Below are 55,967 nucleotides of genomic sequence, written 5' to 3' on the forward strand. Positions count from 1 at the left end.
TGCAACAGGAGGCGGATCTCGTCGGCGAGGCGGGGCTCGTCGGCGGCGAATTCGGACCAGGAAGCCATGCGGACATTCTATCGAACAGGTGTACGAAGATGTAGTCCGACACGCAGGTCACCCGTACCGGTCGCTATGGTGTTCCGATGCTGCTCTCCGACCGCGACCTGGTCTCCGAGATCAAGGCGGGCACGCTCGCGCTGGAGCCCTTCGAGCCCACGCTGGTGCAGCCGTCCAGCATCGACGTCCGTCTGGACCGGTTGTTCCGGGTCTTCAACAACCATCTCTACACGCACATCGACCCGTCCGTGCAGCAGGACGACCTCACCTCGATGGTGGAGGTGCCCGAGGGCCAGCCGTTCGTGCTGCACCCGGGCGAGTTCGTGCTCGCCTCCACGCTGGAGGTGATCTCGCTGGGCGACCAGCTCGCCGGGCGCCTGGAGGGCAAGTCCAGCCTGGGCCGGCTCGGCCTGCTCACCCACTCCACCGCCGGCTTCATCGACCCCGGCTTCTCCGGTCACGTCACGCTGGAGCTGTCCAATGTGGCGAACCTGCCGATCACGCTCTGGCCGGGCATGAAGATCGGCCAGCTCTGCATCTTCCGGCTCTCGTCGCCGGCCGAGCACCCGTACGGCTCGGCCGTCTACGGCTCGCGCTACCAGGGGCAGCGCGGCCCCACCCCGAGCCGGTCCTGGCAGAACTGGCGCACCTGGCCGACGCGCTGACCGACCCGACGACGCCGGCGTAGGGGCCCCCGCCGTGCGGGAGCCCCTACGGACCGGTCAGCCCGGGCGGCCGTAGCTGTTGATCTGGCCGTCGTCGACGCGCTTCATCGTGATCGGCTTGCCGGACTGGGAGGCGTGCACCACCCAGCCGTCGCCGACGTACATGCCGACGTGGTGCAGGTCGCTGTAGTAGAAGACGAGGTCACCGGCGCGCAGCTCGCTCCGGCTCACCCGCCTGGTCACGTCGTGCTGCTGCCGCGCGTTGTGCGGCAGCGAGACGCCGGCCTTGGCCCAGGCCGCCATGGTGAGGCCGGAGCAGTCGTAGTGGTCCGGCCCGGCGGCGCCCCAGACGTAGATCTTGCCGATCTGGGCGCAGGCGAACTTGACCGCGACGCCGGCCGCGCCACCCGGGTAGCCGGCGGGGCAGGGCGCCGGGCGCAGCGGGCCGCCGCCACCGTTGCCGTAGACCTTGAGGCGCAGCTTCTGCAGCTTGGCGATCTCGGCGTCGATCTGCTTCTTCTTGGCCGCGAGCTGGGCCTCGGTGCGCGCCAACCCCGCGATCATCTCGTCCAGCGGCCGCTTCTTGGCAGCGAGGTCGTCGCGCAGCTCGGCGACGGCGCGTACCTGCTCCTGCTGGCGGCTCGCGAAGCGGTCGAGCAGGGCGAGACCGTCGACCAGGTCGCTCGGCGACCGGCTGCCCAGCAGCGCGTTGACGGTGGAGAGGTTGTTGTCGCCCTTGTACGCGTCGGCGGCGAGCCCACCCACCTGACCGAGGGCGGCGTCCACCCGCGCCTCGAGCGGGGCGATCTGCTTGGCCAGCGCCGCGGCCTGCTTCCGCTTGGCGGCGAGCTGCTCGCGGGTGGCGTTGACCTGTTCGATGATGGGTTCGAGCTTGTTCCAGTCCTGGTCGATCTGGCGCTCGATCTCGGCGACCGACGGGTCGGCGTGTGCCGCCGTGGCGCCGCCGGTCAGGACGACGGCGGTGCCGACCAGGGCGGCGAGGGCGGTGGTGAAGCGGGGCCAGCGGGAACGCGGCGCAGCCGTCGAGCGGTCGACCGACCGGCCCGACGGTGGCCGCGGGGCATGGTGTGCCACCGGGCTTCCGTACTCCTTCTTCCTGGCCGCCTACCGGGTTAGCTGACGGGTTCGGGCGGGAAGGGAGCCGCCCTACCGCAGTGGCTGCGGATTCACCCCAGGTACCTGGGTCCCCGGCTCGCCCGGAGGCGACTCGGCGGTGTCGGACCGTCACCACCCGGGTTGGACGGTGAAGCTGGCGGTCGACGATTGACCAGAGTAGAGAGCGTCGTTACCATTCCGCAACCCAAGGGGCCATGACACTCCGTACGTGAAGGATTTCTTCACGAGAGATTACTTGCTGGAAAGGTATTGACCCGGAGGGTGCGCGGGGTGAGGGTTGGGGACGCAGTGACCCCCATCCCTGTCTGGAGGTTCGATGCACCTCACACCCCCGCCGTCGGGCAGACGGATGCTGCTGGCAGCCGCCGTCGCGGCTGCCACCGCACTGGTGGCGACCGGACCGGTCGCCGCCGAACCGCTCACCACCCAACCCGCCACCGACCGCCAGGACCAGTACGCCGCCGCCGCGGCGGAGTACGGCGTGCCGCAGAACGTCCTGCTCGGCGTCTCGTACCTGGAGTCCCGCTGGGACACCCACCCGGGCCAGCCGAGCACCAGCGGCGGCTACGGCCCGATGCACCTCACCGACGCCCAGCACGTCCTCGCGACTCCGGCCAGCGGCCACGTCGACGAGGACGAGGACCCGCGGGGCGACGACTCGCGCCCGCTCACCCTCGACCCGGCCCGCGCGGCCGCGCCGGCGGAGGACGTGCTGCCGCAGGCCTCCCTGCAGACGCTCGACGCCGCCGCGGCGCTCACCGGCCTCAGCGAGGACACGCTGCGCACCGACGCCGCCGCGAACATCCGGGGCGGGGCGGCGCTGCTCGCCTCGTACCAGAAGCAGTTGGGTGCACCGGTCGGCGCCGCCACCGACCCGGCGGCCTGGTACGGCGCGGTGGCCCGCTACTCCGGCGCGGACACCGAGGACGCGGCGGCGGCCTTCGCCGACGAGGTCTACGACCAGCTCGGCCTCGGGGCGAGCCGGACCACCGACGACGGCCAGCGGGTGACCCTGGCCGCCACCACGGTGACGCCCGACCAGTCCGGGCTGCACAAGCTGGGCCTGCGCCGGGCGGAGCGGCCCGACGGGCTGGAGTGCCCGGTCCGGCTGGCCTGCGAGTGGATCCCCGCCCCCTACGAGCAGCTCAGCGCGGACCCGGGCGACTACGGCAACCACGACCTCGGAAACCGGCCGGCACAGCAGAAGATCGAGTACATCGTCATCCACGACACCGAGGGCTACTTCGGCCCGAGCGTGAACCTGGTGAAGGACCCGACCTACCTGGGGTGGCACTACACGCTGCGGTCGGTGGACGGCTACGTCGCCCAGCACATCAAGGCCAAGGACGTCGGCTGGCACGCCGGAAACTGGTACGTCAACGCCAAGTCCATCGGCCTGGAGCACGAGGGCTTCGCCGGGCACGGCACCTGGTACACCGAGGCGATGTACCGGGCCTCGGCCAAGCTGGTCCGGCACCTGGCGCTGAAGTTCCAGATCCCGCTGGACCGCCAGCACATCATCGGCCACGACAACGTCCCCGGCACCACCGCCGGCACCGTGGCCGGCATGCACTGGGACCCGGGCCCCTACTGGGACTGGTCGCACTACTTCGACCTGATGAAGGCGCCGTTCCACTCCACCGGCACGCCGCACACCGGCCTGGTCACGATCGACCCGGACTTCGCCACGAACCAGCCGGCCTTCACCGGTTGCAACCAGCAGCCGCCGGGCGTGCCGAAGCCGACGCCGCCGGCCGCGCCGTGCCCGCTGCGCGGCTCCTCGGCGGTCATCCTGCGGACCGCGCCGAGCCCCACCGCCCCGCTGGTCAACGACCTCGGTCTGCGGCCGAACGGCACGCCGGACACCATGTACATCTCCGACCACGGCGCACGCGCCTCGGCCGGCCAGACGTACGCCCTCGCGGACATCCAGGGCGACTGGACCGCGATCTGGTACCTCAACCAGAAGGCCTGGTTCTACAACCCGGCCTCCGCACCGACGGCCAAGTGGGCGAACGGCTTCGTGGTGACCCCCAAGCCCGGGAAGACCACCATCCCGGTGTACGGGCGCGCCTACCCCGAGCGGGCGGCCTACCCGGCCGGGGTGCCGTACCAGACCATCTCCCCGCTGCAGTACTCCCTCTCCGCGGGCCAGCGGTACGCGGTCGGCGGGGTCCTGCCGGGCGAGTACTACCGGGCCGTCACCTTCGACGGCTCGGCACCGGGTGACTGGACGGTCATCCGCGGCGAGAACCGGTACGTGCAGATCCAGTTCGGGCACCGGGTGATGTTCGTGAACCTCGACGACGTCCAGATCCAGCCCGGCTCGGTCGGCGGGCCCGCCTGACCGACCTGATGACGAAGGCCCCCGGTCCGTACGGACCGGGGGCCTTCTCGTCACTCGGGAGCCGGGTCAGGTGACCCGGACGAAACCGGCGAGCGGCTGTGTGCTGATGCTGGACACCTGGACCGGCTTGCCGGTCCGTGGTGCGTGCACCATCACCCCGTTGCCGAGATAGAGCCCGACGTGGTGCAGGTCGCTGCCGAAGAAGACGAGGTCACCCGGCCTGGCCTCGGAGCGGGAGACCCTACGGCCCTCGTTCCACTGCGCGCCGGTGAAGTGGGTGAGCGAGATGCCGGCCGCCTTGTAGGCGTACTGGGTGAGGCCGGAGCAGTCGAACGAGTTCGGGCCGGTGGCGCCCCACACGTAGGGGTCACCGACCTGGGCGCAGGCCGTCTTGATCGCGGTGCGCGCGGCGCTGCTGACCACGCCGTCGATGGCCGGGCAGCCCGCCGGGCGGATCGAGGTCACCGGGAGCATCGCCGTCAACCGCTTGATCTCGGAGTCGATCTGCTTCTTCTTCGTCGCCAGCTCGGCTTCCTGCTTCTGCTCGGTGGCGATCAGCGCGTCCAGCTTCTGCTTCTGCCGGTTGTACTTGTCCCGGACGGCCAGCACGCCGGCGATCTGCTTGCGCTGGTCGTCGGCGAGCCGGTCGAGGATGACCAGCTGCTCGGCGAGGGTGCCCGGGCGGGTGCTCACCAGCAGCGCGCCCATCTCCTGGGACGGGCCCTGGATGTAGTAGCGGGCGGCGATGTCGCCGACCTTGTTCATGGCGAGCGCCGACTCCAGCTCCAGCGGCACCATCTTCTTCTGGAGGTCCGCCGACTTCTTCTTGTTGACCTTGAGCTGGGAGCGGACCTTGTTGTACTGCTCGATCGTGGGTTCGAGCTTCTCCCACTGCTTGTCGATCTGCGCGTCGATCTCGTCCACCGACGGCGCCGCGTGCGCCGGGGCCGTCAGCATCCCGGCACCGACCGCGACAGCTGCGACAAGGGTGAGGAGACGGCGTACCACCCGGCGCATCCCGGCCGGTCGGACGGGCGGCTGGCTCGGGGCGTGACGATCAGGGGGCATGGTTGCCACCGGCACGGACTCCTTTGCAACCGACCGCCGGGCGCCTCGCGAGAGGGAAGGTCGAGGCAGACGACCCACAGCGGTCGGTGCCCCACATTAGGGAAGGCACCGGGGTGGAATCAAGGCGACCTTTGGTTCAATCACGTCTGCGCGACCGCTTGTGTACCAAGGGTATTCATTCACTTGCCAACGATTGCCGTCAATACGTCGTCGAGTGTCACCACGCCCAGGGGTCGACGGCCGTCGCTCACCAGCACCATGTGCCGCCGCTCGCGGCGCATCGAGAGCAACAGGTCGGCCAGCGTACGGTCGGGCGGCACCACGGCCAGCGGCCGGTAGATGCCGACCGGCACCGGGGCGCGGCGGCTGGCGCCCGCGTAGCCCAGCACGTCCTTCACGTGGACGAAACCGAGCACCCGCCGCGTGGACCGCTGCACCACCGGGAATCGGGACCGGCCGGTGCGGGTGGCCAGCACCTCCAGCGACGCCGGTGAGACGTCCTCGGCCACCGTGGTCACCGTCGACCACGGTTGCAGAGCGTCGGCGGCCGTCCGGCTGTGCAGGGCCAGCGCGCCGGTGATCCGGGCGTGCTCCTCGGCGTCCAGCAACCCCTCGGTACGCGCCTGCGAGACCAGGCCGGCCAGTTCCTCCGCCGTGAACACCGTCTTCACGGCGTCGGTCGCCTCGACCCGCCACACCCGCAGCACCTGCCGGGCCGACCACTTCATGGCCAGCAGCAGCGGCTTGGTGCCCAGGCAGAACGCGAGCATGGCCGGGCCGAGCCAGAGCGCGGACGGTTCCGGACCGGCCAGGGTGATGTTCTTCGGCACCATCTCGCCGACGACGGTGTGCAGGAAGACCACCACACCGAGGGCGATAACGAAGGCCACCGGGTGCACCGCCGAGGCGGGCAGGCCGAGCGCCTCGAACGGGGCCTCCAGCAGGTGGGCCAGCGCCGGCTCGGCGATCGCGCCGAGCCCCAGCGAGCAGACCGTGATGCCGAGCTGCGCCCCGGCGATCATCAGCGGGATCTGGTTCATCGCCGAGAGCGCCCAACGGGCCCGCTTCGAGGTCGCCGCCAGCGGTTCGAGCACGGTGCGGCGGGAGGCGATCAGGGCGAACTCGCTGCCCACGAAGAAGGCGTTGCCGAGCAGCAGCACGAGGGCGACCAGCAGTTCACTCACCGTCGTCGGGCTCCTCCGGGCGGACCACCCGGACCTGCTCGATCCGGTGGCGGTCGATCTCGACCACGGTGAACTCGTAACCGGCCTCCTCGACCGTCTCGCCGGGCACCGGGATGTGCCCGAGCCGGGCCATCAGGAAGCCGGCCAGGGTCTCGTACGGCCCCTCGGGGAGCCGGAAACCGGTCTGCTCGATCAGTTCGTCCTCGCGGAGCACGCCGTCGACCAGCACGGTGCGCTCGCCGCCCGGCACGGTCAGCTCGACCGGCCCGGCATCGTCGACCGCGGCCGGGTCGAACTCGTCGGCGATCTCCCCGACCAGCTCCTCGACCAGGTCCTCCACGGTCACCACGCCGTCGGTGCCGCCGTACTCGTCGACCACGATGGCGAGGTCGGCGCCGGCGTCCTTCAGCGCGGCCAGCACGCCGTCGAGGTCGAGGCTCTCCGGGACGTACACCGGTTCGCGGGCCACCGCGGCGACCGTGGTGGCGGCCCGGCTGGCCAGCGGCACACCGAGCGCGTCGGGCACCCCGGCCACGCCGGTGACCAGATCCAGCGTCTCCTCGTAGACCGGGAACCGGGTGCGGCCGGTCTGCCGGGACAGGTCCAGCAGCTCGGCGACCGTCGCGGTGGCACGCAGCGCGATCACGTCGACCCGCGGGGTCATGGCCTCGGCGGCCCGCTTGTCGCCGAACCGGATGGTGCGGCGCAGCAGCATCGCGGTGTCCGGTGGCAACGCCCCGGCCCGGGCCGAGATGGCGGCGAGCAGGCCGAGCTCCTCCGGCGACCGGGCGCTGGCCAGCTCCTCCTGCGGCTCCACGCCGAGCCGCCGGACCAGCCGGTTGGCCGAGTCGTTGAGCAGCCGGATCAGCCAGCCGAAGGTGCGGGAGAAGGTGCGCATCGGCCCGGCCGTGCCGAGCGCGGTGGGCATCGGCCGGGCCAGCGCGAGGTTCTTGGGCACCAGCTCGCCGAAGAGCATCGAGATGAGGGTGGCCAGCGCCAGGGCGAGGAGGCCGGAGATCCGTTCGGCCCCGCCGACCGGGCGCAGCAGCGGGGCGAAGAGCCGGGCCAGCGCCGGCTCGGCCAGGTAGCCGGTGAGCAGCGCGGTGATCGTGATGCCGAGCTGGGCGCCGGAGAGCTGGAAGGACAGCTCGCGGAGCGCCCGGCGTACCGTGGCGGCCCGGCCGTCGCCCTCGCCGGCCCGCCGGTCGATCTCCGCCCGGTCGACCGTGACCAGGGCGAACTCGGCCGCGACGAAGAACGCGTTGCCGGCGGTCAGCAGCACGAAGCCGACCAGGGGCAACAGCGTGGTAACCAGCAGGCCGTCGATGAGCGCGATTGTTCCACGGGCCGGCAGCCGGCACGAACCGGCGGCGGGCGGGCTGGCGGCCCGGACGTAGCGTGGATCGCATGAACCGCCTGCTGCTCACCGACGAACTGGTCCTGCTCGCCTACGACGACGCCGGCACCAACCGGCTCGGCCGGCCGCACCTGGACCACGGCCTCGCCGGGGCCGTCCTGCTCGAGCTGGCCCTGGCCCGCCGGGTCGAGGTGACCGGCGGCCGGCTGGCGGTGACCGACCCCGCCCCGATCGGCGTGCCGCTGCTGGACCAGGCGCTCGCCACCGTCGCCGGGGACCGTCCGCGCAAGCCGAAGGACTGGATCGGGAGGCTGGCCAAGGGCCTGCCGGACCGGGTGCTCGACGGCCTGGTCCACGCCGGGGTCCTGCGCCGCGAGTCGGACCGGGTGCTGTGGGTGTTCCCGCGTACCCGCTATCCCTCGCCCACCGGCGCGGAGCCGGCGGTGGAGACGGCGGCCCGGGAGCGGATGCTGGCCGCGCTTCTCGGCGACGGCCCGGTGGACGCCCGGACGGCCGCGCTGCTCGCCCTGACCCGGGCTGTCGGCCTGGACCGGAAGCTCTTCCGCGAGCTGCCCCGGGAGCGGGTCAAGGCCCGCCTGGGCGAGATCGCCGCGGGCGACTGGGCCTCGGCGGCCACCCGGAAGGCCATCGAGGAGACGCAGGCCGCGGTGCTGATCGCCACGACGGCCGCCGCCACGGCCGCCATCGCGACCACCACGGTCTCCTGACCGACGACGGCGGCGGCACCCGCCTCGGGGTGCCGCCGCCGTCGTGGTTCGGCTCTGCCTGGGGTACGCCTCAGCCGGCGACCGCCTCGGTCTCCTTCTCGCCCGCCGGGGCGTCCGGCTTGACCGAGCGGAGCAGCACGCTCGCCACGTCGACCACCTCGACCTGCTCGCCGGCGCCCTTGCCGTTGACCCCGTCGTTGAGCATCGTCGAGCAGAACGGGCAGCCGACCGCGATGGTCTTCGCCCCGGTGGACATGGCCTCCTCGACCCGGTCCACGTTGATCCGCTTGCCGATCTTCTCCTCCATCCACATCCGGGCGCCGCCGGCGCCGCAGCAGAAGGAGCGCTCGCTGTTGCGCGGCATCTCGGTCAGCTCGCCCTGGATGGCGTCGCCGAGCACCTCGCGGGGAGCGGCGAAGACCCGGTTGTGCCGGCCCAGGTAGCAGGGGTCGTGGTAGGTCACGCCGCCGTCGACCGGCTGCACCGGGGTGAGCTTGCCGGCGGCCACCAGGTGGGCCAGCAGCTGGGTGTGGTGCACGACCTCGAACTCGCCGCCGAGCTGGCCGTACTCGTTGCCCAGGGTGTTGAAGCAGTGCGGGCAGGTGGCGACGATCTTGCGCTTGCTCTTCTCCCGGCCCTCGAACGCCTCGTTCAACGTCTCGACGTTCTGCTGGGCGAGCATCTGGAAGACGAACTCGTTGCCGATCCGGCGGGCCGGGTCACCGGAGCAGGTCTCGCCCTCGCCGAGGATGGCGAAGGAGACGCCGGCCTCGTTGAGCAGCGTGGCCACCGCGCGGGTGGTCTTCTTGGCCCGGTCCTCGAACGCGCCGGCGCAGCCGACCCAGAACAGGTACTCGAAGTCCTCGACCTCGCCGACCCGCGGCACCTCGAAGCCGAGGCCCTTGGTCCAGTCCTCGCGGGTGTTCTGCGGGGCGCCCCACGGGTTGCCCTTGTTCTCCAGGTTGCGGAGCATGACGCCGGCCTCGGACGGGAAGCTCGACTCGATCAGCACCTGGTAGCGGCGCATGTCGACGATGTGGTCGACGTGCTCGATGTCCACCGGGCACTGCTCGACGCAGGCGCCGCAGGTGGTGCAGGACCAGAGCACGTCCGGGTCGATGACGCCGCCCTCCTCGGCGGTGCCGATCAGCGGCCGGTCGGCCTCGGCCATGGCCAGCACGTCGACGCCCGCCAACTGCTCCTGGGTGGCCTTCTCCTCGCCGGTCAGGTCCTTGCCCCCACCGGCCAGCAGGTACGGCGCCTTGGCGTACGCGTGGTCGCGCAGGCTCAGCACGAGCAGCTTCGGCGACAGCGGCTTGCCGGTGTTCCAGGCCGGGCACTGCGACTGGCAGCGACCGCACTCGGTGCAGGTGCTGAAGTCCAGCAGGCCCTTCCAGGTGAACTGCTCGACCTGGGCCACGCCGAACTGGTCCTTCTCGGGGTCGGCCTCCTCGAAGTCGAGCGGCTTGCCCTCGCTCGTCATGGGGCGCAGCGGGCCGAGGCCGGAGCCGGCCGCCTTCTCCGGGTCGCGCTTGAAGAAGATGTTGGGGAACGCCAGGAAGCGGTGCCAGGCGACGCCCATGGTGACGTTCAGCGAGATCACGATGAGCCAGGTCATCGAGATGGCGATCTTGATGACGGCGGCGACGCTGACGCCGGCCGTCCAGGCCGGGAGCGCGGCGCCGACCGCGTGGCTCAGCGGGGTGGCCCAGACCGGGTACTCGAAGTGGTCGGTGGCGACCTTGAAGCCGCGGATCACGAAGCCGAAGATCAGGACCAGCAGCACGACCCACTCGACGAAGTAGCCCTGCCACATGGTCGAGCCGGTGAACCGGGAGCGGCCGCCCGGCCGGGTGGGCCGGTTGCGCAGCCGGATCCCCATCAGCACCAGGATGCCGGCCAGGCCCAGGATCCCGATCCACTCGGTGGCCAGGCCGAAGATCGTCCAGTGCCCGATGATCGGCAGCCCGCCGCCGGGCGTGACCACCTCGAAGTACGCCTCGAGCACCAGCAGCGACAGCACGATGAAGCCGACCATCACGAACCAGTGCGCCGCGCCCACCACGCTCCACTTGAGCATGCGGGTGTGGCCGGCCGTCTCGACCAGCATCTTCTTCGTGCGGGCGCCCTTGTCGGCGAACCGCTCCGGCGCGGGCTGGCCGAGCCGGATGACGGCCGTCATCTTCATGACCGCGCGCACCGCAAGCCACACCGCCACGGCGGTGATGGCGGCCGCGAGGATCGTGGTGACGATCTGGACGCTGCCCATCGAGTTGGCCTCCCGGTCTGCTGCTTGTCAGTGCAGCCTACGCGCAAGGTTACCCAGCAGTAACGTGAGTCATCTCGCACCGGCCACGCCGCCCTGCCGACACCTTAGGGGCAGCGGGCGCCGGGCGCCGGTCAGGGGCGTCCCGGCGTGACCTACGCCCGTGGGCGCAGGGCGGCGGAGCCGGTCGGGATCAGCGCCAGCGGGAGAGCAGGATCAGCGAGGAGACCATCGCGCCGAAGCCCACCGCGAGGTTCCAGTAGCCCCACGTGGCGACCGGGTAGGCCTGCTCGGAGAGGTAGTAGACGACCAGCCAGCCGATGCCGACCACGATCAACGCGACCGCGGTGATCGGCAGCCAGACCGGGCTAGGCTTGCGCGTCGCCGCCGTCGCCGTCGGACGCACGTCCGTCGGCGGGGTGTACACCTTCTTCTTGCGGACCTGAGACTTGGGCACGACGCTCTCCAGAGGGGGGTACGACCTCGTCCGGCCTGACAACCGGGCGCGGGGGCGACGGTCCATGGCCAATAATGTTCGACAGCTAGCGTAGTCCGGCCGGACCGTCCAGGCCACGAATGGGGTCGGGCCGGTGCACGCAGTGACCGAAAAGGGTGGGACTTTTCGGGTCGAGCACACCGGTCCGCGCCATCGCGGGCCGGAACGAGACGACGGGGAAGGGAACGCCCGGTGGAGTACACGTCCGGCGCCGCCTCCTGGCAGAAGGTCCTCCGGCGCGCGGTGGTCGGCCTGCTGCCGCGCCGGCCGCGTCAGCGCCGCCCGGGCTGGTCGATCGGCGTACCCCTGATCGCCGCCGCGGCCGGGCTCCTGTTCACGACCACCGCGACCACCGCCGGTGGCACCGCGCTTCGGGAGGACCGGCGTCCCCAGCTCACCCAGTTGATCGAGGACCGGCGCGAGGAGGTCGCGGCCAGCGAGGCGAAGGCCGCCCGGCTGCGCGCCGAGGTCGAGGAGCAGACCGGCGAGCTGGCCGGCGCCGACGGCCCGATCAAGGCACAGCGGGACCGGGCCGCCGCCAGCCGGCAGGCCGCCGGATTCACGGCGCTCACCGGCAACGGCATCACCATCGAGCTGAACGACGCGCCCCGGCGGGCCGACCAGCCCCTGCCCAAGGGCGCGAGCAACGACGACCTGGTGGTCCACCAGGGCGACGTCCAGGCCGTCGTGAACGCGCTCTGGGCGGGCGGCGCGGAGGCCATGTCAATCATGAATGTCCGCGTGCTCAGCACCAGCGCGGTACGCTGCGTCGGTAACACTCTGCTGCTGCACGGCCGGGTGTACTCCCCTCCTTTCAAGATCGTGGCAATCGGCGATCCCGCCGCCTTCCAGCGGGAACTCGCCGCGTCCAAGGGAGTCCGGTTGTTCAGGGAAGCCGTCGACCACTACCAGCTCGGCTACTCCGAGACCATCTCCACGGTCACGGTGCCGGCATTCGAGGACTCGACCGCGCTGCAGTCGGCGAAGGTCCCCCGGTGACACCGGACGACCACCGGGAGCCCAACGGGCGCCACCGCGACCAGAACGACGACGCGACCGCCTTCCTCCCGAAGGTCGAACGGCCGGCACCCCCACCGCCCGGCCCGCCGCTCGACCTGCCCTGGCCGGACCGGGCGGCGCCGCCCTCGGCCAGCGACCAGCCGCCGGCCCGCCCGCGCCCGCACGCGGCCCCGCCGCCGCCCTGGCCCGGGGACCGGAGCCGCCCCCCGGCGCCCGCCGCCCGGCCGGTGTCACCGCCGCCCGCAGCACCGCACGGCCCCACCGTGCCGCACAGTCCCACCGCGCCGCACAGTCCCGCCGCGGCGCACGGCCCCGCCGCGGTGCGGCCGTCCAGTCCCGGTGAGGCGCCGACGGCGTTCATCCCGCCGCTCGGCGACCGGCGCGAGCGGCACCCGGCCGGAAACCCGGTCGAGCGTCCCCGCAGCGAGGCGGCCCGTCCGGCCGCGACCGGCCCGGCGGACCCGGGAGCGACCGCGGTGATCCCGGCCGTGAGCCGCCCGGCGGCCCGCCCGCCGGCGCTGGACTCGACCGCGCTCATGGGTGCCGTGCCCCCGGCCCCGGACACCGGCGACGGCGACCAGGCGGGCCCCCCGGCCGAGCCGCCACGGCCCCGCCGCGGTGAGCGGGTGGTGCAGCTCCGGCCGGAGCAGACCGGCGAGGGCTACAAGAGCGTCTACTCCGAGCTGACCCGGCCCACCGTCGGTTCCCGGCTGCGGACGATCGTGCGGGGCACCGGCGAGGTGCTGATCACCTTCGGCCTGGTGGTGCTGCTCTTCGCCGGCTACGAGATCTGGGGCAAGTCGGTCATCGTCGACGCCCACCAGAACGACCTGAGCAGCCAGCTCGCCCAGGAGTGGGGAGCGGACCCGACGGTCGGCCCGACCGCGTCCGCCGGCCCCAGCGCCAAACCGAAGCCGCCCGCCGAGGGCAAGCCGGTCGCCGGGCTCTATGTCCCGAAGTTCGACAAGCACTGGGTGGTGGTCGAGGGCGTCACCCCCGACGACATCCGGTACGCGCCCGGCCACTACCCGAAGAGCGCCATGCCGGGCGAGGTGGGCAACTTCTCCGTCGCCGGCCACCGCATCCGGTCCACCTTCTGGCGGCTGGACGAGTTGAAGTCGGGCGACGCCATCGTGGTCGAGACCAAGACCGAATGGCTCGTCTACCGCGTCTACCAGCAGCGGATCGTGAAGCCGTACCAGGTCGAGGTCGTCGCGCCGGTGCCGGGCAAGCCGGACGCGCCGCCCACCGAGAAGCTGCTGACGCTGACCACCTGCAACCCGAAGTTCGACAACTACCAGCGGCTGATCATCCACGCGCGGCTGGACCACGTCCAGGCCAAGGCGGCGGGTCGCCCGGCGGAGCTGGAGGGCTGAGGCGTGTACGGCTGGATCTGGCGCAAGCTCCCGCTCGGGCTGCCCGGGAAGCTGATCGGCTCGGTGCTGCTGGCCGCCGCGACGGTTGCCCTGCTCTGGTTCGTGGTCTTCCCGTGGGCCGAGCCCCTCCTCCCCTTCGACGACGTGCAGGTCACCCAGGATTCCGGCGTGCCGGGGGACGGCGGGCTCACCGAGCCGACCGAGCGGCCGTCCGAGGAGGAGATCCCGTACAGCACCGAGTCGAACAACGCCCCGCCCTCCACCCCGAGCAGGTGACCCGATGCGCGTCCTCGTGATCGACAACTACGACTCGTTCGTCTTCAACCTGGTGCAGTACCTCGGCCAGCTCGGCGTGGACTGCGAGGTGCGGCGAAACGACGAGATCGACGTGGCCGAGGTGGGCCGGGCGGGCGCCGCCGGGGTGCTGCTCTCGCCGGGGCCGGGCAGCCCCGACCGTGCCGGCATCTGCCTCGACGTCATCAAGGAGTATGCCGGCAAGCTCCCCCTGTTCGGCGTCTGCCTCGGTCACCAGGCCATCGGCGAGGCGTTCGGCGCGACCGTGACCCGGGCGCCGGAGCTGCTGCACGGCAAGACCTCCGAGGTACGCCATCAGGGCGTGGGCGTGCTCGCCGGGCTGCCCGACCCGTTCACGGCCACCCGCTACCACTCGCTCGCCGTGCTGCCCGAGACGCTGCCCGACGAGCTGGAGGTCACCGGCCGGACCGGCTCCGGCGTCGTGATGGCCATGCGGCACCGCACCCTGCCGATCGAGGGCGTCCAGTTCCACCCCGAGTCGGTGCTGACCGAGGGCGGCCACCTCATGCTGGCCAACTGGCTGGCCGTCTGCGGCTTCCCCGAGGCGCTGGAGCGGGCTCCGGAGCTGGCCGCCGAGGTCGACGCCCGCCGCCGGGCCGCGTTCGCCGCCGCCTGAGGCTCGGCTACGCCAGATGCGCGAAGTGGCGGTGCCCGGTCGACCGGGCACCGCCACTTCGCCTGTCCGGAGCTGATCGGTCAGGGCTGGTCGAGCCGGCCGGACGGCGTGGTCGGGAACGGGAAGCCACCCCCGGTGCCGGGGGAGCTCGGCGTCGCGCCCGGCGACGGAGTGCCGGGGCTGGCGCTGTCGGTCGGCTCGGGGAGCGGGGTGTCCACCTCGATCGTCACCGTCTCGCCCTTGGGCAGCTTGGTGCCGGCGCGCGGGCTCTGGGCACTGACCTTGCCCGCCTGGTCCGCGGGCACCTCGTCGCCGTCCCGGACGCGAACCTCGTAGCCGGCTTCCTTCAGCCGCTGCTCCGCCTGGTCCCGGGTGTAGCCCTTGACGTTGGGCACCTCGTTCACGTTGCCCTTCGAGACCTCGAGGGTCACCGTGCTGCCCTCGGCCACCGAGCTGCCCTCTTCGGGCGTCACGGCGACGACCTGACCCTCCGACTCGCTGCTGTTGACCTCCTTGCGATTCACGACGAGCTTCAGGTCCTTGAGGCGATCCTCGGCGCTCTTGAAGGTGCTGCCCTTGAGACCAGAAGGGATCTCCACTACGGGCTTGCCGCCGCAGATCTGGATCGTCACCGGGCTGTTCTTCGCCACCGACGCGCCCGATTGCGGGTTCTGGGCGGCGACCGTGTTCTTCGTGCAGTCGCTGCTGAGCACCGGCTCGCCGAGCGTCACCCGCAACCCCGCCCGCTGGAGGTCGGCGGTCGCCACCGCCTGGCTCTTGCCCTCCAACGGCGGCACGGAGACCTTCTCGGCGCCGGTCTGGTTGAGCCAGAGCGCCGTGGCCAGGGCGATCACCGCGAGCACGCCGAGCGCCGCGAAGGTGGCGATCACCCAGGCGGAGCTCTTGCGCTTGCGCGCGTCGCCGACCCGGGCGGGCGGCTGCTGGCGGGTCTGCGGGCCCATGACCTGGGTCTGCTGGTAGCCGCCGCCGGCCCCGGCCGGCGCCATCGGCATGGTCTCCTCGGCCGGCATGACCGGGGTGGCCAGCACCGGCCGGCCCGCAGCGGCGCGGAGCAGGTCCGCCCGCATCTCGCCGGCGCTCTGGTAGCGGTTCAGCGGGTTCTTCGACAGCGCCTTGAGGACGATGGCGTCCACGGCGGGGTTGACGTCCGGGTTGATGGTGCTCGGGGTGGGCGGCTGCTCCCGTACGTGCTGGTAGGCGACGCTGACCGGGCTGTCCCCGACGAACGGCGGGTGCCCGCAGAGCAGCTCGAACAGCACGCAGCCGGCCGCGTAGACGTCGGACCGCGCATCGACCGCCTCGCCGCGCGCCTGCTCCGGCGAGAGGTACTGCGCCGTGCCGATGACCGCGCTGGTCTGGGTCATGGTGGTGGCGCCGCTGGCCAGGGCCCGGGCGATGCCGAAGTCCATGACCTTGACCTGGCCGGTCTGGGTGAGCATCACGTTGCCGGGCTTGATGTCCCGGTGGATGATCCCGTGCCGGTGGCTGAACTCCAGCGCCGCGCACATGTCGGCGCAGATCTCCAGCGCCCGGCGCGGCTGGAGCCGGCCCTCGGCGCCCAGCACCTCCTTGAGGGTCCGCCCGTTGACGAACTCCATCACGATGAACGGCAGTGTCTCGCCGGTCGGGGCGGTCTCCTCGCCGGTGTCGTACACCGCGACGATGGCCGGGTGGTTCAGCGAGGCGGCGTTCTGCGCCTCCCGGCGGAACCGCATCTGGAAGGTCGCGTCCCGGGCCAGGTCGGCGCGGAGCATCTTGATCGCGACATCCCGACCGAGCCGGAGATCGCGACCACGGTGCACCTCCGCCATGCCGCCGTAGCCGAGCAGCTCGCCGACCTGGTACCTGCCACCGAGCAGGCGGGCCTGCGCTGTCATCGCGTCTCTCGTCCTTCGCTCGTCGTCGTCTCGCCGGCAGCCGGCTGGAGCCGTACCCCACGACGGTACGACGTGGGAACCGCATAGTCGCCCCCGTGGGCCCGCACCGCGCCGGAGGTCACGCTCACCGGAACGAGCGCGCCGGGGTCACCGGCTGCCGCGTTCTTCCGGTAGTAGTACGAAATCACGCCCGAGCAGAGCACGACCAGCACGGCCACCACGATGGCGGCCACCCAGCGCCCGGCTGTGGAGCGGCGGGGTGCCGGCGGCGGCGGAGCGACCGGCGGCCGGGCGTACCCGAGCGGGTTGTGCTGCCGGGGCGGTGGGACGGCCGCCGCGCCGCGCGGCGCCACCGGGGGGCGGGGCGGCGGGGCGGGCTGCGCCACGGCGGCCGGGCGGGCCGCCACCGGCGGGCGGGCGGCCACCGCGGGCGGGTGGGGCTGCGGCCGCGTGGCCGTGGGGACCTGCGCGCGGGCCGCCGGCGCGGCCGGCGAGGCGGGTACGCCGGAGATGGGGCGGCCGCCCCGCGCCTGCTGCGACAGGGCGAGCTTGGCCTGCCGGGCGACGCTCGCCAGGGCGGCGGCGCTGGGCCAGCGGGCCGCCGGGTCCTTCGCGAGGGCCCGCTCGACGATGGCCCGGACCTGCGGCGGGATGTCGGCGGGAAGCGGCCGGGGCGTCTCGCGCACGTGCTTCATGGCGATCTCGAGCGGGTTGTCCCCCTCGAACGGTCGCCGGCCGGCCAGGCACTGGTACGCGACCACGCCGAGCGCGTAGACGTCGGAGGCGGGGGTGGCGACGGCGCCGGTGGCCTGCTCGGGCGAGATGTAGGAGGCGGTGCCGAGCACCGAGCCGGCGGCGGTGAGCTGGCCGACCAGGTCGGAGCGGGCGATGCCGAAGTCGGTGAGCACCAGCGTGCCGTTCGGCCGGACCAGGAGGTTGCCGGGCTTCACGTCCCGGTGCACGATGCCCTTCTCGTGCGCGGCGTGCAGCGCGTCGGCGGCCTGGGCCAGCAGGGCCATGGTGCGGGCCGGGGTGAGCCGGCCGACCCGGCTCAGCGTCGAGGAGAGCGCGTCGCCCTCCACGTACTCCATGACCAGGAAGGCGATCTGCTGGTCGCTGCCGAAGTCGTAGACGTCGACCACGCCGGGGTGGTTGATGGTGGCCATGGTGCGCGCCTCGCCGCGGAACCGCTCGGCGAAGCCCGGCTCGTCGAGCAGAGCGGGGAGCAGGCTCTTGACAGCGACGGTACGGCCCAGCACCTGGTCGGTGCCGCGCCAGACGTCACCCATGCCACCGCTGGCGATCCGCTCGTCGAGGCGGTAGCGGTTGCCGAGCTGCACACCCGGGCTGAGCATGTCAGCGGCCTTCCGCGATGGCCGCCGCCATGATCCGGCCGCCGATCCGGGCCGCCTCGGCGCTGCCGCCGCTGCCCGCCTGCTCCAGCTCCACGCACACCGCCGAGACCGGGGTGCCGTTCTTGTCCAGGGCGAAGCCGATGAACCAGCCGTGGTCGGGGGTGTTCGGGCCGGACTGGGCCGTGCCGGTCTTGCCGCCCACGGTGTAGCCCTCGATGGCGGCCTTCCGGCCGGTGCCCTCTTTGACCACGTTGACCATCATGTCCCGCAGGTCGCCGGCGACCTGACCACTGACCGGCTGGCGCAGCTCGCGCGGCTTCGCGGCGTCGTAGACGGTGGTGCGGTCCGGGCCGAGCAGCTGCTTGACCAGGTAGGGCCGCATCTGGCTGCCGCCGTTGGCGACCGTGGCGGCGATGAGCGCGCCCTGCAGCGGGGTCATCCGCACGTCGCGCTGGCCGATGGAGGACTGGGCCAGGGCGGCCGGGTCGGTGCCGCCACCCGGCGCGGTCATCTCACCGGTGCGGCTGGCCGCCACCGGCAGGCCGCCCTTCTCGCCGGACTCGCCCACAGAGAGGTCGTCCTGCTCGAAGCCGAACTGGCGGGCCTTCTCCTTGATCTTGTCCGCGCCGAGCCGGACGCCGAGCTGGGCGAAGCCGGTGTTGCAGGAATCCGTCACCGCTTCCCGCAGCGTGACCTGGGCCTCCGGGCAGATCGACGGGGCGGCGTTGCGGATCGGCTGGCCGGAGGTGGGCGGCGTGTAGCTCGACCCGGCGGGGATCTCGGTCTGCTGGGTGACGCCGTTCTCCAGCGCCGCCGCGGCCACCACGATCTTGAAGGTGGAGCCGGGCGGCAGGGTCTCGGCGAGCGCCCGGTTCGCCAGCGGCCGATCCTTGTCCTTGTCGAGCTTGTTGTATTCCGCCGTGGCCTCGTTGGTGTCGTGGCTGGCCAGCGGGTTCGGGTCGAAGCTCGGCATGGACACCAGGGCCTGCACGGCCCCGGTCCGCGGGTCGATGGCGATGGCCGCACCCCGCCTGGCCCCGACCTGGTTGTCGTTGAGCTGCTTGTACGCCGTCTCCTGGGCCCGCTTGGACAGCGTCAGCAGCACGTTGCCGCCACCGGTCTGGTCGCCGGTGAACATGTCCTTGATCCGGTTGGCGATGAGCTGGTCGCTGGTGCCGGCGAGGAAGTCGTTCTCCAGCCGTTCGATGCCGGTGTCGCCCAGGTTGACCGGCTTGTAGCCGAGCACGTGCGCGTACATGGCCCCGCCGGGATAGCTGCGCTGGAACTTCAGCTTCCCGCTGGTCTCCTTGCTGAGCGCGACGGCGGTGCCGCCGACCTCGATGTTGCCGCGCTTGCGCTCATATTCGGCGACCTGGACCCGGCCGTTGTAGTCGCTGTTGCGGTATTCGTCGGCCTTGTAGGCCTGGATCCAGTTCAGGTTGGCGAAGAGCAGCCCGAAAAGGATCATGACGACGACGCCGACGCGGCGCAGGGGTGCGTTCACGGCCGGATCACCTCCGTGGGGGCACCGTGCAGCTGCTCCGGCGGGCCCCCCGACGGCCGGGCCGCCGGGCCGCCGCCTCCGGTCACCGGCCGGCGGGCGCCGTCGGAGACCCGGAGCAGCACCGCGATGAGCAGCCAGTTCGCCATCAGCGAGGAGCCACCGGCGGAGAGGAACGGGGTGGTCTGGCCGGTCAGCGGGATGAGCTTGCTGATCCCGCCGACGATCACGAAGACCTGGAGGCCCAGGGTGAAGGCCAGGCCGCCGGCGAGCAGCTTGCCGAACGAGTCCCGGACCGCCAGCGCGGCACGCAGCCCCCGCTCGACGATCAGCAGGTAGACCACCAGCAGCGCGGAGAGCCCGAACAGGCCGATCTCCTCACCGATGCCGGCGAAGATGAAGTCGGTCTGCACCTCGGGCAGCAGGGTCGGCTGGCCGCCGCCCGGGCCGGCCCCGAACAGGCCGCCGGTGCCGAGCGTGAGCAGGCCCTGGACGAGCTGGTAGCCCCGGTCGTACGGCTCGGCGAAGGGGTCCAGCCAGATCTGCGCCCGGTCGTAGAAGTTGGCGAACGGGCCGCCCACCGTGCTGCCCAGCACGTACGCCAGGTAGGCGCCGCCGAAGAACAGGATCAGGCCGATGAGCAGCCAGCTCACCCGTTCGGTGGCGATGTAGAGCGTCACCACGAACATGCCGAAGTAGAGCAGCGACGTGCCCAGGTCCTTCTCGAAGACCAGCACCAGGAGGCTGATCAGCCAGACCACGAGGACCGGGCCGAGGTCCCGGCCGCGCGGGAAGTCGACGCCGAGCACCCGGCGGCTGGCCAGCGAGAGCACCTCGCGCTTGCGGACCAGGTAGTAGGCGAAGAAGGCGAGCAGGGCCAGCTTGGCGAACTCACCCGGCTGGATCGAGAACCCGCCGAGGCGGATCCACAGCTTCGCGCCGTTGATCTCGGAGAACCGCCCCGGCAGCACCGCCGGGATCATCACCAGCACGATGCCGGCCAGACCCAGGGTGTACGCGTAGCGCGACAGCGAGCGGTGGTCCCGCATGATCGCCAGCAGGGCGGCGGCGAGGATCACCGCGCCCAGCGTCCAGGCGAGCTGGCGGCCGCCGGTGCCGGCGAAGATGGCGAGGCTCTCCCGCTGCTCGGGAGCGGCCTTCGCCAGGTCGTAGCGGCGCAGGAAGCCCACGCCGATGCCGTTGAGCAGGGCGACCGCCGGCAGCAGCGCCGGGTCGGCGAACGGCGCCAGCCACCGGATCACCAGGTGCAGGCCCAGGAAGACCAACCCCAGCGCGGCGGCCGGGATCCAGAAGTCCGGGGTGACGGTGTCCAGCACGTTGGCCTCGACCGTCGCCGCGTACGCCGCCACCAGGACCATGGCGAGCAGGAGCAGGGACAGCTCGGCGTTGCGCCGGGACCGGGCCAGGCGCACGCCGGGCTGCTCGCCCGTCGAGGCGGGCGAGGCGGCCGGTGCGGCGGCTGCGGTCACGGACGTGTCCTCGGGATCGAGCCGGTGCTCACTCGGGCGACCGGCAGCCGGTCGGGTCGACCGGCGAGACCGTGTCGGAGGGGACGGCGTCGGGCGTGGTGGTCGGCGTCGCCGTGGGCGTCGTGCCCGGGGTGGCGGTGGCCGTGGCCGTGGCCGTGCCCGTGGCCGGCGGGGCGGCGCTGCCGCTGATCGCCGGGGCCAGCGAGCCGCCGGTCACGGACGGGGTCGGGGTCGGGGTGGCCGCACCCGCCGTCGGGCTGGGCGGGCACAGCGGCTTCAGGTTCGGGTTGGCCGGGTCGTCGCTGGTCAGCTCGGCCAGCCGGCGCTCGGCGTCCGGCTCGCTGCGCGCCTGGATGCCCTGCTTGACCTGCTCCTGGGCGGCCTGGGTGAGGTCGTCGAGCTTGGCGTCGCTGGTGGCGTGCACGTTGGACAGGTCGAGCCCGGCGACCTGGCCCGGGACCCCGCGGAACACGGCGAGCTGCCCGTCGTCGGTGGCGCCGACGTAGTACTGCCGCTGCGTGTAGCTCCACCCACCGAACAGGCCGCCGCCGACGATGACCAGCAGCGCCAGCAGCATGGCCGCGGTGCGCAGCGGGTGCCCACGCCGTCGCTCGGGCTCGTCGTGGTTGTCGGTCGGTTCCTCCGGCGCGGGCGCGCGGGGAGCCGACAGCGCCGAGGCGCGGGCCGCCGGGGTGGAGACGTCGGCCGAGGTGGCCATCCCGCGGTCCCGGGCGGCGGCGCCGCCGACGATCGGGGAAGCCTCGACGATGTCCTGGTCGGTGGCGTCGGCGATGATCACGGTGATGTTGTCCGGGCCGCCACCGCGCAGGGCGAGCTGCACGAGGCGCTCCACGCACTGCTGCGGGTCCGTGTACTCCCGCATGGTGTCGCCGATGGTGTCCGCGCTCACCACGCCGGAGAGGCCGTCCGAGCAGATCAGGTAGCGGTCACCCGGGAGCACCTGCCGGACGCTGTATTCCGGGTCGATGTCCCGGCCGTCCAGAGCGCGGGTGAGCAGCGAGCGCTGGGGGTGGCTGCTCGCCTCCTCCGCGCTGATCCGGCCCTCGTCGACGAGCATCTGGACGTACGTGTCGTCCTTCGTGATCTGGGCGAACTCACCGTTGCGCAGGAGATAGGCCCGCGAGTCACCGATGTGGACCATGCCGAGCTTGCTGCCCGAGAAGAGGGTCGCGGTGAGCGTGGTGCCCATCCCCTCCAGCTGCGGGTTGGCGTCCACGGTGTCGCGGAGCTGTTGGTTGGCGGTGCCGACGGCGGAACGCAGCGCGTCGACGAGGGCGTCCCCGGGGACGTCCTCGTCCAGGGGCGCCATGGCACCGATGACGATGTTGCTGGCGACGTCACCGGCGGCCATGCCGCCCATGCCGTCGGCAACGGCAAGAAGCCGCGGCCCGGCGTAGACGGAATCCTGGTTCCCGTCTCGGATCAGACCGCGGTCACTGTGGGCCGCATAGCGCAGGGTCAGAGTCATGGCCGTAATTCGAGGGAAGTGCGGCCGATCCGGATCGGCACGCCGAGGGGGACGGGGGTTGGTCCGGTGACCTTAGCGCGATCCAGGTAGGTGCCGTTAGTCGATCCGAGGTCCTCGACGAACCACTGCCCCTCGCGCGGCACGAGCCGGGCGTGCCGCGCCGAGGCGTAGTCGTCGGTGATCACCAGCGTGGAGTCCTCGGCCCGACCGATGGTGATCTGAGCCTCGCCGAGGGTGATCCGGGTGCCGGCCAGCTGGCCGGCGGTGACCACCAGCTGGTGCGCCGCCCTGCCCCGCTTCACCTTCGCCGGCTTCGCCGGCTGCCCGGTCGAGGCCCCGACCGCGCGCGGGGCGGCCACCAGGCGGCCCGACCGGGCCCCCGCGAAGAGGTCCCGCCGGATCACGCCGACCACCGTGAACACGAAGATCCACAGCAGGATGAGGAACCCGAACCGGGCGACGGTGATGACGAGTTCCGGCAACGGGGGTCAGCCGTCCACGCGGAAGGTCAGGGTGGTCGTGCCCAGCTGGATCATGTCGCCCGGGTTGAGGGCGACCGCGGAGACGCGCTGGCCGTTGACCATCGTGCCGTTGGTGGAGCCGAGGTCGGTCAGCACGACCTGGCCGCCGTCGAAGTCCAGCCGGGCGTGGCGGCGGGAGATGCCGACGTCGGGCAGGCGCAGGTTGGCCTGGTCGCCGCGGCCGATCACCGTCGAGCCCATCTGGAGGGGGTAGGTGCGGCCGTCGCCGGAGACCAGGCGGACGTTGCGGCCGGCACCGTGCCCCGGCGGCGGGCCGTAGCCGCCACCCTGGTCGTAGGCGGGGTAGGCCGGGCCGGCGTCGTAGCCGCCGGGCGCGGAGACCGGGGCGACGTCGCCGCCGGTGTAGACCTCCGCGGTGACCCGGAACATGCCGGTGTCCAGCCCCTCACCACGCTCGACCTCGACGATCACGTCGCCGTAGACCGTCCACGCCTGCTCGCCGATGAACTCCGCCTGCGACTGGGCCAGTTCCTGGGCCAGCGCGGCGGCGTACGGCGCCAGCCGACTGTGGTCGTACGGCGAGAGATCGATCACGTAGCGGTTGGGCACCAACGTGCGCCCACCGGCCAGGATCGCCTTGTGCGCCTCGGCCTCCCGCTGCATGGCGTTGAGGATCTCCACGGGGTGGACCACCCCTTTGAAGACCTTGGCGAAGGCCCCCTCGACCAGGCCTTCCAGACGCTTCTCGAAGCGTTGCAGCACGCTCACCGGCTCCTCCTCGGGTCCCGAGGCAATGATGGTATCCGGACACCGCCTCCGCAGCTCACACGCCGCTCGGCCGGCAGCCGGCGGCCCGTTCGTGACCAGCCCCGCGGACGTGCTAAAGTTTCGTCCGCCACGAACGGTGATCGCTCGTGGCGATGACCGGGAACAGCGTAATATGTCCGGGCACCCGCCGCAGGCGGCGGGAGCGGGATGAGATACGGTGTTGCAGGTCAAGCCACGGGGAAGTGGCGGAATGGCAGACGCGCACGGTTCAGGTCCGTGTGCCCGAAAGGGCGTGGGGGTTCAACTCCCCCCTTCCCCACCATCACGAGGGCTCCGCAATCAGCGGGGCCCTCGCGCCATATCGGGGCGTGCCGGACATCACGCTATGCTCCGATGGTTTCCCTGCCCCCGATGGACCAGGAGTGGCGTGTGAGTGTCGCGTTGGTGACCGGTTCGGGCGGTCTGATCGGCTCCGAGGCGGCCCGGCACTTCGCCGGCCTCGGCCTCGACGTGGTCGGCATCGACAACGACATGCGGCGGTACTTCTTCGGCGAGGACGGCTCGACCGCCTGGAGCCTCGACCGCCTCGCCGGCGAGCTGGGCCGCGCCTACACCCACCACGCCGTCGACATCCGCGACCGGGACGGCCTGGAGCAGGTCTTCAAGAAGTACGGCTCGGACATCGCCGTGGTGATCCACAGCGCCGCCCAGCCGAGTCACGACTGGGCCGCCAAGGAGCCGTACACCGACTTCGACGTCAACGCCGGCGGCACCCTCAACGTGCTGGAGAACACCCGGCGGCACGCCATCGACGCGCCGTTCATCCACTGTTCGACCAACAAGGTCTACGGCGACCGCCCGAACACCCTGCCGCTGGTCGAGCTGGAGACGCGCTACGAACTGCCGGAGGACCACCCCTGGTACGACGGCATCACCGAGGACATGTCGATCGACGAGTCGCTGCACTCGATCTTCGGCGCCTCCAAGGTCGCCTCGGACGTGATGGTCCAGGAGTACGGCCGGTATTTCGACATGAAGACCGCCTGCTTCCGGGGCGGCACGCTGACCGGCCCGGCGCACTCCGCCGCCGAGCTGCACGGCTTCCTGGCCTACCTGATGCGCTGCGTGATGGAGGGCCGGACGTACAACCTCTTCGGCTACAAGGGGAAGATGGTCCGGGACGCCATCCACTCGCGGGACGTGCTCACCGCGTTCGAGGCGTTCTTCCGCGAGCCGCGCTCGGCGCAGGTCTACAACCTCGGCGGGGGCCGGCACTCGAACACCTCGCACATCGAGGCCTTCCGGATCGCCGAGGAGATCACCGGCCGGGTGGCGAAGATCAACTACGTCGAGCAGGCCCGCACCGGCGACCACCAGTGGTACGTCAGCAGCATGGCCCGGTTCGAGGAGCACTACCCGAACTGGAAGATCACCTACGACGTGCCGATGATCCTCCGCGAGATCTACGAGGCGAACGTCGACAAGTGGGTGCCGAAGGTATGACCACCGGCACCAAGCGGAACGTGCTCGGCGTACTCGTCGACGCCACCGACTACGCCCGGGCGACCGAGGCCGTGGTGACGGCGGCGCACGAGCGCCGTCCGCTGGCCCTCACCGCGCTGGCGGTGCACGGCGTGATGACCGGGGTGCTCGACCGGGCGCACAACGCACGGCTCAACTCCTTCGACGTTGTGACGCCCGACGGGCAGCCGGTGCGCTGGGCGCTCAACCTGCTCCACGGCGCCGGCCTCACCGACCGGGTCTACGGGCCGGAGCTCACCCTCCGGGTGCTGGCGCGCTTCGCCGACGAGGGGCTGCCGGTCTACCTCTACGGCTCCACCGAGGAGACCCTGTCCCGCCTGGTCCCGGCCCTGGAGCGGAAGTTCCCGGCGCTGAAGATCGCCGGTGTCGAGGCTTCCAAGTTCCGGTCGCTCCAGCCGGGCGAGGACGCCGAGATCGCCGACCGGATCAAGGCCAGCGGGGCGCGCCTCGTCCTGGTCGGGCTGGGCTGCCCCCGGCAGGAGATCTTCACGTACGCCATGCGCCCGCTGCTGGACATGCCGCTGATGGCCGTCGGCGCGGCGTTCGACTACCACGCCGGGCTGCTGCGTAACCCGCCGCCGTGGATGCAGCGCGCCGGTCTGGAGTGGTTCTGGCGGCTCGGCCTGGAGCCCAAGCGGCTCTGGCGCCGCTACGTCATCCTCAACCCGGCCTACCTGGCCCGGCTGGCCGCGCAGAAGACCGGCGTGTGGAAGGCCGCCCCGCCGCCCCCGGCCACGGAACGCCTCACCACCTTCGACGTCTGAGCCCGCGACGACGTCCGGCGGCCACCCCGAGGGGGACCGCCGGACGCCGGTGGGAGAGGTTGGCTCAGGAGACGTTCACCCCCGTGTCGTCGATGACGAACGAGGTCTGCAGCGAGGAGTCCTCGGTGCCGGTGAACTTCAGGGTGATGTTCTGGCCGGCGTAGCCGGCCAGGGAGAAGGACTTCTGGCTGTAGCCGGTGGCCTTGTTCAGGTTGGAGTAGGTCGCCAGGGTCGCCAGCACGGTGCCGGCGGAGTTGAGCACCTGCACGGTCAGCTTGTCGTACTGGACGCTGCTGGTGGTCTCGGCCGAGTCGATGTGCAGCCAGAACGTGAAGTTGTAGCTGGTGCAGCCGGCCGGCAGGCTCACCGACTGGGACAGCGTGTCGGTGTGGGTGCTGCCGTAGCCGTCCAGCCACGCGTTCCACGTCCCGGTACGCGGCGGCTGGCCGGAGGAGCCGTACTGGCCGATCACACCCGAGGTCGACGACCACACGGTGTTACCCGACTCGAAGCCCGGGTTCCCGAGCTTCTGACCCGCACCCGTGCAGCCGCCGGCACCGGTGACCGTCAGTGAGTACGTCGCCGTCTTCGTGCCCGACGCCGCGGAGCCGGTGATCGTCACCGGGTAGGTGCCGGCCGGGGTGCTCGCCGACGTGGCGATGGTGAGCGTGGACGAGCCGCCCGAGGTCACCGAGGCCGGGCTGAACGACGCGGTGGCGCCGCTCGGCAGGCCGCTCGCCGAGAGGCTGACGGTCTGCGCGGAGCCGTTGGTGGTGGCGGTCGCGACGGTGGCGGTCACCGAGCCGCCCGGCGCGGTCGAGCCGGAGGTGGGCGAGACCGAGACGGAGAAGTCGTTGGTCGGCGGCGGGGTCGTGCCGTTCACCACGAAGAGCAGCCGGTTCGGCGTGCCGGTGCCCACGTTGGTCACCACGTTCGGGGTGGCGTTGTTGACCAGGCTGTCCCGCACCTGTTGCGGGCTCCACGACGGATTCGCCGAGAGGACGAGGGCTGCCGCGCCGGCCACGTGCGGCGACGCCATCGAGGTGCCGCTGATCGTGTTCGTCGCGGAGGTGCCGGTGTACCAGGCCGAGGTGATGTTGACCCCCGGCGCCAGGATGTCGACGCAGGTGCCGTAGTTGGAGAAGCTCGCGGCGGCGTCGTTGTTCTGCGTCGCCCCGACCGTGATCGCCGACGCGACCCGGGCCGGGGAGTAGTTGCAGGCGTTCTGCCGGTTGCCCAGGATGTCGCCGTTGCCGGCCGCCACGGCGTACGTGATGCCGGAGTTGATGGAGTTGGTGACCGCGGTGTCGATGGAGCTGTTGGCGGAGCCGCCGAGGCTCATGTTCGCCACGGCCGGCTTCACCGCGTTCGCGGTGACCCAGTCGATGCCGGACACGACCTGGGCGTTGGTGCCGCTGCCCTGGCAGTTGAGCACCCGGACACCGACGATCTGGACGCCCTTCGCCACCCCGTACGAGGAGCCGCCCACCGTGCCCGCGACGTGCGTGCCGTGTCCGTTGCAGTCGTCGGCGGAGCCGCCGTCCACCGCGTCGAAGCCGGAGACGGCCCGGCCGCCGAAGTCGTTGTGCCCGAACAGCACGCCGGTGTCGATGATGTAGGCGCGCACGTTGCCGGCCGTGTTCGGGTAGGTGTAGGAGCTGTTCAAGGGCAGGTTCCGCTGGTCGATCCGGTCCAGGCCCCAGGACGGCGGGTTCGTCTGGGTGCCGGCGATGGTGACCGTGTGGTTCTGTTCGACGTACGCCACGGCGGGGTCGGCCGCGATCCGCGCGGCGGCCTTCGCACCGACGGTGAGCTCGAAGCCGCGCAACGCGGCTCGCCAGGTGCGGGCGACGGTGCCGCCGTGCCGGGCGGTGAGCCGCTGCGCGGTCTCGGTGACCCGGCTCGGGGCGACGGCGCTGTCCTTCAGGATGACGAGGTAGCTGTCGGCCACCGCGGTGGGACCACCGGCGGCGCGAATCGCGCCGGTGGCTTCGGCGGCCGAGGCGGGTGACGCGGCCGCGAGCATGGTCAGGGCGGCCATTCCGACGAGTACGGACCTGTGTGGGAGACCCATCTCCCTACCTCCCTCCGACCGGCACAGGACCGTCCGCCCGGTGAGGCACAGGCGAATCGACGCTGACCGATCGTTAAGAGGCTAGGTCAGCAGTGGAAACACTGTGAAGATTCCGGATCCGCCATAACGCCGATGGGATGACCCCTACGGGAGGGCGTACGGGAGGAACCGGGGTGCCGTCCCGGATTCGGTGCCCGTCGATCCGGACCAGGCTGGGGACCATGGACGAGCCTCTCACCGTGCTGCTCCCCGTCGCCGCCGTCTGGCTGGCCGCCGGCGTGGTGGCGGACGGGCTGCCCCGGCTGGACCGCGCCCGCGCGCTGCGACGGCGTACCGGCTGGTTGTCCGCCCTGGTCCTCACCGGCCTGGCGCTGACCACGGCCGTCCTCGCGGTGGGCCTGCAGAGCGCCGGCACCACGGCGCTCGACCGGGCCGCCGCCGGGCTCACCCTCGCGGCGGCTCCGGCGCTGGCCGTCGCGGTCTGCACGGTACGCCGGGTCCGATGGCTGCGGGCCGGCGCGGGCGCGTTCGCCGCCGCGCCGGACACCCCGGCCCCGCACGGGCTGCGGGCCGCCGCGGCGCACCCGCTCATCGGGCTGCCGCTCCAGGTGACCGCCCTGGCGGCGGTCGGCGCCGTGCTGCCGGCCGCGGGCATCGACCTGTTCGCGACGCCGGCCGTCGCCGGACCCGCGATCACCGTCGCGGTGCTCGGTGTGATCGCGATCGGGGTACGCCACGCCCTGCGGCACAACCGCCTGGCCGAGCGGGCGCTGCCGCCGGCCGCCGCGGTGTCAGCGCGGGCGGCCCGTCCCCTGCACGTATAGCAGCTCCAGGATCGCCCGGGTCGCCTCGAACCAGCGGTCCAGCCAACCGGGCGGCGGGACGCTGCCCTTCGGCGGCAGCTCCATGAGCAGCCCGCGCAGCAGCGGATGGTCCACGAGGGACTCCGGCTGCTCCATCGGCCAGCCGGTCGGCGGGAAGGACGGCTCGGTGAGCGGGTTCGGGTCGAGCGACGGCAGGGAGAGCGGCGGCCCGGCCTGATCCGGGGCGGCCGTGTCCCGGCCCCCGATCTCGGCGTCGCCCGAGCCCACCTCGGTGAGGACGCTGTCGCGGCGTGCCCCGCGGTACTTGCCACCGAACCGCTCGGGCTTGCCCGGGCCGCTGGTCAGATTCTCCGAACCGATCGTCGTCATCCGTCTCGCCTGCCTCGCTCGGTTGCCGATCTGTGCGGTTCAACGAGGCGGGACGGAACTGGCGACGGGTGCCCGCGACGGGCCCGACGCGGACGGCATGGTCCCGCCCGGCGACGCTGCCGGGCGGGACCACGGTCTGAAAGGGGGCGGCACCGGATCAGTTCCCGGCGAACGCACCGCCCCTTGCGCCGGCGACGAAGGCGTGCCAGTCACCGGGGGCGAAGACCAGGGCCGGGCCCGTCCTGTCCTTCGAGTCCCGGACGCCGACCGCCCCGGTCACGTACGCGACCTCCACGCAGTTGTCACAGTTCGGCCCGCTCTTCGAGCTCTTGAACCACGTCGCCTGCGTCAGGTCCACGGGGAACTCCTTGGTCGCCATTTCCACAACGGCTCCTCTGCCAGTTTTGCGATGTGTGCGATGGATTCCTCCGGGCGAATGGCCGCTGCTCGAATGTGATCGAAGATGAAGCTGTACTTCTGTAGCTCGTCGCTCTTCTCGAGGAAGAGCCCACCCGTGGCGTTCTCCGCGTACACGACATCGGGATCACTCGGTTCGGGGAAGCTGAGGATCGTGAAGGTTCCGTCCATGCCGGCGTGCGCGCCCACCTCGAAGGGCAGGACCTGCAACGTCACGTTCGGCAGTTCGGCAATCTCCACCAGCCGTTTGAGCTGGCCACGCATCACCGCGTCGCCGCCAACCGGCCGGCTCAGCACCGCCTCATCGAGCACCACCCACAGATCGACCGGATCGTCCTGGGTCAACAACGACTGACGGCCCAGTCGGACACGCACCCGCTGTTCGACCTGTTCGGCGGTGAAGTCCGGCCGAGCGGCCCGGATCATCGCCCCCGCGTACTCCTCGGTCTCCAACAGGCCCGGCACGACCTGCTGTTCATAGGCCCGGATCGAGCTGGCCGCCGCCTCCAGTCCCACGTACGCCCCGACCAGCACCGTGCTGTACGGATGCCACCAGCCCTTCTGCCGGGCCTCGCGAGCGATCTGCACCAGCTCGTCGCTCTCGGCGCCGACCACCCCGTAGATGCGGAGCATGTCCCGCACGTCCCGCGGGGTGGCCGTGGTGTGGCCGGTCTCGATACGGGAGATCTTGGAGGCCGAACACTCCAACTGCTCGGCGACCGTCTCGATGGTGACGCCGGCGGCTTCACGCTGCCGGCGGAGTTCCGCCCCCAGGCGCCGACGCCGGATGGTCGGGCTGCGCCGCTCGCTCACGACGGCACCCCACGGGTCGATGGACGGGGATTCCCACTCCTCGCGCGCACCCGGCTACCTCCGGTCGGTCGCGCCCGTCTACACGCCCGCCGGGGCGCGACCGGCGTACGGCGGGCGAGCGTTCGCGGCAGGGGGTGGTGCCGGTCATCGACCGGCCGCGACGGGCGAAACCGGCGTCCAGTGTGCCGCCCCGGGACCTGAGGCTTCAAGCGTCCCGTTCACGTGTCGTGCTCGCGTATCGGCAAAAGTCGACGTGCAACTTGCATGAAGCACGTCGCTGATGCACTCTGTCGGTATGGCACGGGTTACTCACCGTCTTCGCATGATCTCCGGGCGTGGTCGCACCACGGGCCGCGGGACGGCGGGAGGGGAGCCGTCCCGCGCCCTGCGACCTGCCCCGGGGTGAAGACCCCGCCGCTGCACGCCAGCTTGGCTGTGGCGACGGGAGCGATAGCCGGGAGCAGCCGGGTGATGGTCGGGTGGCGGTCCGCCACCGCGGGTACGGCCCGACCAGCACCGACCCACTGATCCGCCGGTCCACGAGGTAGATCCCCCGTCACCGGACCGACCCTTCCCCCGATCAGCCTCGCCGGCCCGTCCGCCGGCCGATCCTTCCCAGGAGCCCATGTGCTTCCCCGCTCCGGTGACGTACTGCACGTGACTCGCGCGGCGAGTGTCCAGTTCCTCCGACCGATCATGTTCCGGGTGATCCGGGTGCTCGACCTGCCGACCTACGACGGTTGGCTCTGGCTCGACGGCTACGAGTTGAACGCGGCGGGGGACGCGGTCAACCGGCGGTCGATCTTCGTTCAGCAGGAGGGGCTGCGGCACCTGCAGGCCGCGCCGGCCCCGCGTCCGCACACCGTCCGGACGGCCCGCCGTCCGGTTGCCCGGACCCCGGTCCGGGTCGGCTGACCTCACGTTTCCCGGCCGGGGGGCGTGCCGCCGCCATAGAATCGGTACGCCCACCCCGGCAACGCTCCACCCCGCGCGCTCCGGACCCTGAACCTGGGATGGTCATGGTCAATCTGCCCGCCGCGCGGCGGCACCACCGGTCCCGTATCGGTTACGCCCTCGGGCTCCTCGCGTTCCTCGGCGCCGCGACCGCACTCGCGCTCGTGGTCCGCCATCCCGCCTTCTCCGCCACCCAGGAGTTGACGGAGCCGGTCCCGGCTCCGGAGATCACCGTGGCCGGCGAGGGCAACCGGCCGGAGACCGATCCGGAGAACGAGCCCGACTGGGTCGACCCACCGGCGGCCGGTGCGCGAGGCGGCACCGGCGCGTCGTCCATTCCCGACCCGGCCGCGGGCGGGGCCGGGGCCGGCGAGGCCGCGCTCGCCGAGCGCCCGTCGGCCGCCACCGACCTCAGCCGGTCGCTGTTCTACTCCGGCCTGCTCGGCCTCGCCATCTCGCTGGCCGGGCTGGGCCTGGTCGGCACCAGACGTCGCCAGTGGTGAGGGCTCAGGGCGTGGCGGTGGCCGTGGGCGGGGCCGTCGAGGTGGGGGCATCGGTCGTCGGGTCCGCACCCCGGGCCACCACGATGCTGACCCGGTCCCCCTCGGCGACCGGCTCGCCGGCCTCCGGGTCGGTGTCGATCACCGTCCCGGCCGGCTGCTCCGACGTCCGGTAGCGGACCCGGTAGTCCACGCCCAGCCGGTCCAGCGCCGCCCGGGCGGCGGACTCCGGCAGCCCCACGAGCGGTGGCATCGGCACCTCGGCGGCCGCCGTGGTGGTCGGCGGGCTGCTCGGCGGCGAGCTGCTGGGCGCGGCCGTGGTCGGCGTGGCGCTGGTCTGCGGGGCGGTGCTCGGCACGGCCGAGGGTGACAGGCCCGGCTCGGCGTCGCGGTCCGCCGCGCGGAGGGCCAGCCACACGCCCAGGCCGATCAACGCGATCAGCAGCAACGCGAGAATGCCCAGCAGGATGGGCATCCACCAGCGACGGCCCGCCTGCTCCTCGGTGTACCACTCGCCGCCGGGCTCCGGGTATCCGGCCGGCCGCGGTGGCGGCACCCCGGCGCGCCCGGACCAGGCCGGGCTGACCGGTTCCGGGCGGGTGGCGTCGACCGGCGCGTGCGCTCCGGCCTCCCCGCGGGGCAGCGGCCGGGTCGCGTCACCGGCCGGTTCCCGCGGCATCGCGCGGGTCGCTTCGGCATCCTCGGCGTCGCCCGGTTCCCGCGGCATCGCGCGGGTCGCGTCCGCATCCGCACCGCGGGACGGCTCCCGTGGCATCGCACGAGTGGCGTCGGCGTCCTGCGACGCGGCGGGGCGTTCGGGTGGCATGGCGCGGGTGGCGTCGGGGTCGGCGCCGCTCCGGTCGGGGGGCAGCGCCCTGGTCGCGTCCGGGTCCTCGGCGGGTGGCTCCTGGCGGTCGTCGCTCATCGCACGTCCTTTCCCCACCGGGGCAGGGCGGCCTGGCCCTCGATCGTCCACGGTAGCGGTCCGCCACACCATCGGCGGGCATCAGCGCGCCGGGCCACCCGTCACGGCGCGGTGAGCGGGCCGGCGGTCGGCGTGGTGGCGGGCTCGTCGCCGCAGGTGAGGGTGACCGGGTCGTTCCACCGGGCCGTGCTGCCGGGGACCGGGTCCTGCGCGGTGACCGGGCCCTGGCGTCCGGTGCGGTAGCGCGGGTAGAGGCCGGCGGCCACCAGGTCGTCCGCCACGTCGGCACAGCCCTGGGCGACCAGGTCGGGCACGGCGACGGCGGGCGCCGGGCCGGCGACCCAGAGGGTGACCGTGACGCCGCGCTTCACCGGCGTACCGGGGGCGGGCGAGGTGCGCTCGACGGTACGGCCGGAGCCGCCGCCGAACACCAGCCGCCAGCCGAGCCGGCGGTCCCGCAGCTCCTGTCGGGCCTGCTCGAAGTCGGTGCCCACCAACTGCGGCACGGTCAGGCCGGCGGGGGTGGTGGTGCGCGTACCGGTCGGCCGGTCGTCGGCGGTGCTGGCCGGGGCGGCGGCCGGCGTGGTGGCGTCGACGGCCGGTGTGGTGGGGCCGGCGGCCGGCGGTGGGGTGGGCCGGTCCGGCTCACCGGCCAGGACCCAGCCGCCGCTCGCCCCGATCACCGCCAGCAGGATCACCGCCAGGCCGCCGCCGAGGAGCAGCCGGGCCCGGTCGGGCCCCGGCTCGTCGTGTCCCCCGGGCTGCCGGTCCGGGTAACCCTCGTGCGTCATCCTGTCCCCCGCCTCAGTCACCGGCGACCGTATCGGGCGCCACCAAGCCCCTCGCGGGCGATCCGGCCTCCGCCAGCACTCGCCGCGTCGACCTTGGGACGCTACGCTCCCCGGCATGGCCAGACGGGGCTGGGGAGGATCGACCGCCGCCGCACTCGGCGTCGCCGCCGGTGCGGGCGCGGCGCAGCTCGGCTTCGGCTACGGGCTGGGCATCATCAACTGGGCGCCGGCCGGCGCCGCCCGGGTGGACGCGGCCTGGGTGGCCAGTCTCGCCTGGGCCACCTGGATCTCCGCGACCTCGGTGATCGCCGGCGCGGTCTGCGCGCAGCGGCTGCGCGGTGCGGACGACGACGGGCCGGCGGGGACCCTGCCCCGGCTCGGGCTGGCGCTGGCCGCCGGGGCGGGCGCGTTGATCACCGTACTGCTGGTGGCCGTGCCGGCCCGGGCCGCCCGGGTGCCCGACACGTCCTCCCCGCAGGCCGTGGCGGCCGGGTACGCGGCCGCCGGGCTGGTGCTCGGGGTGCTCCTCGCGACGTGGGCGCTGCACACCCGGGCCGCCGCCACCAACCTCATCGGCACCACCGGCTGGCTCTGGCTGCTCGCCGTGGTGTCGGTGGTCGACGGGGTGCTCTCCGGCCGGGGCCTCAGCACCGCCCAGCTCGGCATCTGGCAGATCAGCGCGGACAGCGCCCGGTTCTGGATCCGTGACTACTTCTACTGGCCGGGGGCGCTGCTCTCGCTCGGTTCGGCCCTGCTGATCGGGCTGCTGGCCGCCCGGCGGGCGGTCCGCGCCCCGGAGCGACGGGTCGGGGCGGCCGCCTCCGGGGCGGCCGGTCCGCTGCTGGTCGCGCTGGCCTACCTGCTCGCCGTGCCGAGGCTCGCCGGGATCGCCGCCGAGCAGGTGTCGGCCCACCTGATCGCCCCGTACGCGGTGATCGCCGGGATCGGCGGCTCGGCCCTGATGGCCGCGCTCGCCCAGCGTGCCGACCGCCGCGCCGCCGAGCAGGCCGAGCCCGCCGCCGAGCAGACCGAGCCCGCCGGTGTGCGCCTGCCCCACCAGCGCACCGGTGAGCCCGACGAGCTGGCGACCGCCACCGAGGACAGGATCAGCGGGCCTGCCGGGGACAAGCCGGCACGCCGGTTCTTCGGACGCCGCCCGGCCGACACCGCGCCGGCTGCCGGGCACACGGCCGGCGAGGCCGAACCGGGACCGGCCCTGTCGACGAGCACGCTCAGCGAGCAGCGGGCGGTGACGGCACCCGCCGGTACGCCGGACGACCCCGCTCCGGCCGCCACGGGTGGCCGGCGTGGCCGGGCCGCGCCGCCCCAGCGGCGGCCGGAATCCGCCTCGGAGGCCCGCACCGAGCCGATCCGGACCGGCGACGCGCCGCCCGCCGACTCGGTGACGGCGGAGACGCCGGGCGGGAGCGAGCCGACTGCCGCGCCGGAGGGTGGCGCGACCGGACCGAAGGCCCGCCGCCGCAACCGCTGACCTCGCCGGCAGCGCTGGTCAGTCGACCGGCCAGGTGTGCACGGGTTCGTTGGCGCGTTGCAGCTCGGCGTAGCGCTGGACCATGTGGTGCAGCGCGGCTTCCCGGTCCATGCCGTGGTGGCGCTCGGCCGCCCACACCGTCTCGGTCTGCCAGACCGCGCCGTTGCGGCCCGTGCGGCACCGCTCCTCGATCACCCCGAGAAGGCGGTCCCGCTCGGCCGGGGCGACACCGAACCGGTCCAACCCCTGCGCCGCGGTGGGCAGCAGCGTGTCGAGGACGAGCGTGGTGACCGGCACGTCGCCGAGCCGGGGCCAGTGCAGCACGGCGTTGATGCCGCGCCGGGCGGCGGCGTGGAAGTTCTCCTCGGCCGAGCTGAAGGTGAGCTGGCTCCAGATCGGCCGGTCCGCCTCGGCGAGGCCGCGGGCCAGGCCGAAGTAGAAGGCGGCGTTGGCCAGCATGTCGACCACGGTGGGACCGGCCGGCAGCACGCGGTTCTCCACGCGCAGGTGCGGGCGGCCGTCCATGATGTCGTAGACCGGGCGGTTCCAGCGGTAGACGGTGCCGTTGTGCAACCGCAGCTCGCCGAGCTGGGGCACCCCGCCGGCGTGCAGCACCTCGACCGGGTCCTCGTCCTCGCAGATGGGCAGCAGGGGCGGGAAGTAGCGGACGTTCTCCTCGAACAGGTCGAAAATCGAGGTGATCCAGCGCTCGCCGAACCAGACCCGGGGGCGTACGCCCTGGGCCTTCAGCTCGTCCGGGCGGGTGTCGGTGGCCTGCTCGAACAGGGCGATCCGGGTCTCCGCCCAGAGCTGCCGGCCGTAGAGGAACGGCGAGTTGGCGCCGATCGCCACCTGCACGCCGGCGATCGCCTGCGAGGCGTTCCAGTAGTCGGCGAAGCTGTCGGGCGCGACCTGGAGGTGGAACTGGAGGCTGGTGCAGGCGGCCTCGGGCGCGATCGAGTCGGTGTGCGTACGCAGCCGCTCGACGCCGCGGATGTCCAGCTCGATGTCCTCGCCCCGGGCCCCGACGATCTGGTCGTTCAGCACCCGGTAACGCTCGTTGGTGGAGAGGTTGTCGGCGACCAGGTGCCGCTCGGTGAGGGTGGGCAGGATGCCGACCATCACGATCTTCGCGTCGGACTTGGCGGCCCGCTCGTCGGCACGGGTCAGGCTGCTGCGCAGGTCCTTCGCGTAGTCGGCGAACCCCGTCCCCTCGATGAGCCGGGGCGAGGCGTTCAGCTCCAGGTTGAACTGTCCCAGCTCGGTCTGGAAGAGCGGGTCGGCGATGTCGGCCAGGATCTGGTCGTTGCGCATGGCCGGCTCGGCGGCGGCGTCGACCAGGTTGAGCTCGATCTCCAGCCCGGTCATCGGCCGGTCGGCGTCGAAGCCGAAGTCGTCCAGCATCAGCGCGAAGACGTCCAGGCACCGCCGGACCTTCTGCCGGTAGCGGACCCGATCCTCCCGGGAGAAGGCGCCCTGCTCGACGTCTCTGCCCATCTGTCCTCCCGGCGCCGGGGCCACGGAACCGTACGGTTCCGCAACGCATTGTGAACCATTCACGTTGAGTGCGTAAGAGCGCCCGGGCCGCCGGAGCGGAGGCTGGGCGCAGGTCTGCATTCCTACCCAGCCGGCCGCCGCCGCACCGCGGTCAACCTGCGAACAACACGTGACAATTCGCACCCAGCCCGGCGTACGACGAACGGGCCCGCGCCGTCGGGTGACGGCGCGGGCCCGTTCGGGGTCGTACGCGGGGGATCAGGCCTGGCGGACGGCCTCGCCCTCAATCTCGATCTTGATCTTCTTGCCGACCAGGACGCCACCGGTCTCCAGGGCGACGTTCCAGGTCAGGCCGAACTCCTCGCGGTCGATCTCGGTGGACGCGGAGAAGCCGAAGATGTCCTGGCCGAAGGGGCTGCGGCCGACGCCCTCGAACTCCACGTCCAGGTCGACCGGACGGGTCACACCCTTGATGGTGAGCTCACCGGTGAGGACGAACTCGTTGCCGTCGCGGGACTTCACGCCGGTGCTGCGGAACTCCAGGGTGGGGAACTGCTCGGCGTCGAGGAACTCCGGGCTGCGCAGGTGCGCGTCGCGGTCGGCCTGGGCGGTGTTGATGCTGGCCGCCTGGATCGTGGCGGTCACCGACGACTGCGTGGGGTCCTCGGCCACGGTGATGGTGGCGGTAGCCTCGGCGAACTCACCGCGTACCTTGCTGACCATCATGTGCCGGGCGACGAACCCGACGCGCTTGTGAGCCGCGTCCAGCAGGTAGGTGCCGGCGGTCGGGATGGTGAGACCCTCCCAGTCGCGGGTAACCGCTTCGATGCTGCTGGTCATGCTGCTGTCCTCCAGGGGAGATTGTTTAGTAGCCCAACGACTGACTGAGCAACTATAGGCACAGCAATATTCCCTGTGTCAAGGACTGCTAGGATGGCTGCGTGGACAAGAACGTGTTCGACGATCCCCGGATCACCGCCATCGGCCTCCTCTTCGAGGTCAGTGCCGGGCTGTCGGCCCGGTTCGCCGCCCAGTTCGAGGAGCACGGCCTCTCGCCGGTCGAGTTCGAGGTGCTGATGCGGCTCACCCGGTCGCCGGGCCACCAGCTGCGGATGACCGACCTCGCGGCGCAGACCTCCCTGTCCACCAGCGGGGTCACCCGCGTGGTCGACCGGATGGAGCGCGACGGCCTGCTCCGCCGCCGGGCCTGCCCGTCCGACCGGCGCAGCTCGTACGCGGTGGTCACCGCCGCCGGTCTCAGCCGCCTGGACCAGACCCTGCCCGGGCACCTGCGGATCATCGAGGAGTGGTTCACCGGCCAGCTCGCGCCGGCCCAGCTGGACGCACTCCTGGACGGGCTGCGCCGGGTCCGCGACGCGGTGCACCCGGGTGCGACGGCCGGTAGCACCGAGCCGGTGCCCGCCGGGCGGCCCGCCGACTGCTGATCTCCGGTGACTCGCGCGTACCCGTGAGTCACCGGCAGAAAGACCGGCAGAACCGCCCGAAGACCGCCTCATACCGCCACAGATATTCCCAAAACTCCCGCGTCGGCTGGCTAGAGTTTCCGGCAGCGGGGGGCACCGGGGGGTGCGGGCGCGAGCGATGAGCGAGGGGCAGCACCAGGGGGCTTCTTCGCTCGCGCCACCCCCGCGCCTTCTTGTCCCGCCCGGCTCAGTCGCCTCGGGCGGCGCGTTCCCGGCGGGCCACCAGCGCATAGAGCAGGGCCTCCTCCCGGGGCAGCAACCTGACCCCGGTGGCCCGGCAGGCCCGCTCCAGCCGGTCCAGCACCGCCACCTCACCGGTGCTGGCCGCCAGCCCCACCAGTGCCTCGACCAGGTCGCGGCGCTCCCCGCCACCGCCCGCGGAATCGGCCGCCGCCGTGAACCACTCGGCGGCCAGCTCCCGGTCCCCCCGGTGCAGCGCGAGATGACCCTCGATCAGCGCGCAGACCACCTCCTCCGGGGGGACATCGCGGCGCTCCCCGGCCGGGTCGAGGACCTCCGCGCCCGGCGGCCGGCGCTGCGCCGGCACGGGGCGCGCCGGCCGCAGCTCGGCCACCACCTCCAGCGCCTCGGCGGCCCGCCCGTCCAGGGCGAGCGCGAGCCCGACCGTCCCGACCGCCCGCCGCCACCGCCCCGGATCGCCCAGCTCGACGAGCGCGCCCGCCGCCCGCCGTCCCTGCTCCACCGCGTCGACGTACCGGCCCTCCAGGCGGGTCACCTCGGCCAGGTCGGCCCGGGCCAGCAGGCGGAGCCGCTGCTCCCCGCACTGGGTGGCCAGCCGGTCGACCGTGGCCAGCCGGCGCCGTGCGCCGGCCAGGTCCGCCACCCGTACGTCGTGCCAGGTGAGGTGCTGGTGCGCCACGGCCGTCTCGCGTACCCGGCCGTGCCGGGTGGCCAGTTCCAGCGCCGCCTCGGCCTGCTCCCGGGCCTCCCGGTGCGCGCCGGCGGCGCTGAGCAGCGTGCAGAGCACCGACCGGGTCGACAGCTCCCCGGTCACCTCGCCGGCCGCCCGGAAGATCTCCAGCGCGTCCCGGGCCGCCGGCAGCTCCACGCCCCCGGCGCCGTGCTCGGCGGCGAGGCGGGCCGACCCCAGCAGCGCCCAGGCCCGCAGCACCGGCGGCGCATCGGCGGTACGCGGGTCGGCCAGCAGCCGGCGCAGCCAGCGGCGCCCGGAGACGTCCCGCCCGCGCAGGCGCCACCAGCGGGGCAGTGCCGCCGCCAGGAGCAGCGCGGTCGCCGGATCGTCCTCGGCGGCGTGGGCCAGGGCGGCCGTGATGTCGCTGGTCGCCTCGTCGAGCAGGTGCACGGCGGTGGGCACCTCCGCGCCGACCAGACCCGGTGCGGTACGCCGTACCAGCCCGGCGACGACCAGGGCGTGCCGCCGCCGGACGGCGGTCAGCTCCCCCTCGACGGCGGCCTGCTCGGTGGCGAAGTCGCGGACCGCGTCCAGCAGGCGGAACCGGAACGGGCCGGTGCCCCGGACGCTGAGCAGCCCGAGCTCTCGCAGCCGGTCCAGCAGGGGAACGGCGTCCCGCCGCTCACCGCCGTCGGCCAGCAGATCCTCGGCCAGCTCGACCGACCAGCGGTTGCGGAAGGCGGAGAGCCGGCGCAACGCCGCCCGTTCGGCGGGCGCGAGCAGGTGGTAGCTGGTCGCCACCGCCTCGCGCAGGGTCACCGTGCCGGCGGCCGGATCGGCGGGCTCCCAGCCGGGGCGTACGCCGGCCAGGTCGAGAACCCGGTCACCGTAGCGGTCGAGCAGTTCGGTGACGTCGAGGATCCGGCCGCGCGCGGCCATCAGCTCGATGGCCAGCGGCAGCCCACCGAGGCGGCGCACCAGCGCGGCGAGCGCCGGCAGCTCGGCGCGGGTGGGCGGCTCGCGGCGTGCCTGGGCCAGACGGGCGAGGAACAGCGTCGCCGCGGGCCAGCGGGCCAGCTCGGCGGGGTCCGCCGGCTCCAGGCCGGCCGGCGGCACGTCGAGCGGCGCCACCGGCCGGACCAGCTCGCCGGGAACCCCCACCGGGCGCCGGCCGGTGACCAGCACCCGCAGCGTCGGCGCCGCCGCGACCAGGGTGCGCAGCGCCTCGGCCACCGGGCCGGGCGCCCGCTCCACCGCGTCCACCAGCAGCAGTGCGGGCCGGCCGCCGAGCCGGTAGGAGAGATCGGCCAGCCGGTTCACGCCGAACACCGCGACCGAGGCGGCGAGCACGTCGGCGGTGTCGGAGCCCTCGCCGACAAGCACCCCGGTCACGCCGGCCGGATGGTCGGCGGCCGCCGCGTGGGCGACGGTGAGGGCGAGCGCGGTCTTGCCGACGCCCGCCAGCCCGACCAGGCTCACCACCGGGTGCTCGGAGAGCAGGGCGGCCACCTCGTCGACGTCCCGGTCCCGCCCGAGCAGCGGGACCGGCTGGGGCAGCGCGATGGGCGTACCCGAATCGCCGCCGGCGGAGCCGGTGACCGCGAGGTGCCGCGCGGCCGGGCGCGGCGCGGCGGCCGCGTCCGGACCGCCGACCGGTAGGTGGGCAGCGGGGTCGGCCGGCGGCTCGGGCGGGGTGGTCTGGGCCGGCCGGGCGGCGGCGAGGAACGCCTGCCGGGCCGGACCGGTCAGGCCGAGGGCGTCGGCGAGCAGGTCGACGGTGGTGCGCTGGGGTCGGGTCGCCCGACCCCGCTCCAGATCGCGGACGGTCCGCACGCCGACGCCGGCCCGGGTGGCCAGTTCGGCCTGCGTGAGGCCGGCGGCGAGCCGGTGCCCGCGCAACAGGTCGGGCAGCGGGGTACGGCCGCCCGGGCTCCGCGAACGATCATGATCGGGAGTCATGGGCACGAAGAGTACGGATCGGGTCGGACGCTCCACAGCCCATCGTCGGGCAGCCGACCGTCCGGTGCCGATATCCGACAGACGGTGGACCCGCCCCGGCCCGACCGGCCCGGGCGGGCGCCGCTCACATGCCGAGATCGCGGGCGATGACCATGCGCTGCACCTCGCTGGTGCCCTCGCCGATCTCCAGGATCTTGGAGTCCCGCCAGAAGCGGGCCACCGGGTACTCGTTCATGAAGCCGTAGCCGCCGTGGATCTGGGTGGCCTCGCGGGCGTTGTCCACCGCGATGGTGCTGGCGTGCAGCTTCGCGATGGCCGCCTGCCGCTTGAACGGCTCGCCGGCGAGCATCCGGGCGGCCGCGTCGTAGTAGGCGAGCCGGGCAGTGTGCGCCTTCATCTCCATGTCGGCGATCTTGAACTGGATCGCCTGGTACGCGCCGATCGGCTGGCCGAACGCCTGGCGCTCCTTCGCGTATTTGATCGACTCGTCGACACAGCCCTGGGCGAGGCCGACGGCCAGGGCCGCGATGGCGATCCGGCCCTCGTCGAGGATGCGCAGGAACTGGGCGAAGCCCCGGCCGCGCTCGCCGAGGAGGTTCGCCGCCGGCACCCGGCAGTCGTCGAAGGTCAGCTCGTGCGTGTCGGAGGCGGTCCAGCCGACCTTCGAGTAGCCCGGCGCGACGGTGAAGCCCGGCGTGCCGGACGGGACGATGATGGTGGACAGCTCCTTCGAGCCGTCCGGCCGCGTGCCGGTGACCGCGGTGACCGTGACGAGCGACGTGATGTCGGTGCCGGAGTTGGTGATGAACGCCTTCGAGCCGTTGATCACCCACTCGTCGCCCTCCAGGACGGCCCGCGTCTGCGTGCCGCCCGCGTCCGAGCCGGTGCCCGGCTCGGTGAGCCCGAACCCCGCGAGGGCCTCGCCGCTGAGCAGCTTCGGCAGCCACCGGGCCTTCTGCTCGTCGGTGCCGAACCGGTAGATCGGCATGGCGCCGAGCGAGACGGCCGCCTCCAGGGTGATGGCCACGCTGGAGTCGACCCGGGCCAGCTCCTCCAGGGCCAGGCAGAGCGCGAAGTAGTCGCCGCCCATGCCGCCGTGCTCCTCGGCGAAGGGGAGACCGAACAGGCCCATCTTGCCCATCTGGCGGATGATCTCGTACGGGAAGGTGTGCTGCTCGTAGTGCTCGGCGATGGCCGGCGCGACCACCTCGCGGGCGAAGTCCCGCACGCTCTCCCGCAGCGCCTCTTGTTCCTCGCTGAGCCGGAAGTCCATCTGATCCTCCTGTGGAGATGCTCCGTCCGGCGCTCGTGACGCCCGGCCGGATCCTGCTGCGGGGTTGCTCAGACCGGGGTGACGCCGTGCCGGCGCTTCGCGAAGTGCCGCTCCTTGCCGTGCGCGGCGGCGAACCGGCGGACCAGCTCGGCGCGCAGCTCGTGCGGCTCGACGATGGCGTCCACCACCAGCTCGCTGGCGAGCCGGACGATGTCGATGTCGCGCTCGTACTCCTCGCGCTTCGCGGCGACGAAGGCGGCCCGCTCGGCCTCGTCCTCGATCGCGGCGATCTTGTTGGCGTAGACGGCGTTGACCGCCGCCTCCGCGCCCATCACCGCGATCTTCGCGGTGGGCAGCGCGATCGTCGCGTCCGGCTCGAAGCCGGGGCCGGCCATGGCGTAAAGGCCGGCGCCGTAGGCCTTGCGGACCACCACGCAGATCTTGGGTACGGTCGCCTCGGAGATCGCCGTGATCATCTTGGCGCCGTGGCGGATGATGCCCTGCTTCTCCACGGCGCTGCCGACCATGAACCCGGGCACGTCGGACAGGAACAGCAGCGGCACGTTGAACGCGTCGCAGAGCTGGACGAACCGGGTCGCCTTGTCGGCCGAGTCGACGAAGAGCACGCCGCCCTTGAACATCGAGTTGTTGCCGACCACGCCGACGACCTCGCCGTTCAGCCGGCCGAAGCCGATGGTCAACTCCTTGGCCCAGAGCGCCTGGATCTCGAAGAAGCTGCCCTCGTCGAGCAGGCCCTTGACGTACCGGCGCATGTCGAACGCCTGCCGCTCGCTGGCCGGGACCAGCGCGGCCAGGTCGGCCTTCTCCGGCGCGGGCGTCGCCTCGGCGGCGGGCGGGGCCTGGGTCCAGTTGGTCGGCAGGTACGACAGGTAGCGCCGGACCACGTCGAGCGCCTCGGCCTCGGTCTTGCAGAGGAAGTGCCCGACGCCGGACTCGGCACAGTGCACCTTGGCCCCGCCCATCGCCTCCAGCGTGGTCTTCTCGCCGGTGACCATCTCGACCATCCGGTCCGAGCCGAGGTACATGCTGGCGTTGCCCTCGACCATGGCGACCACGTCGCAGAACGCCGGGATGTAGGCCCCGCCCGCCGCGCTCGGCCCGAACAGGGCGCAGACCTGCGGGATTGAACCCGAGGCGCGGACCTGGTTCCAGAAGATCTTGCCGGCGCCCCGCCGGCCGGGGAAGAGGTCGACCTGGTCGGTGATCCGGGCGCCGGCCGAGTCGACCAGGTAGACCATGGGCACGCCGGTCGAGTAGGCCCGCTCGATGATCCGGATGATCTTCTCGACGGTCCGGGCGCCCCAGCTGCCGGCCTTCACCGTGGAGTCGTTCGCCATGAGGCAGACCGGCCGGCCGTCGATGGTGGCCGTGCCGGTCACCACGCCGTCGGCGGGCAGCCCCTCGGCCATCGCGTTGGCGTAGAGCCCGTCCTCGACGAAGGAACCCTCGTCGACCAGGTACGCGACCCGCTCGCGGGCGAAGAGCTTGCCCTTGGCGGCGTTCGCCGCGTGGTACTTGTCCGCACCGCCGGCCTTGGCGCGCTTGCGCAGCTGCTCCAGGGCCTCACCGTCGAGCGTCACGCCGACTCCCATTGCCACCGGCCGCCTCGTGGGCGCGCCGACCGACCTGAACGATCGTTAGGCTAGCGCATTCCCGCCCCCTCCGGCGACCTGCCCACACACACGCCCCCGCGCGCGCCCACCCGCCGCCCACCCGCCGCCCGCCCGCCGCCCGCCCGCTGCCCGCCCGCTGCCCGCCCGTCGTCCGCGTTGATCAAGAAGTTTGCGTCGGAATCGAGCCCGATCCTGACGCAAACTTCTTGATCAACTTGGCGGGACGGCGGCGGGAGCGGGGGTCAGGAGGGGATCGGGGTCAGGAGGGGATCGGGGTCAGGCGGGTACGGGGGCCGGCGCGGAGGACGCCGGACGGGAGCTTCTTGCCGACCAGGTGCTCGGCCAGCTCGGCGGCCTCGATGAGGGCGGCCAGGTCGATGCCGGTGTCGATGCCCATGTCGTGCAGCATGTGCACGGCCTCCTCGGTGGCCAGGTTGCCGCTGGCGCCCGGGGCGTACGGGCAGCCGCCGAGGCCGCCGACGCTGGCGTCGAACTCGGTGATGCCCAGTTCCATGGCGGTGAGCATGTTGGCCAGCGCGGTGCCCCGGGTGTTGTGGAAGTGCAGCAGCACCGGCACCTGGGCGTTGCGGTCGCGGACCGCGGTGACGAGTTCGCGGACCCGCCGGGGCGTACCCATGCCGGTGGTGTCACCGAAGGCCACCCGGTCGGCGCCGTCCCGGACGACCCGGTCGACGATGCCGGCCACCCGCTTCGGGTCGACATCCCCCTCGTACGGGCAGCCGAAGCTGGTCGCCACGATCACCTCGGCGGTCGCGCCCGCGCTGTGCAGCAGGTCGATCAGCTCGGCGATGTCGTCGAGCGACTCCTCGGTGGACCGGTTGACGTTGCGCCGGTTGTGCGTGTCGCTGGCCGAGACCACCACCTCGATCTCGGTGAAGCCGGCGGCGAGGGCGCGCTGCGCGCCGCGGGTGTTCGGCACGAGCGCGGAGTAGTGCACCCCGTCGGCCTTCGCGGCCCGCTGCCACACCTCGTCGGCGTCGGCCATCTGCGGGATCGCCTTCGGATGGACGAAGGAGACGGCCTCGATTCGCCGCACGCCGGTGCCGGAGAGCGCGTCGAGCAGCCGCACCTTGGCGTCGGTGGGGATCGGCTCCTCGTTCTGGAGCCCGTCCCGCGGCCCGACCTCCCGGATGGAGACGAAGTCCGGCAGTTCCGCCATAAGGGGTCACCTCACTGTGACGGTGTTACGTGATGGGTACGTCCAGCATCCCACCCGGGCCGCCCCCGCCGGCGATCATGAAGTTAGCAGCGACAAAGCGGACGGATTTCGCCGCTAACTTCATGCAACGGGGACGGGCGGGTCGGCGCAGGACGGTCAGCGCATGCGGGAGACGATGCCGGTGTCGTAGTCGCCCGACAGGAACTCCGGGTTCTCCAGCAGCTCGGCGAAGAAGGGGAGGTTGTTCTTCGGGCCGGCGATCTCGAACTGGGCCACCGCCGCCTTCGCCCGCTGCACCGCCTCGTCCCGGGTGGCGCCGCTGACGATCAGCTTGGCCATCAGGCTGTCGTAGAACGGGGTGACCGTGTTGCCGGCGACGTAGCCGGAGTCGACCCGTACGCCCTCGCCGGCCGGCTCGTTCCAGGTGCTGATCGCGCCCGGACCGGGCAGGAACCGCTTCGGGTCCTCGGCGTTGATGCGCAGCTCGATGGCGTGCCCGCGCGGCGCGAGCGCGTCCGGGTCGAAGGTCGGAGCCAGGCCGGCCGCCACCCGCAGCTGCTCCTCGACCAGGTCGACGCCGTAGACGTACTCGGTCACCGGGTGCTCGACCTGGAGCCGCGTGTTCATCTCCAGGAAGAAGAACTCGTTCGTGGCCGGGTCGAGCAGGCACTCCACGGTGCCGGCGTTGCGGTAGTCGACCGCCTCGCCCGCCCGCACGGCCGCCGCCAGGAACCGCGCCCGCAGCTCCGGCGAGACCGCCGGGGACGGGGACTCCTCGACCAGCTTCTGGTTGCGCCGCTGCACCGAGCACTCGCGCTCGCCGAGCGCCACCACCCGCCCGTCGGCCAGGCCGAGGATCTGCACCTCGACGTGGCGTACCCGGGGGAAGTACCGCTCGATCAGCACCGAGCCGTCGCCGAACATCCGCTCGGCGAACGAGCGGACCTTGTCGTACTCGGTGCGCAGCGCGGCCTCGTCGGTCGCCACTCCCATGCCCATGCCGCCGCCACCGGCTGCGGCCTTGACCATCACCGGGTAGCCGATCTCGGCGGCGGCCGTGACCGCCGCGTCCAGGTCGGCCGCCGGGTCGGTGGTGCCGGGCGCGACCGGCACCCCGGCCGCCGCCATGATGTTCCGGGCGTTGATCTTGTCGCCCATCGCGGCGATCGCGTCCGCGCCGGGCCCGACCCAGATCAGGCCGCTGGCCTCGACGGTACGGGCGAAGTCCGCGTTCTCCGACAGGAAGCCGTAGCCGGGGTGGATGGCCTGGGCGCCGGTGTCCCTCGCTGCGGCCAGGATCGCCTCGACGTTGCGGTAGCTGAGCGCGGGACTGGCGGGGCCGACGCAGACCGCCTCGTCGGCCTCGGTGACGAAGGGCAGCCCGGCGTCGGCCTCCGAGTGCACCGCGATCGCACGGATCCCGAGCCTCTTCGCGGTGCGGATGATCCGGCGCGCGATCTCGCCACGGTTGGCCACCAACAGCGATTCGAACAAGGAAGGGTCCCTTCTTGACGCCTCTTGCATAGCAGGGGCCCCTTCATAACACGCGGAGGGCGCGCGTGCTTAACGGACGTTAAGGAGCGCCGGGCGTCAGGCCGGGTCCGTGGGCGCGAGGAGCGCGGCCAGCGTCGCGCCCCGCAGCAGCTCGGCGCGGCGGCGGCGGTCCACCTCGCCACCGAGGAACGGGGTGGAGTTCATGAGGCCGAAGGCGGCGTGCGCGAGGACCCGCGCCTCGCCGTCCGGCAGCCCCGGGTGCAGCGCGGTCAGCACAGTCACCCACTCCTCGACGTACATCCGCTGGAGCCGGCGGATCCGGCGGCGCGGCTCGTCCGGGAGGCGGTCCAGCTCGTGCAGGTGCAGGGCGATCACGGCCGGGTTGGCCAGCGCGAAGTCGACGTGGAAGTCGATCAGCGACTCCAGCGTGCCGCGTGGGTCGTCGGGGTGGTTGGCCGCCCGTTCCCGGCCACCGGCGAGCAGCCCCTCGCTGACCGGGATCAGCGCGGCGACCAGCATGGCCTCCTTGCCGGCGAAGTGGTGGTAGAGGGCCGGGCCGGTGACACCGGCGGCGGCGCCGATGTCGTCCATCGACACCCCGTGGTAGCCGCGCGCCGCGAAGAGCCCGACCGCGATCTCCAGGATCTCGTCACGCCGGGACCGGCGCCGACCCGCACCCGCGCCGTTCGCCGCGCCCCGCGCCTGCTGTTCCACCGCCACCGGGCCAGCCTAGTCCGCGCGTCCACGCCGGTGGAGCCTCGGTTACCCGTCGGTCGCCTCACACCCTGCCCCGCTTGACCCTCGACCGGGTTCAGGCCGGAGGGTCCGTCGGCATGACCGCTTCCGTGCTCGGCCGTGACTACCGGCTGCTCTGGTCCGCCGCCGTCTCGTCCCGGTTCGGCGACGCGCTGCGTACGCCGGCCCTGGCCCTGCTGGCCGCCGCGCTCACCCGCGACCCCCGGGCGATCGCCGCGGTGACCGTTGCCGGGCAGCTCCCGCCGCTGGTGTTCGGGCTGCTCGGCGGCGCGTACGCCGACCGGTGGGACCGCCGCCGCACGATGGCGGCGGTGGACGGGGCGCGGGCCGTGGTGGTGGCCGCGCTCGCCGGGCTGGTCGCCACCGGCCGGGCCGGGATCGCCGCGCTGGCCGCCGCCGCGTTCCTGCTGGCCACCCTGGGCACGCTGTTCGACGCGTCCGCCTTCGCGCTGCTGCCGTCGCTGGTGTCGCCGGCCGCCCTGGCCACGGCCAACGGCCGGCTCCAGGCCGGTACGGCGGTGGCCGGTGGCCTGCTCGGCACCCCGCTGGCCGGCCTCCTCTTCGCCCTGGCCGCCTCGCTCCCGTTCGCCGTGGACGCGCTCACCTTCGCCCTGGCAGCCGCACTCGTCCTCGCCCTCCGCCCGTTGCCGGCCGCCCCGCCCCGGCCGGCGGGGCCGGGGGTGTGGCGGGAGGCGTGGGCCGGGGTGCGGTGGGTGCGCAGGGACCGGGTGCTGTGGGGGATCGCGCTCGCCTCGGCGGGGTCGAACCTGGCGATCAGCGGGCTGATGGCGGTCCTGGTGCTCTACGCGCTCGGGGCGCTGCGGGTGCCGCCGCAGGGCTACGGGCTGTTCGCGGCGGGAGTGGTGGTCGGTGGGCTGCTCGGGGCACTGGTGGCCGGGCGGCTGGCCACCCGGTTCGGCACGCTGCCCGCGCTGCGCGCGGTGCTGCTCGGGCAGACCGTGGCGCTGGCCGGGTTCGCCCTGGCCCGCGGCCCGCTGACCGGGGGTGTGGCGCTGGCCGCGTTCGCCGCCGGCACCACGATCTGGAACAGCCTCTGGTCGGCGTACGGGCAGCGGCACGTCCCGGCGGAACTGCTCGGGCGGGTCGGCGCGGCGCAGCGCGTGGTCGGCCTGGCGGCCGCACCGCTCGGCGCGGCGCTGGCCGGGTTCGCCGGCGAGGCGTACGGGGTGGGCCTCGTCGTCGCCGCGGCGGCAGGCGTGTTCGCCCTGGTCACCGCCGCTGCCTGGGGAACGCTGCGCCGCACGGGATGACCGTCGGCGGCCGGCCGGTTCGAAGCCGGCCAGCCGTAGCCGGACGCGCGCGGGACCACGGCACAGCGCGGGATCACGGTCAACCGACGGCCGGTTCGAAGCCCGCCAGTCGCACGGCGAGCCGCTGCCGGACCGGGGGCAGCGCGGAGGCGGCCCGGAGCAGCAGGTCGCGCAGCGGCCGGCCGGCCGACGGGACGGCGGTGAGCCGGGTCAGCCCGGCGGCGAAGCCGAGCACCTCCTCGGCGAGCGGCCGGCGGGCGGCCGCGTACCCGTCGAGGAGCGTGTCGGGACCCCCGGCGAGCACCGCGGCGAGGGTGTCGCCGAGGGCGACCGCGTCGCGGAGGCCGAGGTTCATCCCCTGCCCGCCCGCCGGGCTGTGCACGTGCGCCGCGTCCCCGGCGAGCAGCACCGGGCCGGACCGGTAGGTGCTCGCGATCCGGTGGTGGATGCGGAACCGGGAACTCCAGCTCACCTCGGTGACCCGGTCCGGCCGCCGGGCCGGCCCCCGCTCGTCGAGCAGGGCCTGGAAGTGCCGCGCCCCTGGCTCGCGCGGCGCGTCGGCCACCGCGGCGACCAGCCGGACCATGCCGTCGGGCAGCGGCGCCCAGACGAGCGGACCCTGCCGGGCCAGGAACAGGTTGACCTGGTCGCGGGGCAGCGCGCTGTCCACCCGGACGTCCGCGAGCAGAAACGACTCACCGGGGTCGGCCGGGCCGCCGAACTCGATGCCGGCCAGCTCGCGGACCGGGCTGCGCATGCCGTCGGCGCCGACCACCCAGCGGGCCCGGACCGTCCCGCCGCCCGCGAACGTCGCGGTGGCGCCGGCGCCGTCGAGGTCGAGGCCGGTCAGCTCGTACGGCCGGAGCACCCGCCCGCCCAGCGCGGTGAGCCGGTCGGCCAGCACCGCCTCGGTCTCGGCCTGGGAGACCAGCAGCGCGTACGGGTAGCGGGACGGCAACCGGTCGAAGGGGACGGTGAGCAGCACCCGGTCGCGATCCCGGACGGTGAACCGGGTCGACGGCAGCCCGCGGGCGGCCAGCGGGGCGGCGACGCCGATCCGGTCCAGCACCTCCAGGGTGCCGGCGTGCACCACGGCCGCCCGCGAGGTGACCGGCGGAGTGGCGAGCCGGTCCACCACGGTCGTGGTCACCCCGTGCCCGGCCAGGGTGGCGGCGACGGCCAGGCCGGTCGGCCCGGCCCCCACCACGAGGACGTCGGTGCGATCGGGAAGCATGGCCCACCTCCAGGTATGCCAACAACTGTTTGCCAACAGATGTTGACAACGGTAGGCGCGTGGCGGTTTCGATGTCAACGCTTGTTGGCCTACAGTTGTGGGCATGACTGAGACGGCACCCCGTGCCCGCCGCTCGGACGCCACGCGGGCGGCCATCCTGCGCGCCGCCCGGGAGCGCTTCGCCGCCGACGGCTACGAGCGGGCCACCATCCGCGCCATCGCCGCCGACGCGCGGATCGACCCGTCGATGGTGATGCGCTACTACGGCAGCAAGGAGGGGCTGTTCGCCGCGGCGGCCGAGTTCGATCTGCGCCTGCCCGACCTGGCCGCGGTGCCGCCGGACCGGCTCGGCGAGACGCTTGTGCGCCACTTCCTCGCCCGGTGGGAGGGGGACGAGACCCTCGCGGCCCTGCTCCGGGCGGCCAGCACCAACCCGGGCGCGGCCGAGCGGATGCGCCTGCTCTTCGCCGACCAGCTCGCGGCGGCCGTGGCCGGCTTTGGCACCGACCCGGCGACCACCGCCCGCCGGGCCGGCCTCGTGGCCAGTCAGACCCTCGGCCTGGCCTTCACCCGCTATATCGTCCGGCTGCCGCCGGTGGTGGAGATGGCGCCGGAGGATCTGGTCGAGTGGGTCGCCCCGACCCTCCAGCGCTATCTGACCGGCCGGCCCTAGCCGGTGAAGCTGCCCGGCTCCTCGCCCTGGACGACGGGAGCCCGGACCAGGTTGCCCCACTCGGTCCACGAGCCGTCGTAGTTGCGGACCCGCGGGAACCCGAGCAGGTGGTGCAGCACGAACCAGGTGTGGCTGGACCGCTCGCCGATCCGGCAGTAGGCCACCACGTCGTCGGACGGGCTCAGCCCGAGCTGGTCGACGTAGATCGCCCGCAGCTCGTCCACCGGCTTGAAGGTGCCGTCGTCGTTGGCGGCGGCCTTCCACGGCTTGCTCACCGCGCCCGGGATGTGCCCGCCGCGCAGCGCGCCCTCCTGCGGGTAGGCCGCCATGTGCAGCATCTCGCCGGTGTACTCACCCGGCGACCGCACGTCGACCAGCGGCCGGCCGGCGGTCACGTGCGCCATCACCTCGTCGCGGAACGCCCGGATCGGGGTGTCGTTCCGCTCGGGCACCGGGTAGTCGGCGCGCGGCCGGTTGACCGTGTCCTTGGACATCTCGCGTCCCTCGGCGACCCACTTCATCCGGCCGCCGTCGAGCAGCCGGACGTCGGCGTGGCCGAAGAGCGCGAACACCCAGAGGGCGTAGGCCGCCCACCAGTTGAAGTTGTCGCCGTAGAAGACGACGGTGTCGCCGCGGCCGATGCCCTTGGCGGCGCACAGCTCGGCGAAGCTCTTCGCGTCGAGGTAGTCCCGGGTCACCTGGTCGTTCAGCTCGGTGTGCCAGTCGACCTTCACGGCCCCGGGGATGTGGCCGGTGTCGTAGAGGAGAACGTCCTCGTCGGACTCGACCACCACGAGGCCCTCGTCGCCCAGGTGCTCGGCCAGCCACTCCGTGGTGACCAGACGCTGGGGGTCGGAGTAGGACTGGAGGTGCGGATTCGGATCGTTCGGCACAGGCATGAGCCCCAAGTTACGCCGGATCACGGCGCCGCGACCGGCCATCCGGTGTGGCGGGGCGAACACCGGTCAGGCGCGGCGGTGCACCAGCCGCCCGGCGACCACCGTCGCCACGCAGGAGCCGTCGGCGGCGAACACCGCCAGGTCGGCCCGGCCGCCGACCACCAGCGCCGGCGGCCGGGCCGCGGCGAGCACCGCCACCTCGTTGCGCGCGGCGGCGGCCCGCAGCGCCGGGTCGGTGACGTGGTCGGCGAGCACCGCGGCGGCGCCCAGCCGGAACAGGGCGTGCACCCGCTCGCGCGGGCTCGGTGCGGGCGGCAACGGCCCGTCGTGCAGCAGCGCCGGCCCGAGCGTGCCGGCCCACCGCCGCACCCGCACCTCCGGGTACGCCCCGGTCAGCTCATCGACCGGCGCGACCGCCTCGACCCGGTCGCCGCTCACCAGCACGGCGTGATCCGGCCGGGGCTCGTCGTCGAGAGTGAACCGCAGCAGGGGCGCGACGTGCAGGGTCCGCACCGTCAGTCGAGGGTGATCGGCCCGAGCACCGGCCGCTTGGCGGAGACGAGGTCGCCGGAGGAGCGGCCGGTCAGCCGGCGCTTGATCCACGGGGCCAGGTGCTGGCCGGCCCAGCGCAGGTCGGCGGCCCGGGCGGCCAGCCACGGGGTGGGCGCCGGATGCGCCGGCACCATCAGCCACTCCTCGTCACAGGCCACGCCCAGCGCGGCGAGCACCTGCCCGGCCACCCGGCGGTGCCCGGCCGCCGACAGGTGCAGCCGGTCGGTGCTCCAGAGCAGCGGGTTGAGATAGGTGTCGTCGGCGTAGAGGTCGACCAGGATGGCGCCGTGCCGCTCGGCGACCTCGCCGACGACGCGGTTGAGCAGGGTCACCCGGGGCGCCACCAGCCGCTGCCCGGGCAGCCGGGCCATCACGTCGGCGAACCGGAACAGCACCACGTCGGCGCCGCCGGCACGCAGCTCACCGATCACCGCGTCGAAGCGCGGGACGAAGGCGTCCGGATCGAAGGTACGGCGCAGCACGTCGTTGCCGCCGGCCGCGAAGCTGATGAGGTCGGGCTTCATGGCCAGTGCGGCCGGCACCTGCTCCGCCACGATGTTCGGGAACAGGCGGCCCCGGATGGCCAGGTTGGCGTAACCGAAGTCGGGGCCGGCCTCGGCGGCGAGCCGGGTGGCGACCAGGTCGGCCCAGCCCCGGTAGGTGCCGTCCGGATACGCGTCGTCCATGCCCTCGGTGAAGCTGTCGCCCACCGCCACGAAGCTGCGCCAGCGCACTGCGCCTCCCTCTGGACTGACCCGGCAGAGCTGCGTCGGCCAGTCTCGCACCGACCGGGCTCCCGCCGCCCGACCCCCGCGCCGGACGTGGCGGAGGTCATCGGGACAAATGTCCCGCTTGGTGGATCCGGGGCAGAATCCGTCCGGCCGACCGGGAATGATGTTGCCCGTCATCCGGTCCGGGGTTGGGCGGCGCCCGCCGCCGCGGCTGGTCAACGACGGCGCGAACGAGGACCGCATGACCCAGGGACACCCGGCCGCCTTCCCGGCCGACGGTCAGCCGCACCCGCCGGGCCAGACGTACCCGGCCGCAGCACCGGGTCTCCCCGCCCCACCCGGCTACGGGCCGCCCGGGGCGTTCCCGAACGGGCCGGGACAGCCGGGGGCTCACCCGGGTCTACCGGGGCAGCCGGGTGCGTATCCGGGTGGGCCGGGGCAGCCGGGCTTCGGGGCGTACCCGCCGGCGCCTCCGCCGCCGAAGTCCCGGCGGGGCCTCTGGATCGGGCTCGGCGTCGGGGCGCTGGTGCTGACCCTCTGCGCCGGCACGGCGATCGGCGTGGGCGTCGGGTTGAGCGAGCGCGGCGAGGACGCGGCCCCGAAGGCCGCCGCCGCGGCGAACGGGGTGACCGTCAGCCAGCAGGATCTGGACGAGCTGCTGGCCCGGCACAGCAAGGCGCTCGCCGACAAGGACCTGAACGGCTACCTGGCCCCCTTCGACCCGGCCCGCAAGGACCTGGTCGCCGGCCAGACCCGACTCTTCGCCAACCTGGGCAGGCTGCCGTTGGCCGTCGGGCAGTACCGGACCGTCGCCCAGCAGGGTCGGACCACCGACAGCTTCGGCCGCGGGGTCAGCTTCCAGCTCGACGTCTCCTTCGTGCACCAGTTCGAGGGGTACGACCTCACGCCGGTCGCCGAGTGGTACCGCTGGACCGTCGTCCGCGAGAGCCAGGGCGCACCGCTGAAGGTCACCGCGGTCACCGGGGCACCCGCCGCGCTGGGCAACTCGAAGACCGTCTACTACCCCGCCCCCTGGGACAAGTGGCGCGAGATCCACGTCGAGCGCACCCCGCACACCCTGGTCATCACGGACGCCACACTGGCCGCCGAGGCGAAGCGCTACGCGCCGGTCGCCGAGGCGGCGGTGGCCGACGACTTCGCTGCCTGGAAGGCCGGCGGGGTGACCGCGGACATCCCGAAGGGCTTCGTGATCAGCCTGGTCAAGGGAAAGCAGGACCTGGGCTCGCTCTACCGGATCAACAAGGAGAAGACCACCGAGGCCGGCGTCTCGATCGGCATGGTCTCCGCCGACCGGAAGCAGGACATCGACATCGGCGGCACCCGGATCGTGATCGACGTGGCCGACCGGTCGTTCTTCACCGCCGGCAACACCCGGGGGCCGCGGGAGATCTTCCGGCACGAGGTGGGCCACTCACTGGTTGCCAGCCTTGAGGACGCCGACAAGCAGGACTTCTTCGACGGCATCGAGAACTGGGTCGTGGAGGGCTTCGCCGAGTACCTCGCCCACCGGGGCGAGCCGCTGCGGTCCAGCGGGCGCACGGCACAGGCCCGCTCGCTCGTCCGCGCCGGCGACTGGGACGGCACGCTGCCGAGCAACGGCGACTGGGACTCCCCGGGGCGGGTCAGCTTCCACTACTGGCTCGGGCACGCGGCGATGAACCACCTGGCGGAGAAGTACGGCGAGCAGAAGCTGTTCCAGTTCGTGACCGCCCGCTACCAGGGCGCGACCGCCGACCAGGCCAGCCGGCAGGTGCTCGGCGTCCCGCTGGCCCAGTTCCAGACGAGCTGGGCGGCGTACGTGCGGGCGCAGGCGCGCTGAGCGGGAACCCGAGGAGCGAACGATGACGAACCCCCAGTCCCCCTGGCAGCCACCGCACCCGCCGGCGGCCGGCCCGCCGCAGCTGCCACCGCAGCCCGGGGCGCAGGTGCCGGTGGGAGGAGCGCCGCAGGCCGCGCAGCCGGGCTGGCCGCAGCCGGCGCAGGTCCCGCCGACGCAGGGTGCGCACCCGGGTTGGCCGTCGGCCCCGCAGGCCGCGCACCCGCAGGCGGGCCACCCGGCGTATCCCGTGGCTGGTCAGCCTGTGTCTCCGCAGGCCGGTCAGCCCGCGTACCCGCAGGCCGGTCCGCCGGCGTACCCGCCGCAGGGTTGGCCGAATGCGGCGCCGACCCCGCCGGCGGCGCCCAGGCGGCGCGGACGTCTCGCGTTGCTGCTGGCCGGCGGCCTGGTGGCCGTGCTGGCCGTCGGCGCCGGCACCGCCTACGGCGTCTCCCGGCTGATCGGCGGAAGCTCCGCCGGCGACGGCGACCTGAAGACCGCCTGGGTGCTGGACTTCCCCGAGCGGCAGAACATGACCGGGCTCACCGCGTTCGACCAGGAGGACATGTTCGGCGCCTGGCTGGTCGGCGACAACGTGGTACGGGCGCAGGCGGACGGGGTGCTCGCCTACCGGCTCTCCGACGGCGGGCAGGCCTGGGGTGCCCCCGCGCCGGACGGGACCTCGGTCTGCGTCGCGGCCCAGGCGGTGACCGACGGGCGGGGTGCGGTCGCGGTCGGCTCCGACAAGTCCTGCAACACCGTCGCCGGGGTCGACCTGAACAGCGGCAAGGTGACCTGGCAGGCCAAGTTCCCCGCGCCGGTCGTCGAGGGGCGCGACATGCTGACCGCGCCGGACCTGTCGGTCGCCGGTCAGCAGGTGATCGTCCGCTCCGAGGACACCCTGATCGGGCTGTCGCTCGCCACCGGGAAACAGCTGTGGCGCACCACCGGCGAGAAGCAGCTGCCGGGGCGGGACTGCGGGTTCAGGGACATGCGGGCCGCCGACGACCTGGTGGTGGTCACGTACGGCTGCTCGCGCGGCGGCGAGGTCGATGCCCTCGACCCGGCCACCGGCAAGGTGCGCTGGCGGCAGCGGCTGCCCGAGTCGAAGCTCATCGACGGCGTGCTGAGCCTGCAGCCGCCGGTGGGCCTGCCGGGGCTCGGGCATGACGCGTACACGATCCGGGACCCGCGGACCGGCAAGGAGGTGGCCTCCTTCACCGACCCGATCGACGGCGTCGAGCTGTGGGACGTCCCGCCGAACCGGTCCAACGCGATCGACGGTCCGGCGATCTACGAGTGCCTCGTCACCGACGACACCCTCTACTTCCCGACCTTCCCCAAGCCGGTGCCGGGCACCGGGCGGTCGGCCAACCAGATCGCCGCGATCGACCTGGCCACCGGCAGGAAGCGCTGGATCTCCTCCGGCCACAGCAGCAGCAAGGTCCAGCTGATCCGCCAGGACGAGCAGGGCGTGCTCGCCTGGGAGAGCGGCGACCGGAAGAAGGCCCCGCCGCGCCTGGTCCGCATCGACCC

Annotated in this window: 50 protein-coding genes, 1 tRNA gene and 1 riboswitch (2 of these 52 running past the window's edge); of the genes, 19 read left to right on the top strand and 32 right to left on the bottom strand. The window is 73.1% G+C overall.

The window, feature by feature from the left end:
- Positions 1–68 carry the 5' end (the start) of a pyridoxamine 5'-phosphate oxidase family protein gene (locus tag GA0070214_RS17985; protein WP_091264640.1) on the bottom strand. It extends 478 nt beyond the left edge of the window, so 68 of the gene's 546 nt are visible here — the first part of the coding sequence; its start codon is at positions 66–68; its stop codon lies off the left edge, out of view.
- Positions 69–146: 78 nt separating this feature from the next.
- On the opposite strand from GA0070214_RS17985, the gene dcd reads away from it, so the two are divergent.
- Positions 147–725 carry a dCTP deaminase gene (gene dcd / locus GA0070214_RS17990; protein WP_091264644.1) on the top strand — a complete coding sequence of 193 codons (579 nt, stop codon included), beginning with the start codon at positions 147–149 and terminating at the stop codon, positions 723–725.
- 57 nt (positions 726–782) lie between these two features.
- Here dcd and GA0070214_RS17995 read toward each other — a convergent pair whose 3' ends face one another.
- On the bottom strand, positions 783–1,820 hold the full coding sequence (locus GA0070214_RS17995) for a C40 family peptidase (protein ID WP_091264649.1): 1,038 nt from the start codon (positions 1,818–1,820) through the stop codon (positions 783–785).
- Between the two features lie 13 nt (positions 1,821–1,833).
- A riboswitch (cyclic di-AMP (ydaO/yuaA leader) is annotated at positions 1,834–1,969 on the bottom strand.
- 242 nt (positions 1,970–2,211) lie between these two features.
- On the opposite strand from GA0070214_RS17995, the gene GA0070214_RS18000 reads away from it, so the two are divergent.
- Complete coding sequence (locus tag GA0070214_RS18000) at positions 2,212–4,209, top strand: N-acetylmuramoyl-L-alanine amidase (RefSeq protein ID WP_244167755.1); 1,998 nt, start codon at positions 2,212–2,214, stop codon at positions 4,207–4,209.
- 66 nt (positions 4,210–4,275) lie between these two features.
- Here the strand turns inward: GA0070214_RS18000 and GA0070214_RS18005 are convergent, their stop codons facing one another.
- The 3 genes from GA0070214_RS18005 to GA0070214_RS18015 all read right to left on the bottom strand — a co-directional run bounded on the left by GA0070214_RS18005 (position 4,276) and on the right by GA0070214_RS18015 (position 7,761).
- Positions 4,276–5,277 carry a C40 family peptidase gene (locus tag GA0070214_RS18005; RefSeq protein WP_208602813.1) on the bottom strand — a complete coding sequence of 334 codons (1,002 nt, stop codon included), beginning with the start codon at positions 5,275–5,277 and terminating at the stop codon, positions 4,276–4,278.
- Positions 5,278–5,456: 179 nt separating this feature from the next.
- Entirely contained in the window at positions 5,457–6,461 is a 1,005-nt protein-coding gene (locus tag GA0070214_RS18010; RefSeq protein WP_091264655.1) for a hemolysin family protein, read from the bottom strand.
- Complete coding sequence (locus tag GA0070214_RS18015; RefSeq protein ID WP_091264659.1) at positions 6,454–7,761, bottom strand: hemolysin family protein; 1,308 nt, start codon at positions 7,759–7,761, stop codon at positions 6,454–6,456. Before GA0070214_RS18015 ends, GA0070214_RS18010 begins: the two co-directional genes overlap by 8 nt.
- A gap of 107 nt (positions 7,762–7,868) precedes the next feature.
- Here GA0070214_RS18015 and GA0070214_RS18020 point away from each other — a divergent pair, with 107 nt between their 5' ends.
- Positions 7,869–8,546, top strand: a complete 678-nt coding sequence (locus GA0070214_RS18020) for a GOLPH3/VPS74 family protein (RefSeq protein WP_091264663.1) — start codon at positions 7,869–7,871, stop codon at positions 8,544–8,546.
- A 70-nt stretch (positions 8,547–8,616) separates the two neighbouring features.
- Here GA0070214_RS18020 and GA0070214_RS18025 read toward each other — a convergent pair whose 3' ends face one another.
- Both GA0070214_RS18025 and GA0070214_RS18030 read right to left on the bottom strand, forming a co-directional pair.
- Complete coding sequence (locus GA0070214_RS18025; RefSeq protein ID WP_091264667.1) at positions 8,617–10,815, bottom strand: (Fe-S)-binding protein; 2,199 nt, start codon at positions 10,813–10,815, stop codon at positions 8,617–8,619.
- 190 nt (positions 10,816–11,005) lie between these two features.
- Positions 11,006–11,269, bottom strand: a complete 264-nt coding sequence (locus GA0070214_RS18030; protein WP_091264673.1) for a cell division protein CrgA — start codon at positions 11,267–11,269, stop codon at positions 11,006–11,008.
- A gap of 231 nt (positions 11,270–11,500) precedes the next feature.
- Here GA0070214_RS18030 and GA0070214_RS18035 point away from each other — a divergent pair, with 231 nt between their 5' ends.
- The 4 genes from GA0070214_RS18035 to GA0070214_RS18050 are packed head-to-tail and all read left to right on the top strand — an operon-like array spanning position 11,501 to position 14,635.
- The gene (locus tag GA0070214_RS18035) at positions 11,501–12,307 is read left to right on the top strand and encodes a DUF881 domain-containing protein (protein WP_091264677.1); all 807 of its coding nucleotides are present in this window, start codon (positions 11,501–11,503) and stop codon (positions 12,305–12,307) included.
- Positions 12,304–13,704, top strand: coding sequence for a class E sortase (locus GA0070214_RS31875; protein ID WP_167364288.1), 1,401 nt, complete (start codon positions 12,304–12,306; stop codon positions 13,702–13,704). The genes GA0070214_RS18035 and GA0070214_RS31875 overlap by 4 nt, the downstream gene beginning before the upstream one ends.
- Before the next feature lie 3 nt (positions 13,705–13,707).
- Positions 13,708–13,980, top strand: a complete 273-nt coding sequence (locus GA0070214_RS18045) for a hypothetical protein (protein WP_091264681.1) — start codon at positions 13,708–13,710, stop codon at positions 13,978–13,980.
- Positions 13,981–13,984: 4 nt separating this feature from the next.
- The gene (locus tag GA0070214_RS18050) at positions 13,985–14,635 is read left to right on the top strand and encodes an aminodeoxychorismate/anthranilate synthase component II (protein ID WP_091264685.1); all 651 of its coding nucleotides are present in this window, start codon (positions 13,985–13,987) and stop codon (positions 14,633–14,635) included.
- An 80-nt stretch (positions 14,636–14,715) separates the two neighbouring features.
- Here GA0070214_RS18050 and pknB read toward each other — a convergent pair whose 3' ends face one another.
- From pknB to GA0070214_RS18085, 7 genes are all read right to left on the bottom strand, one after another.
- Positions 14,716–16,533, bottom strand: coding sequence for a Stk1 family PASTA domain-containing Ser/Thr kinase (gene pknB, locus GA0070214_RS18055; RefSeq protein WP_091264688.1), 1,818 nt, complete (start codon positions 16,531–16,533; stop codon positions 14,716–14,718).
- Complete coding sequence (locus GA0070214_RS18060; protein WP_091264691.1) at positions 16,530–17,888, bottom strand: serine/threonine-protein kinase; 1,359 nt, start codon at positions 17,886–17,888, stop codon at positions 16,530–16,532. Before GA0070214_RS18060 ends, pknB begins: the two co-directional genes overlap by 4 nt.
- A 1-nt stretch (position 17,889) precedes the next feature.
- Entirely contained in the window at positions 17,890–19,392 is a 1,503-nt protein-coding gene (locus tag GA0070214_RS18065) for a peptidoglycan D,D-transpeptidase FtsI family protein (RefSeq protein ID WP_091264694.1), read from the bottom strand.
- Positions 19,389–20,822 carry an FtsW/RodA/SpoVE family cell cycle protein gene (locus GA0070214_RS18070; RefSeq protein ID WP_208602821.1) on the bottom strand — a complete coding sequence of 478 codons (1,434 nt, stop codon included), beginning with the start codon at positions 20,820–20,822 and terminating at the stop codon, positions 19,389–19,391. The genes GA0070214_RS18065 and GA0070214_RS18070 overlap by 4 nt, the downstream gene beginning before the upstream one ends.
- Before the next feature lie 85 nt (positions 20,823–20,907).
- Entirely contained in the window at positions 20,908–22,368 is a 1,461-nt protein-coding gene (locus GA0070214_RS18075) for a PP2C family protein-serine/threonine phosphatase (RefSeq protein ID WP_091264701.1), read from the bottom strand.
- A complete protein-coding gene (locus tag GA0070214_RS18080) occupies positions 22,365–22,850 on the bottom strand; it encodes an FHA domain-containing protein FhaB/FipA (RefSeq protein ID WP_091264705.1) in 486 nt (161 codons plus the stop codon). Before GA0070214_RS18080 ends, GA0070214_RS18075 begins: the two co-directional genes overlap by 4 nt.
- 6 nt (positions 22,851–22,856) lie before the next feature.
- Positions 22,857–23,645: an FhaA domain-containing protein gene (locus GA0070214_RS18085; RefSeq protein WP_091265539.1), complete on the bottom strand. Its 789-nt coding sequence runs from the start codon at positions 23,643–23,645 to the stop codon at positions 22,857–22,859.
- A 209-nt stretch (positions 23,646–23,854) separates the two neighbouring features.
- Between GA0070214_RS18085 and GA0070214_RS18090 the strand changes: the two genes are divergently transcribed.
- From GA0070214_RS18090 to GA0070214_RS18100, 3 genes are all read left to right on the top strand, one after another.
- A tRNA-Leu gene (locus GA0070214_RS18090) sits at positions 23,855–23,940 on the top strand.
- A 71-nt stretch (positions 23,941–24,011) separates the two neighbouring features.
- Entirely contained in the window at positions 24,012–25,121 is a 1,110-nt protein-coding gene (locus GA0070214_RS18095) for an NAD-dependent epimerase/dehydratase family protein (RefSeq protein ID WP_208602814.1), read from the top strand.
- Positions 25,118–25,924 carry a WecB/TagA/CpsF family glycosyltransferase gene (locus tag GA0070214_RS18100; RefSeq protein ID WP_091264715.1) on the top strand — a complete coding sequence of 269 codons (807 nt, stop codon included), beginning with the start codon at positions 25,118–25,120 and terminating at the stop codon, positions 25,922–25,924. Before GA0070214_RS18095 ends, GA0070214_RS18100 begins: the two co-directional genes overlap by 4 nt.
- A gap of 64 nt (positions 25,925–25,988) precedes the next feature.
- Here GA0070214_RS18100 and GA0070214_RS18105 read toward each other — a convergent pair whose 3' ends face one another.
- Positions 25,989–27,998, bottom strand: a complete 2,010-nt coding sequence (locus tag GA0070214_RS18105; protein ID WP_091264718.1) for a S8 family peptidase — start codon at positions 27,996–27,998, stop codon at positions 25,989–25,991.
- 221 nt (positions 27,999–28,219) lie between these two features.
- Here GA0070214_RS18105 and GA0070214_RS18110 point away from each other — a divergent pair, with 221 nt between their 5' ends.
- Complete coding sequence (locus GA0070214_RS18110) at positions 28,220–28,822, top strand: hypothetical protein (protein ID WP_091264722.1); 603 nt, start codon at positions 28,220–28,222, stop codon at positions 28,820–28,822.
- Here GA0070214_RS18110 and GA0070214_RS18115 read toward each other — a convergent pair.
- The 3 genes from GA0070214_RS18115 to GA0070214_RS18125 all read right to left on the bottom strand — a co-directional run bounded on the left by GA0070214_RS18115 (position 28,790) and on the right by GA0070214_RS18125 (position 30,421).
- Positions 28,790–29,191, bottom strand: coding sequence for a hypothetical protein (locus tag GA0070214_RS18115; protein WP_091264726.1), 402 nt, complete (start codon positions 29,189–29,191; stop codon positions 28,790–28,792). The genes GA0070214_RS18110 and GA0070214_RS18115 overlap by 33 nt on opposite strands.
- A 157-nt stretch (positions 29,192–29,348) precedes the next feature.
- Positions 29,349–29,570: a DUF397 domain-containing protein gene (locus tag GA0070214_RS18120; RefSeq protein ID WP_091264729.1), complete on the bottom strand. Its 222-nt coding sequence runs from the start codon at positions 29,568–29,570 to the stop codon at positions 29,349–29,351.
- Entirely contained in the window at positions 29,540–30,421 is an 882-nt protein-coding gene (locus tag GA0070214_RS18125; RefSeq protein WP_091264733.1) for a helix-turn-helix domain-containing protein, read from the bottom strand. Before GA0070214_RS18125 ends, GA0070214_RS18120 begins: the two co-directional genes overlap by 31 nt.
- Before the next feature lie 627 nt (positions 30,422–31,048).
- Between GA0070214_RS18125 and GA0070214_RS18130 the strand changes: the two genes are divergently transcribed.
- Both GA0070214_RS18130 and GA0070214_RS18135 read left to right on the top strand, forming a co-directional pair.
- A complete protein-coding gene (locus tag GA0070214_RS18130) occupies positions 31,049–31,336 on the top strand; it encodes a hypothetical protein (RefSeq protein WP_091264736.1) in 288 nt (95 codons plus the stop codon).
- A gap of 98 nt (positions 31,337–31,434) precedes the next feature.
- Entirely contained in the window at positions 31,435–31,878 is a 444-nt protein-coding gene (locus GA0070214_RS18135; RefSeq protein WP_208602815.1) for a hypothetical protein, read from the top strand.
- A 4-nt stretch (positions 31,879–31,882) separates the two neighbouring features.
- Here GA0070214_RS18135 and GA0070214_RS18140 read toward each other — a convergent pair whose 3' ends face one another.
- A complete protein-coding gene (locus GA0070214_RS18140) occupies positions 31,883–32,800 on the bottom strand; it encodes a PASTA domain-containing protein (protein ID WP_091264739.1) in 918 nt (305 codons plus the stop codon).
- 101 nt (positions 32,801–32,901) lie between these two features.
- Positions 32,902–33,591, bottom strand: coding sequence for a PASTA domain-containing protein (locus tag GA0070214_RS18145; RefSeq protein WP_091264743.1), 690 nt, complete (start codon positions 33,589–33,591; stop codon positions 32,902–32,904).
- Positions 33,592–33,706: 115 nt separating this feature from the next.
- Between GA0070214_RS18145 and GA0070214_RS32495 the strand changes: the two genes are divergently transcribed.
- Positions 33,707–35,083 (top strand): hypothetical protein, encoded by a 1,377-nt coding sequence (locus GA0070214_RS32495; RefSeq protein ID WP_244167756.1) that lies wholly within the window; start codon positions 33,707–33,709, stop codon positions 35,081–35,083.
- 18 nt (positions 35,084–35,101) lie between these two features.
- Here the strand turns inward: GA0070214_RS32495 and GA0070214_RS18155 are convergent, their stop codons facing one another.
- Positions 35,102–36,580, bottom strand: a complete 1,479-nt coding sequence (locus tag GA0070214_RS18155; RefSeq protein ID WP_091264747.1) for a glutamate-cysteine ligase family protein — start codon at positions 36,578–36,580, stop codon at positions 35,102–35,104.
- A 258-nt stretch (positions 36,581–36,838) separates the two neighbouring features.
- The gene (locus GA0070214_RS18160; RefSeq protein WP_091264751.1) at positions 36,839–37,420 is read right to left on the bottom strand and encodes a YceI family protein; all 582 of its coding nucleotides are present in this window, start codon (positions 37,418–37,420) and stop codon (positions 36,839–36,841) included.
- 101 nt (positions 37,421–37,521) lie between these two features.
- On the opposite strand from GA0070214_RS18160, the gene GA0070214_RS18165 reads away from it, so the two are divergent.
- The gene (locus GA0070214_RS18165; protein ID WP_091264754.1) at positions 37,522–38,025 is read left to right on the top strand and encodes a MarR family winged helix-turn-helix transcriptional regulator; all 504 of its coding nucleotides are present in this window, start codon (positions 37,522–37,524) and stop codon (positions 38,023–38,025) included.
- 226 nt (positions 38,026–38,251) lie between these two features.
- On the opposite strand, the gene GA0070214_RS18170 is transcribed toward GA0070214_RS18165, so the two are convergent.
- The 6 genes from GA0070214_RS18170 to GA0070214_RS18195 form a co-directional block, all read right to left on the bottom strand.
- The gene (locus GA0070214_RS18170; RefSeq protein ID WP_091264758.1) at positions 38,252–40,897 is read right to left on the bottom strand and encodes an ATP-binding protein; all 2,646 of its coding nucleotides are present in this window, start codon (positions 40,895–40,897) and stop codon (positions 38,252–38,254) included.
- Between the two features lie 124 nt (positions 40,898–41,021).
- Entirely contained in the window at positions 41,022–42,170 is a 1,149-nt protein-coding gene (locus GA0070214_RS18175) for an acyl-CoA dehydrogenase family protein (protein ID WP_091264761.1), read from the bottom strand.
- Positions 42,171–42,238: 68 nt separating this feature from the next.
- Positions 42,239–43,771 (bottom strand): acyl-CoA carboxylase subunit beta, encoded by a 1,533-nt coding sequence (locus GA0070214_RS18180; protein WP_091265547.1) that lies wholly within the window; start codon positions 43,769–43,771, stop codon positions 42,239–42,241.
- Between the two features lie 292 nt (positions 43,772–44,063).
- Positions 44,064–44,984, bottom strand: coding sequence for a hydroxymethylglutaryl-CoA lyase (locus tag GA0070214_RS18185; RefSeq protein WP_091264764.1), 921 nt, complete (start codon positions 44,982–44,984; stop codon positions 44,064–44,066).
- A gap of 156 nt (positions 44,985–45,140) precedes the next feature.
- Positions 45,141–46,478 (bottom strand): acetyl-CoA carboxylase biotin carboxylase subunit, encoded by a 1,338-nt coding sequence (locus GA0070214_RS18190; RefSeq protein WP_091264769.1) that lies wholly within the window; start codon positions 46,476–46,478, stop codon positions 45,141–45,143.
- Positions 46,479–46,574: 96 nt separating this feature from the next.
- Positions 46,575–47,198 (bottom strand): TetR/AcrR family transcriptional regulator, encoded by a 624-nt coding sequence (locus tag GA0070214_RS18195; protein WP_091264773.1) that lies wholly within the window; start codon positions 47,196–47,198, stop codon positions 46,575–46,577.
- Between the two features lie 113 nt (positions 47,199–47,311).
- Between GA0070214_RS18195 and GA0070214_RS18200 the strand changes: the two genes are divergently transcribed.
- The gene (locus GA0070214_RS18200) at positions 47,312–48,505 is read left to right on the top strand and encodes an MFS transporter (RefSeq protein WP_091264776.1); all 1,194 of its coding nucleotides are present in this window, start codon (positions 47,312–47,314) and stop codon (positions 48,503–48,505) included.
- 79 nt (positions 48,506–48,584) lie between these two features.
- Here GA0070214_RS18200 and GA0070214_RS18205 read toward each other — a convergent pair whose 3' ends face one another.
- On the bottom strand, positions 48,585–49,739 hold the full coding sequence (locus GA0070214_RS18205) for an FAD-dependent monooxygenase (protein WP_091264780.1): 1,155 nt from the start codon (positions 49,737–49,739) through the stop codon (positions 48,585–48,587).
- Positions 49,740–49,842: 103 nt separating this feature from the next.
- Here GA0070214_RS18205 and GA0070214_RS18210 point away from each other — a divergent pair, with 103 nt between their 5' ends.
- Entirely contained in the window at positions 49,843–50,412 is a 570-nt protein-coding gene (locus GA0070214_RS18210; RefSeq protein ID WP_208602816.1) for a TetR/AcrR family transcriptional regulator, read from the top strand.
- Here GA0070214_RS18210 and GA0070214_RS18215 read toward each other — a convergent pair.
- The 3 genes from GA0070214_RS18215 to GA0070214_RS18225 all read right to left on the bottom strand — a co-directional run bounded on the left by GA0070214_RS18215 (position 50,409) and on the right by GA0070214_RS18225 (position 52,597).
- Positions 50,409–51,311 (bottom strand): sulfurtransferase, encoded by a 903-nt coding sequence (locus GA0070214_RS18215; protein ID WP_091265550.1) that lies wholly within the window; start codon positions 51,309–51,311, stop codon positions 50,409–50,411. The two genes, GA0070214_RS18210 and GA0070214_RS18215, sit on opposite strands and share 4 nt — an antisense overlap.
- Before the next feature lie 66 nt (positions 51,312–51,377).
- Positions 51,378–51,824: a hypothetical protein gene (locus GA0070214_RS18220; protein WP_091264788.1), complete on the bottom strand. Its 447-nt coding sequence runs from the start codon at positions 51,822–51,824 to the stop codon at positions 51,378–51,380.
- Positions 51,825–51,826: 2 nt separating this feature from the next.
- On the bottom strand, positions 51,827–52,597 hold the full coding sequence (locus tag GA0070214_RS18225; protein WP_091264791.1) for an SGNH/GDSL hydrolase family protein: 771 nt from the start codon (positions 52,595–52,597) through the stop codon (positions 51,827–51,829).
- Between the two features lie 238 nt (positions 52,598–52,835).
- On the opposite strand from GA0070214_RS18225, the gene GA0070214_RS32830 reads away from it, so the two are divergent.
- Positions 52,836–54,434 (top strand): hypothetical protein, encoded by a 1,599-nt coding sequence (locus GA0070214_RS32830; protein WP_139141871.1) that lies wholly within the window; start codon positions 52,836–52,838, stop codon positions 54,432–54,434.
- Positions 54,435–54,456: 22 nt separating this feature from the next.
- Positions 54,457–55,967, top strand: the 5' portion of a protein-coding gene (locus GA0070214_RS18235; RefSeq protein WP_091264798.1) for an outer membrane protein assembly factor BamB family protein. The gene runs 151 nt beyond the window's last position; the window shows 1,511 of its 1,662 coding nt (coding positions 1–1,511); its start codon is at positions 54,457–54,459; its stop codon lies beyond the right edge, outside the window.

The sequence above is a fragment of the Micromonospora chaiyaphumensis genome (genome assembly GCF_900091435.1).
Lineage (GTDB): Bacteria > Actinomycetota > Actinomycetes > Mycobacteriales > Micromonosporaceae > Micromonospora > Micromonospora chaiyaphumensis.

Bases quoted from the DNA above. Each gene is read 5' to 3' on its own strand.
- GA0070214_RS32830 (WP_139141871.1), top strand. From the start codon at position 52,836: ATGACCCAGGGACACCCGGCCGCCTTCCCGGCCGACGGTCAGCCGCAC.
- GA0070214_RS18140 (WP_091264739.1), bottom strand. From the start codon at position 32,800: ATGAGCGACGACCGCCAGGAGCCACCCGCCGAGGACCCGGACGCGACC.
- GA0070214_RS18005 (WP_208602813.1), bottom strand. From the start codon at position 5,277: ATGCCCCCTGATCGTCACGCCCCGAGCCAGCCGCCCGTCCGACCGGCC.
- GA0070214_RS18020 (WP_091264663.1), top strand. From the start codon at position 7,869: ATGAACCGCCTGCTGCTCACCGACGAACTGGTCCTGCTCGCCTACGAC.
- GA0070214_RS18205 (WP_091264780.1), bottom strand. From the start codon at position 49,739: ATGCTTCCCGATCGCACCGACGTCCTCGTGGTGGGGGCCGGGCCGACC.
- GA0070214_RS18210 (WP_208602816.1), top strand. From the start codon at position 49,843: ATGACTGAGACGGCACCCCGTGCCCGCCGCTCGGACGCCACGCGGGCG.
- GA0070214_RS18160 (WP_091264751.1), bottom strand. From the start codon at position 37,420: ATGACCAGCAGCATCGAAGCGGTTACCCGCGACTGGGAGGGTCTCACC.
- GA0070214_RS18215 (WP_091265550.1), bottom strand. From the start codon at position 51,311: ATGCCTGTGCCGAACGATCCGAATCCGCACCTCCAGTCCTACTCCGAC.
- GA0070214_RS18155 (WP_091264747.1), bottom strand. From the start codon at position 36,580: ATGGGCAGAGACGTCGAGCAGGGCGCCTTCTCCCGGGAGGATCGGGTC.
- dcd (WP_091264644.1), top strand. From the start codon at position 147: ATGCTGCTCTCCGACCGCGACCTGGTCTCCGAGATCAAGGCGGGCACG.
- GA0070214_RS18100 (WP_091264715.1), top strand. From the start codon at position 25,118: ATGACCACCGGCACCAAGCGGAACGTGCTCGGCGTACTCGTCGACGCC.
- GA0070214_RS18145 (WP_091264743.1), bottom strand. From the start codon at position 33,591: ATGACGCACGAGGGTTACCCGGACCGGCAGCCCGGGGGACACGACGAG.
- GA0070214_RS18175 (WP_091264761.1), bottom strand. From the start codon at position 42,170: ATGGACTTCCGGCTCAGCGAGGAACAAGAGGCGCTGCGGGAGAGCGTG.
- GA0070214_RS18135 (WP_208602815.1), top strand. From the start codon at position 31,435: ATGGTCATGGTCAATCTGCCCGCCGCGCGGCGGCACCACCGGTCCCGT.
- GA0070214_RS18120 (WP_091264729.1), bottom strand. From the start codon at position 29,570: ATGGCGACCAAGGAGTTCCCCGTGGACCTGACGCAGGCGACGTGGTTC.
- GA0070214_RS32495 (WP_244167756.1), top strand. From the start codon at position 33,707: ATGGCCAGACGGGGCTGGGGAGGATCGACCGCCGCCGCACTCGGCGTC.
- pknB (WP_091264688.1), bottom strand. From the start codon at position 16,533: ATGACAGCGCAGGCCCGCCTGCTCGGTGGCAGGTACCAGGTCGGCGAG.
- GA0070214_RS18095 (WP_208602814.1), top strand. From the start codon at position 24,012: ATGGTTTCCCTGCCCCCGATGGACCAGGAGTGGCGTGTGAGTGTCGCG.
- GA0070214_RS18105 (WP_091264718.1), bottom strand. From the start codon at position 27,998: ATGGGTCTCCCACACAGGTCCGTACTCGTCGGAATGGCCGCCCTGACC.
- GA0070214_RS18060 (WP_091264691.1), bottom strand. From the start codon at position 17,888: ATGCTCAGCCCGGGTGTGCAGCTCGGCAACCGCTACCGCCTCGACGAG.
- GA0070214_RS18115 (WP_091264726.1), bottom strand. From the start codon at position 29,191: ATGACGACGATCGGTTCGGAGAATCTGACCAGCGGCCCGGGCAAGCCC.
- GA0070214_RS18075 (WP_091264701.1), bottom strand. From the start codon at position 22,368: ATGACTCTGACCCTGCGCTATGCGGCCCACAGTGACCGCGGTCTGATC.
- GA0070214_RS18170 (WP_091264758.1), bottom strand. From the start codon at position 40,897: ATGACTCCCGATCATGATCGTTCGCGGAGCCCGGGCGGCCGTACCCCG.
- GA0070214_RS18200 (WP_091264776.1), top strand. From the start codon at position 47,312: ATGACCGCTTCCGTGCTCGGCCGTGACTACCGGCTGCTCTGGTCCGCC.
- GA0070214_RS18185 (WP_091264764.1), bottom strand. From the start codon at position 44,984: ATGGCGGAACTGCCGGACTTCGTCTCCATCCGGGAGGTCGGGCCGCGG.
- GA0070214_RS18000 (WP_244167755.1), top strand. From the start codon at position 2,212: ATGCTGCTGGCAGCCGCCGTCGCGGCTGCCACCGCACTGGTGGCGACC.
- GA0070214_RS18110 (WP_091264722.1), top strand. From the start codon at position 28,220: ATGGACGAGCCTCTCACCGTGCTGCTCCCCGTCGCCGCCGTCTGGCTG.
- GA0070214_RS18025 (WP_091264667.1), bottom strand. From the start codon at position 10,815: ATGGGCAGCGTCCAGATCGTCACCACGATCCTCGCGGCCGCCATCACC.
- GA0070214_RS18050 (WP_091264685.1), top strand. From the start codon at position 13,985: ATGCGCGTCCTCGTGATCGACAACTACGACTCGTTCGTCTTCAACCTG.